We start from the raw sequence: 57671 nt of genomic DNA, 5'->3' as shown, positions 1-57671 counted from the left end.
TCGCCCAGCAAACCGTCAGGGGAAGAGTTACTTCCCAGGAAGGTGGGGAAGCTGTTATTGGAGCCACCGTCAGTGTGAAAGGCAATGCGACCCTGGCTACCGGTACAGACGTGGAGGGAAACTTCCAACTGAACCTGCCCACTGGCAATGAAACGCTGGTCATCACCTACATTGGTTTTGTCACGCAGGAAGTTGCGGTGAATGGCAGAACCCAGGTGAACATTGTCTTACAAACTGATGCCAAAGCTTTGGAAGAAGTAGTGGTGGTAGGGTATGGCGTGCAACAGAAAAAGCTGGTAACCGGTGCCACGGTACAGGTAAAAGGCGAAGATTTGCAACGTCAAAGCACCACAGATCCTTTGCAGGCGTTGCAAGGACAGGCGGCAGGCGTTCAGATCTCCAACACCTCCGGGCAGCCTGGCGAAAGCATGAGAGTGGTGATACGGGGGGTAGGGACCATTGGAAATGCCAGCCCTTTGTATGTAGTGGATGGGGTATTAACGGGTGATATTTCTTACCTGAACCCAGCCGATATCCAGTCCATTGATGTATTGAAAGATGCTGCTTCTTCTGCTATCTATGGTTCACAGGCGGCGAACGGGGTAGTGTTGATTACCACCAGAACCGGTAAGAAAGGCCAACCTGCCCAAATTACCTTTGACGGTTATACAGGAGTGCAGAACCTGGGCAGAAAGATTGATATGCTCAACTCACAGGAGTATGCCACCATCATGAACGAGGCCTATGTGAACTCCGGCCGGCTACCTGCTTTCACCAATGAGCAAATTGCCGCTATGGGAGAGGGAACCGACTGGATTGACCAGATTTTTGTGAATGATGCGGTGACCCAGAACTACTCCTTAGGAGCTACCGGCGGCACAGATATGTCCACCTTCTCAACGGCGCTTTCTTACACCGGGCAAGAAGGGATTGTAGGCGGAAAAGACCTTTCCAACTATGAGCGCTACAACTTCCGCTTCAACTCTGAACACAGCTTCTACAATGATATTATCAAATTTGGTGAACACTTAACCTTCTCTTATATCAAGAGAAACGGGATTAGGGTAGGAAACCAGTACAACAACTCTTTGCGTGCGGCCTTCAATACCAGCCCCTTTGTACCCGTGTATGATGCCGAGGGCAACTTCTTTGATAACAGCAATTCTACCTGGTTTAACGGAGAGGCCAACCCGTATGCGCAGATGGTGTATGACAACCAGAACCGCAGAAACAACCAGCGGCTGTTAGGAGATGTTTACTTGGTGGTGGAGCCCATCAAAAATCTGAGATTCAGAACCAGCTTCGGGATTGACTATAGCGCCAGCGAAAGCCGCTCTTTCACGCCGGTGTACAAGTTGTCTGTATATGCCTTCAACAACAACTCGCGGGTAAACCAATTCCAGGGCAAAGGCCAGTCTCTTATCTGGGATAACCTTTTAACCTATACCTTCAACATCAATTCAAACCACAACTTTGAAGTGATGGCGGGTACTTCTGCGTTCAGAAGTGATGGCGCCCAGCTTTCTGGCGCTAACATCAACCTGGTGCTTGCTGACCTGGAACACGCCTACCTGACCAATGCCTCTAATACAGATGGTACTACCATTGACCTGACGGGTGAGCCCTGGGCCCAAGACAGAAGAATGTCTTACTTCGGGAGATTCAACTACAACTTCAAAGAAACATACCTGTTGAATGCCACTTTTCGGGCAGACGGTTCGGCTAGATTTGGTAGAAACCAGCGTTGGGGATATTTCCCATCTGTTTCTGCGGGCTGGGTAATCACCAATGAAAACTTTGCATCGGGTGCCGGTGATTGGTTGGAGTACTTCAAACTTAGAGCTAGCTGGGGACAAGTAGGAAGCCAGAACATTGACCCTTACCAATTCGTGTCACTAGTGACCTTTGCCAATACAAACTATATCTTCGGTGATAAAGAAGGAGTGCTTACTCCGGGTGCTTACATCAGCCGATTGGGTAACGATGATGTGAAGTGGGAAACCTCAGAGCAAACCAACGTAGGGTTTGACGCCAACTTGCTAGCTGGTAAACTGAGTGTGAACTTTGACTGGTATGACAAGATCACGAAAGACTGGTTGATCAGAGCTCCAATTCTGGCCACCGCTGGGGCAGATGCTCCTTTCATCAATGGGGGTGACGTGCGAAACACCGGGGTGGAGTTAGCCCTTTCCTACAACAGCAACATTGGTGATTTCAACTACAACATTGGCGTAAACGGTGCCTATAACAAGAACCGCGTGCGTGAAATCCCTACCAATGACCAAATCATTCACGGTGAGTCAAACGTGTTGTTTGACAACTCCCTGGAGTTCTACAGAGCGCAGAACGGTTACCCAATAGGTTACTTCTGGGGCTTAAAAACAAACGGAATTTTCCAGACCGAGCAAGAAGTAGCAGCTTACAGAGGTGCAGAAGGTGACTTAATTCAACCGGGTGCCCAACCCGGTGATGTGCGCTACGTTGACTTGAACGGTGATGGTCAGATTAACAATGATGACAGAACCCAGATTGGTAATCCCAACCCAGACTATACCTTTGGAGTCACGTTATCGGCTAACTACAAAGGCTTTGACTTCTCGTTGCTGGCATCGGGCGTAGCAGGAAACCAGCTGGTACAATCTTACCGGAACCAGGCGAGCCAGTATCCCAACTTTACTACCGCCATTTTTGACCGGTGGCACGGACCGGGGTCTTCCAACACCATGCCCCGCGTAACCACTGACAACAGAAACTGGACGCAATTCTCAGACCTATACATCCACGACGGTGATTTCTTGCGTTTGAGCAACATCACACTGGGCTATGACTTCGGGAAACTGATTAAAAAGAGCTACCTGCGCCAGGTAAGAGTGTACGCTTCTGTGCAGAATCTCTTCACGTTCACCAAGTATGAAGGAATGGACCCTGAAATTGGCTATAGCAATGGGTTTGCCGGAGGTATTGACTTAGGCTATTATCCTCGCCCAAGAACTATGTTGGTTGGTACAAATATTAGATTCTAATTCCTGAGAAGTTATTCACATGAAAAATATAAGCAAAGCAATTCTACTGGCCGGTGTGTTATCCTTAGGAGCATGTAAGGATAGTTTCCTGGAAGTTGACCCCATCACAAACGTAACCGATGTAAACTATTACCGAACTCCTGAAGATGCCTTGAGAGCTCTGGTAGGCTGTTATGACGGTTTACAGATCATTTGGTCTGAAGGAGTGAGTTTACCGGTGGCTGCGGAAATAATGTCAGATAACGCATTTGGCGGAACCGGTGCCTCAGATGGTTTTGGCTACCAAATGATAGATGAGTTTGACAAAGCCCGTTCTCCTGCGGACCAAAACCTGTTTGGTGCCAACTGGGCAGCCTATTACGAAGCTGTTTTCCGTTGCAATACCTTAATTGGGAAAATGGACCAGATCAACTGGGGGGAGAATGAGCAACTGAGAACCACGTATGAGGCAGAAGCCCGGTACTTACGCGCCTTCCTGTACTTTGACATGGTGCGTTTGTGGGGAAATATCCCTTTGGTGACCGCTCCCACCACCGAAAACGTACCACAAGCCACCCCAGAGGAAGTATATAAACTGATTGCCGAAGACTTGAAATTTGCGGCAGAAAATTTACCTGCCACCAATTATGCTGCTCAGGCAGTTGGCAACAGAGGCAGAGTAACCAAATGGGCCGCTGAGTCTTTGATTGGCCGGGTGTATTTGTATTACACCGGTTACTACAATAAGTCTGATTTAGTAAGTACGGTTTCCCAAGCACAGGCTCTGGCTTACTTAGAAGATGTAATCGCGAACAGTGGTCATGGCTTGGTGGAAAACTTTGCCAATCTGTGGCCTGCCGCATCAGTGGCTAACTACGCCGGTGAAGACAATAAGGAAACCGTATTTGCCGTGAAGTATACCTTCACCAGCGATTACAATGGCAACACGGACGGTAACCACTGGATGGTGATGTTGGGCATGCGAGAGCAATTCAGTTATCCTTACGGAAATGGTTGGGGTGGTGGAACCGTTAACCCAAAACTGTGGAGTGCCTTCAGTACCAATGATACCCGTAAAGCGGCCTCTATCATTTCCATTGCCGACGAAAACATCAATTTCGTGAATCAAGGCAAACAGAGAGAGTACACTGGCTACTATAACAAGAAGTACAGCCCAATGGTAGATGCCCAAGGTAACAGCATCCCCGTGAACAATGGCGCCGTGAACTTTATGATTGGTCAGTTCCAGGACTATGTAGCCATCCGGTACGCAGACGTGTTGTTGATGGCCGCTGAGTTGGGTAGTCCCAATACCCAGAACTACTTTGATCTGGTAAGAAGACGGGCTTACAAAACCAACTTCACGCCATTAGCTGTGTCAAAGGCTAACATTATGGCCGAGCGTAGGTTAGAGTTCGCCAATGAGGGAATCCGGTACTGGGATCTTCTTCGCCAAGGCATAGATGTGGCCGCCAACGCCATTGCAGAAAGCACAACAGTGCTGAATGGTGGAACACCGGCTGCTAAAGTAATCACCGCAAATAAAATTAGGGAAACCCAAGGTTTGCAACAGATTCCGTATACCCAGATAACCTTATCTAACGGAGTCCTGAAGCAAAATCCAGGTTGGTAATTGCATGATGTAGCATAAAAGAATGGAAGCGCATTAGGCAGAAATATCTTGCCTGATGCGCTTCCTCCCAAACATTTAACTTTAAACAAATGAAACGGTTAAAATCAATTTTATCACTCCTGTTACTGGGAACATTCGGTGTCATTTCCTGTCAGGACGATGACCAGGAACTAGGTAGAATGCTCTCTCCAGAAGAGGTCTCCTTTAGAGTGGTGCAGGATTTATCCATTGATCCAGGCGGGAACACCGTCATTCTAATCAATGAAACCCCTGAAACCATTTCCATGTGGGATTACGGTACCGGTCGGTCCACGCGTACGGTAGACACTGTTCGGTATGCGTTCGCAGGCGACTATACGGTTAAATTTTCGGCGGTTACGGCGGGCGGTATTGTTGAACTTCCGGCTAAAACCATCAAGGTTACCCAGAACAACCTCAACTACGTGAACGATCCTTTATGGACCGCCTTGTCTGGTGGCCCAGGAAACGAGAAGACCTGGATTCTGGACATTGATGCCAAACACTTTGACGGTCCTATGTTCTTCTATGGCACCGACAATGGTTGGGAGGGAGCCTGTATGAAACCCGGCGGAGACTGCTGGAACTGGAACCCAGATTACAAAGGCAATTCCTGGTTGATGCCTTATGGCAACTATGGAACTATGACCTTCAGTTTGAAAGGCGGTGCGTCTGTAACGGTAAATCATACCATGATTCCGGGCAAAACCACAGAAAGAGGTACTTACTTCTTAGATGCCGCCAAGAAAACCTTAACGGTTACCGGGGCTTCCATCTTGCATGATGCCAGCCGTGATGCCTGCGTAGCAGACTGGGGGAACATCAAATTACTTTCCTTAACAGAGAATTCCATGCAGTTAGCAGTGTTGCGCAAGGCCTCTTGTGAAGGAGCAGCGTTGTTAGTGTACAACTTCGTGCCGAAGGATTAGCGCCTGTTTTTACAAAATCTGCTGCAAACTAGTTGTTAGTTTGTAGCCAGGTAAAATCGGCTGGGAGCATCTGCGAAGCTGATGGTTTCCAGCCGATTTTCTTAAAATGTCCCATAAACTCATCGTCTTACCTCCATCAACATAATGCGGCAAAAACTGCACCTATACACTCTTTTTGTACTCTCTATCCTGGGTTTAGATTCCTGTAAAACCACTGAAAAAACAGCCGTACGGGAACGTACCGATTTCACCAAAAACTGGGCTTTCAACTTAGGCGATAATGCCAGCGCGAAAGAGGCAAGCTTCAATGATACCCAATGGCGCAAATTAAGCTTGCCGCACGACTGGAGCATTGAAGGCAAGTTTGATGAGAAGCACCCGGCCAGCTACAACGGTGGCGCATTACCCGGCGGCATGGGCTGGTATCGCAAGGCCTTCACCTTAGACGCGAAAGATAAAGACAAGCTCTTTTATATTGACTTTGACGGCGTGTACACCAACTCCGAGGTTTGGGTAAATGGCCTGTACTTAGGAAAAAGACCCAACGGGTATATTTCCTTCCGGTATGATTTAACACCGCACCTCAAGTATGGGCAGGAGCAGAACGTAGTAGCCGTAAGAGCAGACAACTCGCAGCAGCCCAATTCACGCTGGTATTCGGGTTCAGGCATCTACCGTAATGTGTGGCTGATGAAAACCAACCCGGTGCACGTGGACCAGTGGGGTACGTTTGTAACCACACCGCAGGTGTCAGAGCAATCCGCTTCAGTAGCCATTACTACCAACATCAGAAATGCTAGGCAGCAAGCCGGTAACTTCACTTTGCGCACGCTGGTGTATGATGCGCAAGGCAAGGAAGTGTCCAAGGCTTCTTCTGAAAATATCGCCTTGAAATCAGGCCAAGCCAATGCGCTCACCGAGGTAAAGCAGAACCTAACCGTCAGCAATCCTACGTTGTGGTCGGTGGAGCAGCCTTATTTGTACCAGGTAGTTACGCTGGTAGAGCAAAACGGAAAAGTAGTAGACAACTACGAGACGCCGCTGGGTATCAGGACCTTCAACTTTGACGTGCAGAAAGGATTTACCCTGAACGGAAAATCCATGAAGATCAATGGCGTATGTAACCACCATGACCTTGGTGCGCTTGGTGCCGCCGTGAATGTGCGGGCCCTGGAGCGTCAACTGGAAATCCTGAAGGCCATGGGCGTAAACGGAATCCGGACATCGCACAATCCGCCTACCCCTGAACTGCTGGATCTCTGCGACAAGATGGGCTTTATTGTCATGGATGAGTCCTTTGACATGTGGAAGAAAGAGAAAACCAAATTTGACTACAGCCACGCTTGGGACGAGTGGCACAAACGTGACCTCCAGGATTTCATCAAACGCGACCGTAACCACCCTAGCGTCTTTATCTGGAGCATCGGCAACGAGATTCCAGAGCAGTGGGCACCGGAAGGAACCACCATTGCGAAAGAGCTGGTAGATATTGTGAAAAGCCTGGACACCACCCGCCCCGTAACCGTGGGCATCAATGAGCCAACCCCCAACAACACCATCTATAAGTCAGGTGCACTGGATTTATTTGGCTTCAACTACCACCACCAGGATTTTGAGAAGTTTCCGCAAACTTTTCCGGGCCAGAAATTTATCGCTACTGAAACTGTCTCAGCATTGATGACCCGTGGGCACTATGACATGCCGGCTGATAGCATTCGCCGGTGGCCGAAGCGCTGGGACATTCCTTTTCATGAGGGAAACAAAGACCTCACCGTCTCCGCGTATGACAACGTAAGCACCCCTTGGGGTTCTACCCACGAAGAGACCTGGAAAGTGATCAAGAAACACGCTTATCTTTCGGGGCAGTACATCTGGACCGGATTTGACTACCTGGGCGAACCTACGCCGTACGTCTTTCCAGCCCGCAGTTCGTACTTCGGGATTGTAGATTTAGCCGGTTTTCCCAAAGATGTGTACTACATGTACCAAAGCGAGTGGACAAACAAACCCGTGCTGCACGTTTTCCCGCATTGGAACTGGCAACCCGGTAAAACCGTGGATGTGATGGCGTACTACAATAACGCTGATGAAGTGGAGCTTTTCCTGAACGGAAAGTCACAAGGCATCCGCAAGAAACAAGGCGATGACCTGCACGTGCTTTGGCGGGTACCTTTCCAACCAGGTACGTTAAGAGCGGTTTCCCGCGCCAACGGAAAAGAAGTGCTCACCAAGGAAATCAAAACCGCCGGTGCTCCCGCCAAAATAGTGCTGGAAGCTGACCGTTCCCAAATTTCCGCAGATGGCAAAGACCTTTCCTTTGTCACGGTTAAAATCATGGACAAAGTCGGTAATTTGGTACCTACCGCCGATAACCTCGTCAACTTCACCATTGACGGGAAAGCCTTCATCGCAGGCGTAGACAACGGCTTGCAGACCAGCATGGAGCCTTTCAAAGCCAATCACCGCAAAGCGTTCAATGGCCTCTGTTTGGCTATTCTGCAAGCACAGGAAGAAGCCGGTACGGTGAAACTGACCGCCACTTCTGAAGGTCTGGCTCCGGCTACGGTCACCATCCAACTGAAAAAGTAACCGAAGGTTTTACCGTTTAGGGGCTATATTTAAGAAAACAGTTCCTAAACGGAACAGCCATCTCATGGTAGATTCGCGTTAGAATTATTAAACGGACACTTCCTTTTAAGCCTTTTTTTCTGAAAATAAGGCCAAAACAGAATACCTTATTTTAGCTCTTTTGCCAAGGTAAAAGGGCTTTTCAATAAATTCTTTATTACCTCAAACAAACGAATGCTGCACCGCTACCCAACGTTTCTGCTGCTTTTTTTACTTCTAATCGGAAATCAGTTCACGGCCTTCGGACAGGCAGACCTTTTTACCCAGCCTAAGAAAGGCTTTGCGAGTTGGCAACCGGCGCCTAGTTGGGAACACGCATTGTTGAGCGGAAACGGTGCTATGGGGGCCATGGTGATGGGCAATCCGCATGACGAGACCATTATCCTGAACCAGGCGCAGTTGTATTTACCCGCTACCGAGCCCAAGCCACCCATAGACCAGGCGAGCAGACTAGACGAAATCCGTTCCCTTATTCTACAGGGAAAAGGAGAGGAGGCCGCCAAGATTCCGGTGGAGCAAAGCATGAAGGAAGGCTACGGCGGACATCTGTGGTCTAACCCGTATGTGCCTGCGTTTGACGTGCGCCTGCAGATGGAACCCTCCAATGTGCAGAAATACGTGCGTACCGTAGACTTTGAAACTGGCGAGGCCAACGTCACCTGGACCGATGCCAACGGCACCTACCAGCGCCACCTGTTTGTGTCCCGTCCAGACAGTGCCATTGTTATTTCCATTAAAGGGACAGGCAAAATCAACGGAAGGATTTCCTTCGCCCGAAGACCAGTGGAATGGACGCAATGGGAACAGATCAACAAAACCGTAGAAAGCGTGAACATTGGCGCCAATGATAACAAATGGCTCACCTACCGGAGCGCCTACAAAAAGCGTTGGCCGGGCAGTCTGCAGGGCTACGAAGGCGTGGGCCGGGTAGAGGTAAAAGGCGGTAGTTCCCGCACCGAGGGCAACGAGTTCATTGTTCAAAATGCCGATGAAGTGTTGGTATTCATTAAAATCAACGCCAACTACAACTACGCCCAATCACAGGTAGACGAAATTAAGAAGCATCTGAGTTCTTTGCCAACGGATTACCAAACCTTGGTGACGCGCCACCGCAACGTGCATGGCGAGTTATTTAATAGAGTAAAGCTAGACTTAGGCGGCGGGGCCGATGCGGACTTGTTCACCGAGGCGCTGAACCTGAAAACCAAAAGCGGCAAGGTGGCGCCCGCCATCATTGAAAAGCAGTTTGATGCCGCCCGTTACAACATCATCTCAGCCACCGGCATCAATCCACCAAACCTGCAGGGCATCTGGGGCGGTACCTGGAGCCCGGCCTGGTCCTCAGATTTCACCCATGACGGAAACGTGGAAGTCGCCATCTCAGCGCTGCTCACCAGCCGCGTTCCGGAACTCATGCTCGCTTATTTTGACTACCATGACAAACGCCTGCAGTTCTACCGTGACAACGCCAAAAAGATGTTCGGGACGCGGGGTATTCACGTGCCGTCACACACCAGCAGCCACGGCTGGGACAATCACTTTGACCCCATCTGGTGCCTTAGCCTCTGGACCGGAGGAGCCGGTTGGACCGCCAATTTCTACAATGATTACTGGTTGCACACCAATGACCGTAAATTCCTAAAGGAGCGGGCGTACCCGTTCATGAAAGAGTCTGCCTTGTTTTATGAGGATTTCCTGAAAACAGGCCAAGACGGCAAGTACGTATTCAACCCCTCGTACTCACCAGAGAATAATCCGGCCAATCATAAATCGCAGGCCAGCATCAACGCCACCATGGATGTGATGATTGCCAAACAACTGCTCAGAAACTGCATCGCGGCGGCGCAGGAACTGAAAACCGATAAAAACCAGGTGAAGAAATGGCAGGAGATGCTCGCCAAGATGCCCGCCTATGAACTGGACGAAGCGGGTGCCTTGAAAGAATGGCTCAGGCCCGGTCTGCAGAACAACCACCAGCACCGGCACATCTCACATCTGTACAGCCTCTATGACCAGGTAGACCCAGACTTCAAGAACAATCCAGAATTACTAGCGGGAGCGCGCAAAGTAGTGGAGGAAAAAATGAAGTTCCGCTACAAAGAAAACGGAGGCGAAATGGTCTTCGGGATGGCACAGCTGGCCTTTGTTACCGCTAATCTGGAAGATGCACCCACAACAGCTCAATTGATTGACTGGCTTTCGCGCTTCTACTGGACTAATGGGTTGGGTACATATCATAACCCGGGCTCTCTGTTCAACATGGACTTGAGCGGAGGTTACCCCTCGGTGATTATGCGTGCGTTGGTGTATTCAGAGCCGGGCTTAGTGAAGCTTTTGCCTGCGTTGCCGGAGGCTTGGGAAACCGGGAGCATCTCGGGATTGCTGCTCAGAGGTGGCATAGAGATAGAGAAACTTTCCTGGAGCAAACAGGAAGTTACGGCAGTGTTGAAGTCGCCTAGAAAGCAGACAATCATGGTACAAGCGCCCAAAAACATGCAAGTAGCTTCTGGCGGCAAATCTATTGGCGCAGGAAAGAACGTTCAGGTGAATCTTCCCGCCGGGAAACAAGTGCAACTGGTTTTCAGGGCAAATCAGTAAAAACAGCCTTGAAAGAGCATCTGCGTGGTTTCATAATTGTATTAGTGAAGGGAAGCGTTCTAACTTTCTCTTAAGAGACAATCGGTGAATGGATGTTGCCCGGAGGCGAATTCTGGATTTGGCCTGTTTTCAGGAAAACGGGTTAAATCCAGAGGAGTAGTTCAAAAATCAGCAACGCAAAAGTGGTTCATCCTTAAAAAGAATAATATGAAAAAACGCTTTACTCTAAAAGTAGGTAGTACCCTTTTTAAAAGATTTATCAGCCGTAAGAGCAACCTGGTAGGCGGTTTGTTGCTGCTGTTGAGTGGCCTGAACGTTTCCCAATTGCAAGCTCAAACGGCAGAGCCTTACCAGTGGAAGAGCGTGCAGATAAATGGCGGCGGTTTTGTAACGGGTTTAATTTATCATCTAACGGAAAGAAACCTGTTGTACGCCCGTACCGATGTGGGCGGTGCTTTCCGGTGGGATGGCACTAACAAAGTTTGGCTTCCGCTATTAGATCATTTAACCCGCGCTGATGAAAACCAGATGGGCGTCCTGAGCGTGGCCCTTGACCCGTCCAATCCAGACAAGGTGTATCTGGCCACCGGGCTATACTCCCAAACTTGGGCAGGAATGGGGGCCGTGCTTTCCTCTTCAGACCGCGGGACTACGTGGAGCCGAACGAACCTCACCATCCGCCTGGGCGGAAACGAAGACGGACGTTCTACAGGCGAGCGCTTGCAGGTAGACCCAAACTTGGGCAGCACCTTGTATTTAGGAACCTCAGCCGATGGCCTTTGGCGAAGTACGAATTCCGGCAGCACCTGGAATAAGGTAAACAACTTCCCTGTAAACCAATCTACCATTGGAAGCGGCGGCATAGGGTTCGTCTTGTTTGACAAACGCAGCGGAACTACCGGCTTGGCCACCCCAACCATATATATAGGTGTATTGCAGTCTGGCAGTACCAATCTGTACCGGAGCACCAACAGCGGTTCCACGTGGGAAGCAGTGCCCGGCCAAAGCACGAACTACATGCCGCACCACGCTGAGCTTGCCGCTGATGGTACGCTCTACGTGACGTATGCCAACAGCCCGGGCCCCAATGGTGCCACTGCCGGAGCCGTTCGTAAATTCAATCCCGCCACAAGCACCTGGACCGAATTGACCTTACCCGCCGGGCAAGGTGGTTTTGCAGGCCTTAGCTTAGACGCCCAGAACCCCAACACCTTAATAGTGTCTACCCTCAACCGCTGGTGGCCCAATGATGAAACCTACCGCAGCGTAGACGGCGGATCTACCTGGAAACCAGTTTTAGGAAACGCTACCCGCGACCATTCCTCGGCTCCTTACGCGGCAGCCTCTAGTCCGCACTGGTTGGGAGACATTGAGATTGACCCTTTTGATGCGAACACGGCCTGGTTTGTGACGGGCTACGGCGTGTACCAGACCACTAACCTGCGGGAAGCCGACCAGAACCGCCCCGTCACCTGGACGTTCCAGAACAAAGGCCTGGAGGAAACGGTACCCTTAAAGCTCATCAGTCCGCCTGCCGGAGCTCCTTTGGTGAGTGCCATTGGTGACATAGACGGTTTTCGGCATGACAATTTAGATGTCTCTCCGGCGGCCGGAAGATTGAATCCGCGGTACGGCTCCAATACCTGGATTGACTATGCCGCCAATCAACCCACCTTTATAGTGCGTGGCCACAACAATCCCGATGGGAAATATGGCGCTTACTCTACAGATGGTGGTACTTCCTGGACTTCCTTCCCTTCGGCCCCGGCCGGTACCAACGGGGGCGGAACCATTGCAGTTGCGGCTGACGGAAATACATTGGTTTGGGCTCCTGCCGGAGTATCATCGGTGTATTATTCCACCAACCGAGGTGCCAGTTGGGCTGCTGCTTCGGGTATTTCTAAGGCTGGGCTGAAACCCATGGCAGACCGGGTGAACGCCCGTAAGTTCTACTTGTATGATGCCGAGGCTGGGCGGGTACTGGTAAGCAGCAATGGCGGTACTTCTTTTGCCACAGGTGCCACTGGGTTGCCCGCAGTACCCAGTTGGCTATTGACCTTCGCCACGGTGTACCCCACCTACGGGGTGGAAGGCGATGTATGGCTTACCAACCCTGCCTCCGGGTTGTACCACTCCACCAATTCGGCGGGTTCTTTTACCAAGCTCACCAACGTGCAGGAAGCCACCAAAGTAGGGTTCGGGAAAGCGAAAGACGGCAACACATATCCGGCGGTGTACATAGTGGGGAAGGTGAGTAACCAGTTGGGTTTCTTCCGCTCAGATGATGAAGGTGCCACCTGGGTGAGAATTACGGATGACCAGCACCAGTTTGGCGGCATTAATGACATTACCGGTGACCCACGGGTGTACGGGCGGGTGTACGTGGCCACCGCCGGGCGCGGCATTCTCTACGGCAATGCCCCTGGGGTAATTAGTGGCATAGCCGGTGAACGGACTTTAGAACTGAAGTACGGTCCCAACCCCTTCCCCAATGAGTTGCGCATTCAGGCTCCGCATGCCTTCACCTATGAAATCAGAACGGTGACGGGTGCTTTGGTGGAAAAAGGAAGCAGTCAAGGTCATGCTACGGTAGGTGAGGCTTTAGCACCCGGTTTGTACGTCCTCAAAGCTACTTACCAAGACCGCGTGAGCACCATCAAGGTTGTAAAGAAATAAGCCCAGAAGAAACCATAAATGACTCATCGGCCCCGACCGATTCCATTCTATTTTTTACCCAATTTTCAAAAAATGACTTACAAACTATCCCACCTCAAACGGTTTTCCAGTTTGGTTCTGGTGGTAATGGCTACGGCCTGCTCCACGTCAGAAAAGGTGCAGCAGAATTCTAACACCACTGCCAACACTTCTGCAACCCAGGAGGGCAATGGCATTGACATGACCCATGAGGCCCAGATAAACGAGTTAATCAGTAAAATGACATTGGAGGAGAAAGTGAACATGATTCACGGAGTTTCCTCCTTTTCATCGGGTGGAGTTCCGCGCTTGGGTATTCCCGAGATGGTCATGTCAGACGGTCCGCACGGGGTGCGCCCCGAACATGGCCGCGACTGGTCGCTGGACAATGCCGGCAACGATTCTTCTACCTATTTGCCTACCGGCGTGGGCTTAGCCGCTACCTGGAATCCCGAGCTAGGGTATGCCTTCGGGGAAGTGTTAGGCAGCGAGGCCAAAGCTCGGGGCAAAGATGTGATTTTGGGTCCCGGTGTCAATATCATGCGCACGCCTTTGAACGGCCGTAATTTCGAGTACCTGAGCGAAGATCCGTATCTGGCCGCACGTATGGCCGTTGGTTATATAAAAGGTGTGCAGGACCAAGGGGTGGCCGCCAGTGTGAAGCACTACGCCGGTAACAACCAGGAAATCAAACGCGCCAAAGTGAACGTGGAAATGAGCGAACGGGCGTTGCGCGAGATTTATCTGCCCGCTTTCAAAGCCGCCATCACCGAGGGTGGTGCCTTAACCATCATGGGGGCTTATAACAAATTCAGAGGGCAGTACAGCACCCATAACCAATACCTCATCAATGATATACTGAAAGGGGAGTGGGGTTTTAAGGGTTTGGTAGTCAGTGACTGGGGAGCCGTCCTGAATACCATGGAAGCCATCCACAACGGTACCGATATTGAAATGGGCACCGATTTATTACAAATGCCAAATATCAACTACAACAAGTTTCTGCTAGGTGACACGGTGATTACGCTGGTGAAAAGTGGCCAGGTGAAAGAGGCGCTCATTGACGAGAAAGTGCGGCGCATCCTGCGGGTCATGTATCACACCAACATGATTGGCGGCAAACGTACACCGGGTGTCCTAAGCACCAAAGCCCATCAGGAAACTGCCCGCAAAGTAGCCGAGGAATCTATTGTGCTCCTGAAGAACGACGGAAATCTGCTTCCTTTCCAGAAAACAGGCGTAAAATCCATTGCTGTAATTGGAGCTAATGCTACCCGCAAGCAGGGTATGGGCGGCGGCTCGTCGCAGGTGCGCGCTCCGTATGAGATAACCCCGCTGCAGGGCATTCAAAAAATGGTAGGCTCCGGCGTGAAGGTGACGTTCGCGCCAGGGTTTGAGGTAACGAGAGCCCAAAAGGCAAACCAGAAATTAATTGATGAAGCCGTACAGGCAGCAAAGAGCGCTGAGCGCGTGATCTTCGTAGGTGGCTGGACGCACGGTTTCTCAGACGACTGGAACGGAGGTGCCTTTGACGCAGAAGGAGCCGACAAGCCTAGCCTGAAGATGCCTTTCGCCCAGGACCAACTGCTTACTGCCGTGTTGAAAGCGAACCCTAATACCGTAGTGGTGCTCATTGGCGGTGGCCCCATAGACATGACCCAGTGGGTGAACCAAACCAAAGCCGTAGTGCAAGCGTGGTACCCCGGTATGGAAGGCGGCACGGCATTGGCCAAAGTTCTCTTCGGGGAAACTAACCCCTCAGGCAAACTACCTGTGTCATTCCCTAAAAGACTTCAAGACTCCCCCGCGCATGCGCTTGGGCAATACCCAGGTGACAAAGACACCCTGAATGTTGAATACAAGGAAGACATCTTTGTGGGTTACCGCTACTTTGACACCTATAAAGTAGAGCCACTTTTCAGTTTCGGGCACGGGTTGTCTTACACCAGTTTCGGTTACAGCAATCTGGAGGTAAATCGCCAAGGCGATGCGGTGCAGGTACGTCTGCAAGTAAAGAACACCGGCTCAGTGGCTGGTGGTGAAGTGGTGCAGGTTTACGTGAAAGACGAGCAAGCTTCCGTAAAACGTCCAGAGAAAGAATTAAAGGCCTTCCAGAAGGTGTTCCTGCAACCCGGCGAAAGCAAAACAGTGTCGGTTACGTTGCACAAAGATGCTTTCCAGTTCTATGATGAAGGCAAAAAGCAATGGGTGCTGGAGCCCGGCAAGTTCCAGATTCTGGCAGGTTCCTCTTCTAAAGATATTAGAGCAGCGGGAGAGATTACGTTGTAATTTGCTATTAGCTTGTTAATGAAAGAGCCGTGGTCTTGTAGACTGCGGCTCTTTCTGTTTTAGGGCTGCTTCTTGGAAAAGAGCTTGAAAAGAGGAGGTGGGTTGAAATCTGGTTCTCCGGTATCTGGTAATTTCGGGCTTAGAATCCTCTTTGCTCTAAGTTTATAGTATATGCTCTCTTTATAAAGTTACTATAAAGTTACTCCCTTCTTCTCCTACCTTGTCATCTTGGAAAGATCTTGTGGGCGAACGGTAATGACGCTTACTAAAAGCTTTTCTAGTACGCCCACAAGATCCTTTCAGGATGACAAGGTAGATATAAGGTTTTTGCCTGTTTATCCGAAAACGAATCAAAAACACGAGGTACTTAAAAGCACCTACTTACTTAACTCCTGATATCGACGCAAAGCTTCTATATAATAATAGTCCCCATAGGTGAGGGGCACGTCCACTTCGGTGCCTGCCGGATGATGGCCCACGCCATGCTTCAGCAGAAAACCATCATTAGTGCCGGGAGCGGCTAGGTACGTGTCGGTGGACAGGTTCTGTAGAATGGTTTCGGCCACGTTGAAATATTCCTTGGCAGCATTGGCAGGAGCGTAACGGCACAATTCCAGCAACGCGGCCGCATTGATGGCTCCGGCAGAGGCGTCCCGAAGGGCATTTGGAATGTTGGGGGCATTGAAATCCCAGTATGGTATTTTGTCTTCGGGCAGATTGGGGTGGTTGAGCATAAAGTCTGCCATATGGATGGCCTGTGTCAGGTACATAGGGTCTTTGGTTTCGCGGTACATGACGGTATAACCGTAAAGTCCCCAGGCTTGACCTCGGGCCCAGGCAGATGCATCGGCGTAGCCTTGGGCGGTTTTCTTCTGTTTTATGTTGCCTGTGGCAGGATTATAGTTCAGCACATGGTACGTGCTGTAATCTGGCCGGAAGTGGTGCTGAAGGGTGGTATTGGCGTGGGTGACAGCTGTCTTATAAAAGGAGGAGTCTCCGGTAGCCCGGGTTGCCCAGAACAAAAGTTCCAGGTTCATCATGTTGTCAATAATCACCAGAAAGTCATCAGGCGCAGAATCCCAAGATTTAATAGCACCCACCGTAGGACTAAAACGGGTGGAAAGCGACTTGGCGCTGTTAACCAAAATGTCCTTGTATTCAGGCTGAGGATCCATCTGGTTCAAAAGCCCGAAGCTGCAGTACATCATGAAGCCTAAATCGTGAGTGGAGGTGTTGTATTGCTCTTTCTTCAAGTACTCCATAATGCGATTGGCCTCGGTGTATAGTTCTTTATATCCGGTGGCCTGGTACAGGTAAAGCAGGGTACCCGGATAGAAGCCGCTGCACCACCAGTCAGAGCCGCTGGTTTCCAGTCGGTCTTCCTTGGCATGATACGTTTTTGGGAATCTGGTGGCGGGTAATTTGCTTGCCAGGAGTTTATACTGGGCGGCGGCATCTTGGTAAATTCTGGAAATTCTTTCAGCGGATATACCTGTTTCCTGAGGTCTGAAAGCCGTAACCTGGTGGCCAGGACTACAACTAATGAGCGTACTTATCATCCCAAAGAAAAGGCCTATGCAGCAAAGTTGTTTCATGTTAGTAAAGTGAGAAAGATGAGAGTAAATATTAAAGCAAAACAATGAGGCAGCATACTTTAGTGTAGGCAGATGGCCTTCCTGCCGAAGAGTTGATTTTATGAAGGTCATTTTATTGGGTCATTTAAAAGGAAAGGCATCAACCAGCTTTAGTTTTTAACCTTAGAAACCAGATTCTTCAATTTTCCTGAAGAAGCAAGTTTCGCCCTTGAATAAGCGTGATGCGTCCGGTGTATTTTTCTTTTGCCATCTTTTTCTAACCATTCTATTGCATGTGAAATCTTTCTTCAAATGTTTGTTTGAGTAAATGTCATTAAGACACGTTAAAAAAATACTACTATAGTGCTCATAAGAAGTATGATTATAAACATACTAAATTGATATATATGGAAAAATAGCCCTTTAGATACTTTGTGTTTGTTCAACTCATTAGAAAATTTTCATTATGTAAATCTGAAAATATATTTAAAAGATTGTAAATTCTGTAAAAACATCTATATTAGTGCTCTGTTAACTTGAAATTCATTAAATATAATACTTAAACACCTTTATGCCATCGTTGGCATCCCTTTTCAAGGGAAAAGTTGTTATCATTCTAATAATTGATAAATAAGTATTATATGCTTGTATGAAATCTCATTAGTTTTGTATGGCTACAAACTATGTTCAAAAAGATCTTTCTATAAGATGAAATAGAGGCAGGAAGTGCAAAACAATATTCTTCCCCTTTATAAAGATAAATGCATGAAGAGGTTACCTGTTCTACCCCCCCCCCCCAGAACAGGATTGGAGCCAAAAGACCCTAAGTAAATCAGAATCACTATCAGATCGCTTAAGATATACCACTTGGCTTGTGTTGGGCAGCCTGCTTTTTTTAACTATATATGTTTACTACCTAATTCTAATTACCCTATGATTAAAAACTTATACTCAGACAAAGATTACCACAAAAGTAATAATGTCTTAAGGCCTAAGACAGTCTGGATGATGCTGGCTATAATGGTAGCTATCTTCACCCAGGCCTTTGATGGTGTGGCACAGAGTGCCAGAAGAACCATTACCGGTAGGGTGATTTCGGCCGCTGACAACTCGGGAATGCCAGGGGTGAGTGTGGTAGTGAAAGGTACTACCAACGGTGCTTCAACAGATGCTACTGGTAACTTCTCTCTGGAAGCCGCCAATACAGATGTTTTGGTGGTTACTTTCATTGGTTACATAGCCCAGGAAGTGCCGGTAGGCGACAGAACCACCATCAATGTAACGCTGCGGGAAGATGCGCAGACGCTGAACGAAGTAGTGGTCACCGGTTATGGAGAACTGAGACGGACAGATGTACCCGGTGCGCAGACTACCATCAGTTCAAGAGAAATAGAAAGAACAGTTAACACTACTATTGAGCAGGCTATTCAGGGGCGTGCTCCAGGTGTTTATGTAACCCAGAACACGGGTGCGCCGGGCGGTGGTATCTCTGTAAACATTAGAGGGGTAAACACAATAAATGGTTCAAATGAACCTCTTTATGTAATTGACGGGGTTCAGATTCAGGGTTCAACATCACCTTCTGGTTCAAACCCGCTTGCAACCCTTAACCCATCTGATATTGAAAGCATGGAAATCCTGCAAGGGCCTTCCGCAACTGCTTTGTATGGTTCCAGAGCTACCAACGGGGTAGTTTTGATTACTACCAAGCGTGGGGTTTCTGGTGAGATTAAAGTAGGTTACGGCTACCAATACAACTTGCAGACCCAGCCTAAGAAATTGGCGGTGATGGACCTGCGTCAATACGCGCAGATGGACAACGAATACAAAGCCATTGCAGGTGGTGCCGTACGGGAAGACTTCCTGGATCCTTCCCTATTAGGAGAAGGTACAGACTGGCAGAATGAATTGTTCCAGAACGCTGCCATGCAAAAGCACCAGGTAAGCTTAAGTGGTGGTGGTGAAAAAACAACGTTTTATCTGTCTGGCGAATATTTAGACCAGGAAGGTATTGCTTTGGGTTCAGGTTTTGACCGGGCTTCTGTTAGAATCAACCTGGAAACCAAAGCTAAGAAATGGTTGACAGTGGGTACAAACCTGAACTTTGCCCAAACCAATGAAAAAATCAACTCTACTCAGTCAGATGTTATTACCAGGGCAATCCAATTGGCTCCTCATATTCCGGTAAGAAACCTGAATGGTACGTATGGGGGAGGTAATATCAGCAACGGTAACTCAGCCGAACAGTTTGCGCCACCTAACCCAATCGGACTTGCTAACATCACGCAAAATGATTTGACCAGAAGACAATTCTTAGGTGGCGTAAACGTAGGTTTCCACGTGTTACCTGGCTTAGACATTCGCTCTTCTTTCAATACCAACATTGGTTTCTCTAACTCCACGTACTTTTTGCCTACCTACCAGTTTGGGTACCAAAGAAATGAGACGGCCATCCTGAACAATAGCCATAACCTGAACACTTACTGGTATTGGAACCAGTTGGTAGAATATAAAAAGCAGATTGGGAAGCATAGCTTAAACTTGATGGCCAACCATGAGGCCCAGGAATCTTCCTGGAAAAACCTTTTTGCTGAAAGACGCGGTTTCCAGACCAATGAAGTAATTGATATCAATGCGGGTGATGCCGCCCAGGATGATACCAGAGGTGGACAAGGAGATTGGGCTTTAGAGTCTTACCTGGCTCGCATAAACTATGTGTTTGCTGATCGTTATATCCTGCAGGCGAACGTACGGGCAGATGGTTCAGTAAACTTCGGACCTGAAAACAAATGGGGTTATTTCCCGTCTGTATCTGCTGCCTGGAGAATTTCAGAAGAGCCGTTCTTCAGCTTACCCTTTGTAAGTGATTTAAGACTTCGTTTTGAGACTGGTTTAACCGGTAATGCGGGTGGAAGCGGTGCTATCTACGGTACTTTACAAGCTGGACCTTCAGAATGGGGAACCAGTTTCCGTCCTAACAGATATCCAAACCCTAACTTTCAGTGGGAAGAGACCAAAACAAACAACTTTGGTATCAACTTAGGTTTATTTGAAAACCGTATTCAATTAGAAGCTGATTACTATATCAAAAAGACTGACAACCTAATTCTGGAAAGCTCACTTCCTTGGTACATGGGTACAGTAGGTAACGGTGCTATAACAGCTCCTACCGTAAACATTGGCTCATTGCAAAACAAAGGGTGGAGCTTCAACCTGAACACAGTGAACATTGACAACGGGAACTTGAAATGGTCTTCTAACTTCAACATCTCTCACTTCAAGACCAAAGTTACCAGCCTTACCACTTCTGCCAGCCAGATTGACAAAATCAACTGGTGGATGAACAACTGGACCCAGCGTTCAGTAGTAGGGGAGTCTCCATGGATGTACTACGGGTACGTGGAAGAAGGTATTTTCCAGAGCTTAGAAGAAATTGAAGCCAGTGCCTTACCTGCTGATAATAATGGCAAGGAGTTCCCAATTGCTGAAAACAGTATCTGGGTAGGCGATGTGAAATACAAAGACATTAACGGGGACGGAATCATCACAGGTGCTGACCAGACCTTCATTGGTAATCCATGGCCAAAACTGTTCGCTGGTTTTACTAACTCTGTGTCTTACAAAGGGTTTGATTTAAGTGTGCTAATCACAGGAACCTATGGCAATGACGTGTACAACTACCTGCGGAACGAGAACACTAATCCGAACAATATCAACCTTGGGCGGAACTTGTTTACCGGCGCATTTGATTATGCCAGAGTAGCGGTAGATGCCAACGGCAGACCTTACCTGGAAAACCCTGGTACTACTGTTGCCAGAATGTCTGGTGGAAATAAAAACAACAACTTCCAACGTCACACAGACAAATATGTTGAAGACGGTTCTTTTATAAGATTGAAGAACGTGTCCTTAAACTATAGCTTACCTGCCTCCATTATTGGTAAACAAAAAATTGCGAAAAGTGTGAGGTTAGGTGTGAGCGCACAGAACCTTTATACCTTAACTAATTACTCTGGATATGATCCTGAAGTTGGCTCTTATGTGGGACCAAACGCTACCTCTCAAAACGCAGCAGTTGGTGTAGATTACGGTCGTTATCCTATCACCCCAATTTATTCCTTTAACCTTGGAGTAGAGTTTTAATTATTAACAAAAACAAAATGAAAAATAAATATTTTGTAATTGGAGCACTGGCAGCATTGAGCGTGTTTTCAGGCTGTTCTGATGAATTCCTGGAAAGACCCCCGCTAGACACCTTGGTGGATGCTAATTTTTATAAAACAAATGATCAGGTTTTAGCCTCCACATCTGCTTTATATAGTGCTGTTTGGAAGGATTATATTGATAAGGCAAACTTTACTTTAGGTGACTTTAGAGCGGGTACCGTTTTCAGGGCCTGGGGTGACAGAGATCACGTGTTATTCAATACCACCGAGGTTTCAGCAGATAACAGTGCGGCCTACCGTGCCTTCTTTGTGGTAGTTGGGCAAGCCAACATGGCCATCCAAAACATTAATACCTATGCTGGTGCTGCTGTGACGGAGGAAGTGAAAAACCATGCCATAGCGGAAGCCAGATTCATGCGCGCCACTGCTTACACCCATTTGGTTTCAAACTATGGGCCTGTGCCTATCATTGAAAACAATGTGGAGCAAATGAATAACGCCGGGCTAGTAAGAAATACAACTGAAAGTGTTTGGGAGTTTATAACCCGGGATTACGAATTCGCTTCAAAGAATTTGATGACTACTCCTGTACAACCAGGTAGATTAACTAAGTGGTCGGCAGAAGGGATGCTGGCAAAAACTTATTTAACCAGAGCTGGGGTTGAGTCTACCAATGGTACTAGAAAGCAGGATTTCTTGAACAAAGCGAAAGAATATGCTGATCGCGTGATTACCATGAGTGGTAAATCTCTGTTGCCAAATTACGCTAGTTTGTTCCAGTATCCTTATGATAACAACAACGAGTCCCTGTTTGAGTTGCAGTGGGTATTTACAACGGACTATGCCTTTGCAAACACCATGGTTTCGCAAATCACTTACAGCAATGACATTGCCAACGGCGATGGTTGGGGTGGTGATATAAGTGCTTCCTGGTGGATGCTAAGCCAATATGATGGTTTAATGCAGGAAGAAGGGGCAAAGCCAGGATTTACGTTGGATCAGCGTTTAAAAGCAACCTTTATGCTCCCGGGGGCCGTGTACCCAGAAATTACGCAAACGGTGAGAGACGCAGCCGGAAAAGAATCGCAACAAGATTTAGTGTTTCCAGATCCGGGTGCTGCGGCTGACCAAAGCTACGCCAGCATTAAGAAGTATGTGGTTGGTAAAGCAGTAGATGTGGGAGGCCAGGCTGCCCAACAGCGGTATCCTAACAATACTTACATGCTCCGGTTGGCTGATCTGTATTTGATATATGCAGAAGCTGTCCTTGGAAATAGTGCTTCAACGACTGATGCCAAAGCTTTGGAGTATTTCAACAAAGTGCATATGCGTGCCGGTCTTCCCGCTTTTGAAGGTGCCCTTACCTGGGATGATATCTTTGAAGAGCGCATGAAAGAATTTGCCATGGAGGGTATGGCCTGGTATGATTTAGTTCGCCTGCATTACTGGAACCCTACAAAAGCTTATGATATCATCAATAGCCAGGACCGCGGATTGTTTGTGATTCATCCAAACCGCATGCCAAACCCAACGGGTTGGACATTTGTGAAAACCTCTTGGTTTGCTGATAGAAGAGCCGTTGCAAACTCTGGTAACTTCCTGCTGCCAATACCGGCCTCAGAGAAAAGCCAGGCACCAAGTTTAGGCCAGGATCCGGTTCCTTATGTATTCAAAGACTAATTATTCTAATTGGAAGGACAGAAATAGCCATTGTATGAAAACGATATTTAAATCATTTTTATTCCTGTTTGCCGCATTAGCGACAATGGGGATTTTTTCAGCCTGTTCGGAAGATGAAGATCTTCCGAACGGCGGTAAACCCATGATCAGTTACATCAGAGTGACCAGACCAGAGGCTTCGGATTCTCTTGTGACCAAAGCTGGTCAGGGTGCCATGATTGCTATCATTGGGGAGAACTTGGGAAATACCCGTGAGCTTTGGATCAATGATCAGCCAGCAACTCTATCACCTACTTTTATCACCAATACTTCTATCATTACCAGGGTTCCTTCTCAAATCCCTACTGAAATCACGAATAAAATTCGTGTGATCTTTGCGAACAGTGAGGAATTATTATATGATTTTCAGGTAGATATCAGTGAACCGGAAGTTACTAGTATGTTAAGTGAATATGTGAATGCTGGTGATGTTGCCACTATCACAGGTAACTTCTTCTATGCGCCACTTAAAGTTACATTTACCGGCGGAGCTGAAGGCGAACTTGTTTCCGTAGAAGATGATGTGATTGAGGTAAGAGTGCCAACAGGTGCACAACCTGGACCTATCACAGTTTCTTCAAACTTTGGCGCAACTAAATCTGATTTCTGGTTCAGAGACAACCGAAATATCATTGCTGACTTTGAAGGTTCTGATTTTACTGGTTGGTGGCACGGTAAAGACTTCGTTGTAAGTTCTGATCCTGAGATTCCAACAATTAGCGGCAATTTCTTGAGATCAAACAAAGACTTGGGCGCTTGGGCTTGGTATGAAATGTGGGTAGGTGATGGAGGAACTATCAAGCAAGGAACCAGTAAGATTCCGGCCGATGCATTTGCCAATCCTGGGAATTACAGCCTGAAGTTTGAACTTAATACCCTACAATCCTTACAAGGTGCCAATCTGCACATGTACATTGGTTCAAATATGGGTGCTGAAAGAAATAACATCAATTATAACTGGACGCCTAATATCCATACCAGTGGAGATTGGCAAACAGTAAGCATTCCTTGGGCTGATGTAATGAAAGGTAATACTACTCTAAAGTATGATCCTAACGGTTATCAGGTGTCTTTCCACTTTAGTGGCGCATCTCCTGTAAAGGCAATGTTTGGAATGGATAATTTGCGGGTGGTACCAAATAAGTAGTACTAAATAAAATACCTTAATTCTTACTTCAAGAACGCGCTGAATATGAAATACTTCTATAAGATAAAGTTAGTACTGCTCGCATTTCTGGTAGTCTCCATGGGAGTTATTACCTCCTGCGGAGATGATGATGAAAACTCTCCAAATAGTGGTCAGGTTCAATTGCTAAGTTTTGGACCCACTGGGGCTAAACACGGAGAGGAAATCCGGTTCATTGGACACAACCTTAATCAGGTTGAGTCAATTGAGCTACAAGGGGCAACCGTTACAAAAGCTCAGTTTATAGAACATACCTCTGAGTTGATCAGGTTAATAGTGCCCCAGGAGGCAATGGAAGGTAAAGTAACGTTAAAGGTAAGTGGAGGAGACAATATAGTTTCTAAGACAGACCTGAGCTTTGAAGTGCCTATTACCATTACTTCTGTTACCGGCAAAGCAAAACCTGGTACTAACATCACCATCACAGGAACCAAGTTAAATTGGGTAGAAGGTGTGGTGTTTGAGCAAGACACAGTTGACCAGTTTGTAAGTCAATCTGCGACCCAGGTAGTATTACAAGTACCAATGACGGCCAAAACCGGTAAACTAGTGATAGTGGGTGGGGGTACAGAGCCAAGTTTCATTGAAACAGAAGAAGAGCTTATTGTTGATTTGCCTGCAGTTACCGCTTTGACATCTGGAACTTTGAATAATGGGTCTAACCTAACTATAACCGGTACTAACCTTGACCTAGTGAAAGAAGTAAAGTTCACAGGAGTAGGAGCAGCTACTGTAAGCAACTTTGTTAGCCAATCTGCCACAGAATTGGTGGTCAAAATTCCGGCTAATGCAACCAAAGGTAAGCTTACCTTAGTAGCTATGTCTGGGGTAGAGGTGCCAACCACGCAAGAAGTAACCTTGACCTTGCCAGCGGTTACGGCGCTTAGCCCTGCCTCTGTTTTGCATGGCGAGAACCTAACCATAACTGGTACTAACCTTGATCTTGTACAAGCAATTGAGTTTGTGGGGGTAGGGGCTGCTAAGGTTACCACGTTTGTGAGTAAAACTGCTACCCAAATTGTAGTAGCAGTTCCAAACAATGCTTCCAAAGGGGTTTTGAAATTAACTTCTGCTTCAGGAGCGGTAGTAACCACTACCCAGCAGGTGACAATCACATTACCTATCATTACTTCTCTTTCACCTAACCCGGTAGATCCAGGTCAAAACCTGACCATCAATGGAACAAACCTTGATCTGGTGAAAAGTATCGAGTTTCAGGGAGGTACGGTTGTGACCACATTTGTGAGCCAAACTCCTGCACGTATAGTGGTGCAAGTACCAATGAATGCGAAAAAAGGTGCTTTGAAAGTAACTACACATAAAAACTATGTGGTAGAAACTGGTGCACAGATAAGTATTGTACTTCCTGCATTATCAAGTGTGACGCCAGAGCCTGTTGTGGCCGGTAATTACCTGACCTTAACCGGAACAGAACTCAACCTGGTAAAATCGGTTGTGTTTACCGGTGGAGCCACAGTCTCTTCCTTCGTAGCGCATAATGATAATCAAATTGTATTGGTAGTGCCCGCCACCGCAAAATCAGGTGTGCTCAAATTGATCACTACTTCTAACTTTGAAGTAACTACTGATAAGCAAGCGCAAATTGGAAGCGCAGTGCCTAACATCAGTTCCTACATCTATGAGAATGGTCTGAGTTCAGCTTGGCAAAAATGGGATGGATGGGAAACTTCTGTTCAGGACCTTGCCAATACAGAGCAAAAGAGCCGGGGTGCTAGTGCTATCAAAGTATCATACACTGGTGCTTATGGCGCGCTTCAGTTACACCCTACCAGCACAAATCCATTTGCCGGCTTCACGCACGTAGTTCTTTATGTGTACGGTGCTACGGCTAACTCACGGATGGCGCTACAAGTAGGAAGCGGACCAGATGCACCTTTTGATATCAAAAAGGATGAGTGGACGAAGATAGAAATTCCAATCAGCCAATTAGGTGATGTATCAAACGTTACACAGTTTATGATCAAAAACTATGGTACTGCTCCTAATACCGTCTACATTGATGATTTAGGATTACGTTAATCGTACATTGATTCAGATTTTGAAAAGGGAGAGCCATATGGCTCTCCCTTTTTGTTGATGAAAATGCTCAAGAGCCTGAACTAAGAATTAACCAGCATTCCAATATTTAGTTAAATGGTAGTGAAAAGGTGAGACAGGTTTATTGATTGATAAAATAATGCTAACCACCACCTTATAAGTTGATTTAATTTTGGTAAATACTCATTCTATCTACAGAATAAGGAGTTATAGAAAGTTGTGTGAACAGCAAAAAACTGCATTTATGAGAAACAGCTATACCAAGTTCCTGCTGATAGTAGTCGCGCTTGTTTTCGCACTACAGACGTATGGGTATGGGCAGAAATATGAAGCCGAAAATGCTACCCTTTCTGGAGGAGCATTAAAGCAAAGTTGTGCTACGTGTTCAGGTGGTTTTGAGGTAGCCCAGAAAGATGGTAATCTCACCTTTTCTATCATCCCACCCAAAGCGGGGTTTTACAATATCTATATAAGAGCGGCTTCTACAGGTGGGAGTAAGATAAATAAATTTGATATAGACGGAAATAGTCTTGACTTCTCCTTTGCACAACCCCAGTATTCTACCTTAAAGTTAGTGAGTGGGCTGCAATTATCCGCGGGGCAGCATCAGGTGAAGATTATCAAGTCCTGGGGGTGGATCAATATTGATTATGTTGAATTTGAAGAGGTAAATGCGACGAACAGATTTAACCTGAATCAACACTTAGTAACCTCTAACCCCACCCTAGAAGCCAAGGCTTTATATGATTTCCTGCTGGATAACTACGGTGACAAGATAATCTCTGGGGTGATGACGCTCAACAGCTTTGATGAGTCTGCCTGGTTAAAGCAAAACACGGGAAAAGAGCCAGCACTGCTGGGGTTAGATTTTATGCATAGCGGCAGAGGATATAGCTGGTACAATGATAAAACCCCCATTATTGATGCCAAAACCTGGTATGAGCGGAACGGCATTCCTGCCATGCTGTGGCACTGGCGTGATCCTTCCCGGGCTACAGAGGAATTCTATACCCGGAACTCGTCTAAACCTACCGGTACCACCTTTGATATCTCCAAAGTATCTGACCCTAACTCAGTAGAGTATAAAGCCATGCTAGCCGATATTGATTATATCTCTGGTATGCTGAAAGAACTCCAAAGTCAGAATGTGCCGGTTATCTGGCGTCCCTTGCACGAAGCCGCAGGCGGTTGGTTTTGGTGGGGCGCCAAAGGTGGAGCCCCTTTGAAGGCCCTTTGGCGCCTGATGTATGACCGCATGGTAAACCATCATGGCTTGCGAAACCTCATCTGGGTATGGACCAGAGAGCCGAACGATGATGATTGGTACCCCGGGGATGAATATGTGGACATAGTGGGCCGAGATGTGTACAAAGATGGCGATCACGGTTCTCAGGTGCTGGAGTTCAGTGATATGAACAACAGGTATGGCGGCAAGAAGATGTTGACCTTAAGCGAGACGGGTTCTTTCCCAGATGTAGATAATCTACTGAAGGACGGTGCTGCCTGGTCCTGGTACATGCCTTGGTACGGGGGCTACACCAAAGAGAGTAGATACAACTCGCTAGACCTATGGAAAAAAATGTTTGCCCATGAGTACGTCATCACCTTAGATGAAATGCCGAACCTCAGAAATTACACCAGGCAAGACCAGGTGCTGACAGGGATTGAAGATTTGGATTTCGAGCATCGGACTTTCATTGCTTATCCTACATTGGTGCAAGACCAACTAAAGGTGAAAGGAAGTAAAACAATCCGAACTATTGAGGTCTACAATCAAGTGGGAGGAAGAGTATTGAACCAGAAGACCAGCGGCAAAGAAGTAGTGATATCTATGGCAAACCTCCGCCCCGGTTTTTATCTGGTGGTAGTAAATGGAACCAAAGGACTTAAAGTTGTGAAAGAGTAATCAAACGCCCACTAGTACGAAGACAAATAACCTTATCTAATTTCTTTGTCATCCTGAATGAATCTTGGTCACGAACAGTAATGGCGGTTCAGAAAGGCCTTTTTAGTTCGCCCACAAGATCCTTACAGGATGACAAAAGTTTGGTTTAACTGTTTGATTACTTAGTACAGACGTAGTGTTCCCGTTTAGGGGTAATTTGATAAAATCGGCCTAAAACGGGAAGCGGAAAGTTAGTTTCAAGTGGACACTAAAGAAACAGAGACGTTTTTACGCGTTCTCCACTAGTGTACTTTTGAGCCAGGAAATAGCCTCTTGTTTGTCTGTGAAAGTGCGTAAAGGAATGGGAAAATGCAGTTCCTGCTTCGCTTCCTCTACCTTGTCTTCGCGGGTAGGGTCTGGAGTAAGAATACGGGCCATCTTTTCCAGACGCGTTTGCATGAGGTTCTGCCCGAATTCTTTCAGAACGTCTTTGTACTCGGCACCTGGTATTTCCAGCGAGGCCTTGCTGGAGTCAATAAGGAGTTTCTTGATATCGTAGCTTTTGATATGGTCTACCAAGATCTTTAAGGCCTGTCTAATCTCCGGAACCAGAAAATCCTGCACATCGGGCCACTGAATGTAAAGTATATCGGTGGCCGGGTCATAGTCTAAGGTAATTAAGCCACTTTGGTAGATAATCATGGGTTTGGTTCTGTTTTAAAGCTTCGTTCCAAACAGTCGCATTTGAAACAAAGCTCTATTTTAGGCCTGTTTTGAAGAAAATCTCCGTGAAACGTTTCTGGTAATCAGATGCTCATGCGGGTAATTTCCTTGGGATAACACACGTAGTACTTCTCTACTTTTTTGCTTAATGCCTGAATACTGGGCAAATCTGAAGCCTCGGCCACGTCTACCACCAGGCTCTGCTTGGTCAAGACGTTAATAGTTTCCTCGCCAGATTGATAGGCATTGTTGCTGATCTTGCCTTCTATGACAATGTAATGCGCCTCATCTGGGGAGATGTCAAAGTGCTCCACCGCCAGTTCACGTACGCCCACCAGAAATTCAATGTCAAACGGAGTGGGGGAGAGCATGATTTTAAAGAGTTTGCGCTCCAACAGGCAGGTGGAAAGATAACTCAGGATACTGTCGGGGTGCTCAGCCCAAGCTTTGATGGCGCTCCAAACGTCATAGTCATCCAGAGACACAAACCGCCGCATAATGCTGGGGTCCCGCTCAAAATCAAGGATGGAGACACTTTCGCGCAGGAAATACTGGAGGTTCACGCTGGCAGGTACGTCTTCGCCCCGTTGGGTTAACTCACGGGCCCGCTGCATGATCTTTAGGACCATCTGCTCGGCACTGGTCACGGTTTTGTGCATGTACACTTGCCAGTACATGAGCCGGCGGCTTACCAGAAAGCTTTCAATGGAATAGATGCCTTTCTCTTCTACTACTAGTTGGTCTTCATGCACGTTCAGCATTTTGAGCAAACGGTCGGCGCCAATTTTCCCTTCAGAGACACCGGTGTAAAAGCTGTCCCGGTTCAGGTAGTCCAAGCGGTCAACGTCCAATTGGCTGGAAACCAGTTGATGGAAGAAGTGACGGTGGTAGTTGTCAGTGAAGATGTCAATGGCCAGTTGCAGACGTCCGTCAAACTCCTGGTTCAGCAGTTCCATGATGTGCAGCGAAATTTGCTCGTGGGGCACCTGGTCAAAAATGGCTGCCTCCAGGGCGTGCGAGAAAGGCCCGTGCCCGATGTCATGCAGCAGAATGGCCGCCATGGAAGCCTCGCACTCTTTGTCCGTAATGATGTTATCTTTGCCGCTCAGACTCTGCAAGGCAATGTTCATGAGGTGCATAGCACCCAACGCGTGGTGGAAACGGGTGTGCAGTGCGCCCGGGTACACAAATTCGGTGAGGCCCAGTTGCTTTATCCGCCGCAGGCGCTGAAAGTACGGGTGTTGGATAATGTCAAACAGCAGGTCAGACGGAACAGTAATGAAGCCGTAAACCGGGTCGTTGAAGATTTTTTTCTTATTCAAGATAACTAACTTCTTTTGTGTCCGTTGTCGGTAAAGGTATTAGTACGCGTATAGGTATAATACTCCTTGGTTTCAGGGCAGTATTGCCAAAAAAGAGCCAAAAATGCCAACTACTACACACGCTATGAAAATCAATAATTAGCCATGCAAAGATATACTATTTTGTGGGCGGACGACGAGATTGACCTACTCAAGCCGCATATTCTCTTCTTAACCGAGAGAGGCTACGACATTACTCCCGTGAACAGCGGGGCAGATGCCATAGAGAAGGTGCAGGAACAGACTTTTGACCTTGTTTTTTTAGATGAAAACATGCCCGGCCTAAGCGGTTTAGAGGCCCTCGCCGAAATCAAAGCGGCCCGGCCTACGCTGCCGGTGGTCATGATTACCAAAAGCGAGGAAGAGCATATCATGGAAGAGGCCATCGGCTCAAAAATCGCTGATTACCTCATAAAGCCCATCAACCCCAACCAAATCCTACTTTCCGCGAAGCGGATTCTGGACAACCGCCGTCTGGTGGAGGAGAAAACCAACAGTTCGTACCAACGCGATTTCCGGACCTTGGGCATGGCCTTCGGCGACCGCCTTAATTACCAGGAATGGGCCGACGTGTACAAGAAACTGGTGTACTGGGAACTGGAGATAGCTGATACCGAAGGCAAGAGCATGGCCGAGGTCATCAACATGCAGAAAGACGAGGCGAACACCAACTTTGCCAAGTTCATCATGGACAACTACGAGGAATGGGTGAACAATGAGACCGATGAGATTCCGCTCATGAGCCATCGGTTGTTCAAAGACCGCGTGTTCCCTTTGATGAAAGAAAGCAATGTACCCGTGTACTTCATTTTAATTGACAACCTGCGGTATGACCAATGGAAAGTGCTGGAGCCTTTGATCACGGACTACTTCAACGTGGACCAAGAGGAAATGTACTATTCCATTCTGCCCACCACCACCGCCTACGCCCGTAACGCCATTTTCTCAGGCATGCTGCCCGCCGACATTGCCAAGAAATACCCGAACCTGTGGGTGTCTGATGACGAGGAGGAAGGCAAAAACCTGCACGAAGAAGATTTCCTGGAGATTCAGTTACAGCAGAACAGCATCAAAGAGAAGTTCAGTTACCATAAAATCACCAACAACACGGCCGGTAAAGAGCTATTGACCAAGTTCAACAACCTGGAGAACAACAAGCTTAATGTGATTGTCTACAACTTTGTGGACATGCTTTCACACGCCCGTACTGACATGCAGATGATCAGGGAGTTGGCCGCTGACGAGGCGGCCTATCGTTCGCTCACGCGTTCGTGGTTCATGCACTCGCCGCTGTTTGACACGCTCAAAGCCATTGCAGATAAGAAGGGTCGCCTCATCATCACCACAGACCACGGCACGGTGCGCGTGAAAAAGCCATTCAAGATTGTGGGCGACCGTAACACCAACACCAACCTGCGCTACAAGCACGGCAAAAACCTGGGTTTTACTGAGAAAGATGTGTTGGTGTGCCGCAAGCCCGAGCGTTTTCACCTGCCTAAAAGCAACGTGTCTACGGCCTACGTCTTCGCCATGAACGATGACTTCTTTGCGTACCCCAACAACTACAACTACTACGTGAACCACTACAAAGACACGTTCCAGCACGGCGGCGTCTCTTTGGAAGAGTGTATTATTCCATTCATTACCCTTTCCACTAAAAATGCCTGAGCCTGAAGCGCGCCAGCAAACTCTTTCTATTGTAACAAAAGCGGATTTACCCCAGGCCGCCACCGAATTATTATCATTTATCGGACAAAAAAGGATAATTTTGTTTGAGGGTGAGATGGCGGCCGGTAAAACCACCTTTATCAAGGCAATATGCGCCCAAAAAGGGGTGCAGGAACCGGTCAGCAGCCCTACTTTCTCCCTCGTGAATGAGTACGAGGCAGAGAACGGGGAACTCATTTACCATTTTGATTTTTATAGGGTCGAAAACCAGGCTGAAGCATTGGATATAGGAGCGCTGGAGTACTTCGGTTCCGGTAACCTTTGCCTCATTGAATGGCCGTCTAAAGTGGCAGACCTGCTGCCTCAAGACGACGTGGTGGAGGTATCTATTGAAACTGGAGAAGCCGAAGAGGCGCGTATCATTAGCATGACAGTACTATGATGGAGGAAATGACGGAGAAGACCGGGTTTGAGGCCCTGACCAAGGCAACCGCCCGCAGTCTGATGCCTAAAGAGTCAATGTTGGCCATAGAGACCCGCAAACGGAATCTGTTCATTGGCATCCCCAAAGAATCTTCCCTACAGGAAAACCGCATAGGGCTAACGCCCGAGTCTGTGAAACAACTGACCGATAACGGGCACGAAGTCTACATTGAATCGGGGGCCGGGGCTCCTTCCAAATACTCAGACCACGAGTTCTCAGAGGCCGGCGGCGTCATTGTCTACTCCACCAAAGAAGTCTACGAAGCCGATATCGTGTTGAAAATTGCGCCGCCTACTTTGGATGAACTGGAGTTCTTCAAACCGGGTCAAACGCTTATCTCTGCTTTACAAATTGGCTCGCTAACGGCAGAATACATTGGCGCACTCTGCCGCAAGAAAATTAATGCTATCTCTTTTGAGCTGCTGAAAGACAAATCAGACACCAAACCCGTCGTGCGGGCCATGAGCGAGATTGCCGGCAGTACCGTCATGCTGATTGCCGCCGAGTACCTCAGCAGTAGCAACGAAGGCAAAGGCGTAATTTTAGGCGGAATCACCGGCGTACCTCCTTCCAAAGTTGTCATTATTGGAGCTGGAACCGTTGCCGAGTACGCCACGCGTGCCGCACTAGGTTTGGGTGCCGAAGTAAAGGTCTTTGACGACCATCTCTACAAATTGCGCCGCCTCAAACAGAACGTTGGCACTCAGCTTTTCACCTCTACGTTAGACCACACCATCCTGCACCGCGAGATTCAGGATGCCGATGTCGTGATTGGCGCCGTCACCGCCGAAGATGGCCAAGTGCCCTGCATGATTGCCGAGGAAGTAGTGGCTAAGATGAACCCAGGTTCCGTGATTATTGACGTCAGCATTGACGAAGGTGGCTGTTTTGAGACCTCAGAGATGACTACCCATAGACGGCCAGTGTATCGCAAGTATGATGTCATCCATTACTGCGTACCCAATATCCCGTCGCGCGTGCCCCGTACCGCCACCAAAGCCCTGAGCAACATATTCACGCCCATGTTCCTGGAGATTTCCAAATACGGCGGCGTCAACGAAGCCCTCTTCACCCACGAACATTACCGTAGCGGTGTCTACATCTACAAAGGCAGCCTTACCAACGCCTCCATCGCGAAGAAATTCAACATGCGCTACAAAGAGTTAAGTCTGATGATTGCTGTGCGGAATTAATTGTTGTTTGTTGTCAAAAAAAGCGTTTCGGACCTGTTTTCGAGTAAACAGGCCCGAAACGCTTTTTTTGTGTAGGGGCAATCCCTTGTGGTTGTCCATTACGTTCCTAACCGCATTAGGGCAACCACAAGTACTCCTACACCAGCAATGGTTTGGTTAGCCCTAAAAATGAATTACACATTGAAACAGAACCCTCGCTCGCCTCTGGCGAGTGTGAGCTACTTGCGGCCTCTGGCCGCTTCGATGTTCATTTTTGATAAACGGCTAAAAAGCGGCGGGACGCCGCAGGTAGCTCACACTCGCCAGAGGCGAGCGAGTGAAGACACCGCATTTGTTGTTTTAAGGTTGTTTTCGCAAATTAACCCGAAAGCAATGATTAGGAATGCTCAATCGTCAATAAAGCCTTCCAGGCTTCCTGTATCCGTCCTTCCTCCAATAGTTTCTGAGCCAATAAATGGATTTGCCTTTCCTGTTCTTCGGGATTTTGCTGATGGGCTTGTGCAAGGTAACGGTAAATAGGCTCGTTTCTGAATTCCTGAACCTCTTCCATTGAAGGCAATGATTGGGTATTGCCTAGGCGGGCGAGGTTGTTGCCGGTAAGTACGGGGCTTTGACGAATGTGCGTCGGAAGTTGGTCTATGCCCATGCCTTTGTTCTGGAGTGGCTTGGGCAGTTCAAACAGGCAATCGCCCTGGGCACGGAGGTACCAGTCGCCGCCCAGGCGGGCCACGGCGTCTAGTTTAAAAGGATCAATGATTTTACCATCTGCCCCGAAAATCTCTTCCTGGACGTGCAGCAAAAGAGCCTCACAGATAACCAGGTTGGCAGCGCCTCCTTTGTCCCCAATGGGTTTTACTTCCAGTACTTTGCACTCGAAGGCTGCGGGAGCCTCGGCCACGCGAGGTGGTTTTATCAAGGTGGAAGCTACCGGTGTGAGACCCGCTTTCACGAATTCATTCACACCTTTGTCGTACTCGGTGCTGGCCAAAGACATCTGCTCCACTAGGGCATAATTCCCGATGTTGATGACTACTTCCCCGGTTTCCAGTACGTTTTCCAGCGTGTGCTTACCGGTATTGTCGCGGACGCGGCGGGCAGGCGAGAAGATCAGCACCGGCGGATTTGACCCGAAACAATTAAAGAAGCTGAAAGGACTCAGGTTCACATTACCTTCCTGGTCAATGGTGCTGGCGAACGCGATGGGCCGGGGCGCGATGGCTCCCAACATCAAGCTGTGGAATTGACCGGTAGGTATTTCTTTAGGGTTGAAGGTTCTCAAAGGAGTAAATTTGAAGATGAGGAGGTGAGAAGATTTGGAAATTAGGAGATGTGGGAATGAGCTCATCTTCTCATCTTCAAATCTTCTAATCTTAAAGAGTAGGCAGGATTTCGGTAGTCACTTCGCCAAAGCCAACCCTGATGCCATTCTTTTCGGCGTAACCGCGCATGGTTACTACGTCGCCGTCATGGAGGAACTTGCGCTCGGTGCCATTGGGTAGTTGGAGGGGGTTGGTGCCGCGCCAGGTCAGTTCCAGCATAGAACCATACGAATCTGGCGTGGGGCCGCTGATGGTGCCGGAGGCGTACATATCGCCTACTTCAAGGTTGCAGCCGTTGATGGTGTGGTGCGCCAACTGTTGGTTCATGTTCCAGTACAGATGTTTGTAGTTGGAACGGCAGATGACTACTTCCTCGGGCAGGGTAGGCGCTTGTAAGGTGACCTCCAGGTTGATGTCGAGGTTTTTGTTTCCGCTGTAATCCAGATAGGGCAGCACCTTGGGGTCTTGCACCGGACCTGCTACCCGGAAAGGCTCCAGCGCATCTAGCGTTACTACCCACGGCGAGATAGAAGAGGCAAAGTTTTTGGCCAGGAACGGTCCCAACGGCACATACTCCCACGCCTGAATATCCCGCGCCGACCAGTCATTGAACAACACCATCCCGAAAATATATTCTTCGGCCTCTAACGTGGTAAGTGAAGTGCCTAGCTCGGTAGGCTGGCCGGTGATAAACGCCATTTCCAGCTCAAAATCCAACTGTTTGGTAGGTCCGAAAACGGGAACATCAGCATCGGCGGGTTTGGTCTGACCTTTGGGCCTTCTGATGGGCACACCCGAGGGAATAATAGAAGAAGCACGACCGTGGTAACCCACCGGCAGGTGTTTCCAGTTAGGCAGCAGCGCATTGGCTGGGTCGCGGAACATGGAGCCTACGTTGGTGGCGTGTTCCATGCTGGAGTAGAAGTCAGTATAATTAGGCACCTGCACGGGTAGGAGCATCTGCACATCTTTCTGTTTCAGAAGACATTCGGCCATGAGTTCGCGGTTATCCCTAATTTCAGGATTGTCATTGCGCAGCAGTTCTGATAGTCGGCCGCGTACCTGCCGCCAGATGGTTCGGCCTAGCGCCATGAACTCGTTGAGGTGCGGGCGATGAAACACGGTGGGGTCTTCCACGTCCAGCATGTCAAAAAGCCCGTGTTGCGTGAGCACGTACACATCCAACACATATTCGCCAATGGCTACCCCTACTCTTGCGTCCCGGTCTTCGGCCTGAAAAATCCCGAAAGGAAGGTTCTGAATCTGAAAATCACAGTCAGGTGCAATCTGAATCCAGGAATGCAGCGAAGGGTCGTTGGCGGTGAGCATATCAGTAATGGTAGGTGGTTAAACAAAGATAGAAAGCTAAGCGAGAAAAGGGAATGCCATTTTCTAGGAGAAGGCGCTACTAATGGTTAGTTATTGGCACAGACGCTCGCAGGTCTTCCAGACTAGCCTCGCTTTCAGGCAGCGAAGCTACGCATTGCAGGAAATTGCGTCTGCTACTCATGCTATTGTTTTTTTACCACCCCGCCTTCCGCACACCCCTCCTAAACTAGGAGGGGTGTGCTTCTGCCTGCCACCGCTATACCGCCTGCTCAAAAGACCTCGTAGTGTCTGGAAGACCTGCGAGCGTCTGTGCCAATAACTCGCCAATCAGGAGATTGGCTGTCCATTAGTGCGTAGAGCGCTAACGCTAACTCTACGCACAACAATATTTCCATGTATGGTTTCCGGCGAGCCTGGAGTCTTGCGCCAGTTTTCAGTGTTTTGCTCTTTGTTTTTAGTCTTTATTCTGAAAACTAACCAAAAACAAAGGCCGGTAGGCTGTGAAAGGATTCTTTCACAGCCTACCGGCCTACAAACTCTGTTGTGGTATATCTTAAACGTCCATGGGGGTGAGGTTCACCGCCTGTATGCCTTTGATCTCTGGGACGGCGCGCATGATGGCTTGCTCAATGCCGCCTTTGAAGGTCATGGCAGACATGGGGCAAGAACCGCAGGCACCTAAGAGTTCCAGCAGAACTACTCGGTCTTCGGTAATGTCCAGCACCTTTACGTCTCCGCCGTCTGTTTTGAGGTACGGACGGATGGAGTCTAAGGCTTGCTCCACTTGCTGGATTAAAATTTCGTTTAGTGCGTTCTCTGCCATCTTCTTACGCTTTAATTTCTACTATCTTGGTTTTGCCCAGACTGGCGTTCCTTACGGAAACCTGTCGGGCCACTTCCTGCGCTACTTGCTCAAATGCCAGTGAGGCGGTGGTGCCTTCCTGCAAAATCTGCGGAGCGCCCTGGTCGCCGCTTTCGCGGATGCTTTGTACCAACGGAACTTCGCCAATAAACGGAACGCCGTAGCGCTCTGCCAGGTCACGGCCGCCACCTTGTCCAAAGATATAATATTTATTCTCTGGAAGCTCGGCCGGGGTGAAGTACGCCATGTTTTCCACCAACCCTAAGATTGGAACGTTGATCTGCGGCTGCCGGAACATCTGTAAACCTTTTACAGCATCGGCAATGGCCACTTTCTGAGGGGTTGTCACAATGATAGCGCCCGTTACCGGTACTGTCTGTACCAACGTCAGGTGAATGTCGCTGGTTCCCGGCGGAAGGTCAATAAGCAAATAATCCAATTCGCCCCAATCTACCTCCGTGATGAACTGCTTCAGCGCCGAGCTGGCCATAGGACCGCGCCATACCACCGCACTCTCGGCCGGGGCCAGAAACCCAATGGACATGAGCTTGATACCGTATTTCTCAATGGGTTCAATGAGGTTGCGGCCGTCGGGCATGCGGTACACCGCCGGGCGCGCATCTTCCACGCCAAACATGGTAGGAACGGATGGGCCGGAGATATCAGCATCTACCAACCCAACTTTAGCACCAGACTGCGCCAGCGCTACGGCCAGGTTTGCGGTGAGGGTAGATTTGCCCACTCCACCTTTACCGGAGGCTACGGCAATGATGTTTTTCACGCCTTTGAGCAAGGCTTGGTTGTCTTGGCGGGCCGAGGTCACACGGGAGGTCATGTTCACCGTTACGTTCGCATCCTTGTCTACCATGGTATGGATGGCCCGGATACACGCATTCCTGATAAGGTCTTTCAACGGACAAGCGGGAGTGGTCAGAATCACCGTAAAGGCTACGTCCAGACCGTTTATTTGTACGTCCTCAATCATGTTCAAAGTCACCAGATCTTTGCCCAAATCTGGTTCCTCTACATAGCTGAGGGCTTTTAATACGTCTTCTTGAGTAATTGCCATACTTTCTACAGCGCTAAAATTCGCTAGTACAAAGATACACACTATCTGCTTAACAAGCTATTAGAAGCGGTTTTAAGGCTGGTTTCCTAAAAGTAAGGCGAAACGGGAATTTGTAAGAAGGTGATATTATTATAAAGATAATAGGTTTAAGATAGCTTGCCGGAACAAATATCCGCAGCCCAACCTCAGACATCCAGAACTGAAATCTGTACCTTTGTCTACTGCCTTATTTTCCTGAGTATACATGGCCCTGATAAAGAAAGAAGTTGTTGACCAGATCATCCTGCAAGCCGACATTGTGGAGGTTGTGGGTGATTTTGTGAGTTTGAAGAAGAAGGGCCAAAACCTGTGGGCGTGCTGTCCTTTCCACCATGAAAAATCGCCCTCGTTCAGCGTAGCGCCCAACAAAGGCATTTACAAGTGCTTCGGGTGCGGAAAGGCGGGCAACGCGGTGCAGTTCATCATGGACGTGGAGGGCACCAGCTACGTGGAGGCGCTCAAGTACCTGGCCAAGAAGTACAGCATTGACATTGAGGAAGACCAGAGTCCGGCGGCGGTGCAGGCCCAGAACGAGCGCGACAGCCTCTACATTTTATCAGACTTTGCCAAAAAGTACTTCGTAAACGCGCTCCATAAGAATGACGAGGGGCAGAGCATTGGCGCGCCCTACTTCAAGCAACGCGGGCTCTCGGCGGCTACCATCCAGAAGTTTGAGCTGGGCTACAGCCTGGACTCTTGGGATGATTTCACCAAGGCGGCGCTGGAAAAGGGCTTTCAACTGAAATACCTGGAAGAAACCGGCCTTACCATTGTCAAACAGGAAGAAGGCAAGCAGTATGACCGTTTTAGGGGGCGCGTGATGTTCCCCATCCAGAACGTGTCGGGACGGACCATTGGATTTGGCGCGCGTACCCTTAAAACCAACGACAAGAAATCTCCCAAGTACGTCAACTCGCCGGAGTCGCCCATTTACCACAAGTCTGATGTGCTGTACGGCATGTTCCAGGCCAAACAATCCATCCGGCAGGAAGACAACTGCTATCTGGTAGAAGGGTATCTGGATGTGCTTTCCTTGCACCAGGGCGGTATTGAGAACGTGGTGGCCTCCTCAGGTACGTCACTCACCGAGAACCAAATCAAGCTTATTGGGCGGTACACCAAGAATATCACGGTGTTGTATGACGGGGACCCTGCCGGGATCAAGGCCTCCTTGCGCGGCATCGACCTGATTCTGGAAGGCGGCCTGAACGTGAACGTGGTCTTGTTTCCGGACGGAGATGACCCGGATTCCTACATCCGGAAGGTAGGCGACACAGCGTTCAAGGAATATCTGGAGAAGCACGCGCAAGACTTTATTTCTTTCAAATCTGAGCTGTACGCCCAGGAAGCCAAAGATAATCCGGTTAAGAAAGCCGAGGCCATTCGGGAAATGGTGGTGTCCATCGCCAAGATCCCCGATGCCATCAAACGGTCCGTATTCCTGAAGCAATGCAGTCTGCAGTTCGGGATTGACGAGCAGGTGCTTATCTCGGAGTACAACAAAATTCACCTCACCGAGCAGAAAAATTCCCGGTCGCAACCGTCGCAGTCTTCTTCGTACGGCGGTTCTTCATCATCTTACGCACCGGGTTCCTTTGAGGAAATGGCGGCAGAAGCCGAAGCTGCGGCGGCGGCCGAGGCGGCCATGTACGAGGATGAAAACCAGCATGAATCAAACCAGAACGACCTGCTCCGCACCCGCGAGCGCGAGGTGATTCGGTTCATCCTGAACTACGCCGACAAGGAAGTGGAGGAAGGCCTCACCGCCAGCCAGTTCATGCTGGGCGAGCTTGAGGACATTGAGTTTAAGACCCCTATTTACAAAAAGCTGTTCGAACTGTGCCGCCTCAAACTGGAGCAAGGATTTCTGCCCACCGCCTCGGAGTTCATGCAGCACGAGGAAAAAGAAGTCCGTACCGAGGTGGTAGATCTGCTCAGCGAGAAATATGAATTGAGCAAAGGCTGGGCCACGCATGAGATCATCGTTCCGCATGAAAGCGACTTGGTTTCTTACGGTTCTGAGCGCGAAGTCTTGCGTCTGAAGTGGCGCAACGTGCAGCTCATGATCAAAGACCAGATGGACACGCTGCCCGGCCTCACCAATGACCAAGACCTGGACAAATGCCTGCGCACCATCAAAGCCCTCAAAGAGTTTGAGAAGCAAATTGCTGACTTATTAGGTATTGTGGTGAGCCGGTAGCCTTAAGGGTAGTACCTTAAACGTAATATCAAACTTAATCAAGAATCTCGCTCGCCTCTGGCGAGTGTGGGCTACCCGCGGCCTCTGGCCAAGTCAGGACCTTTTTATATTTTGTATGATAATCCTTGTAGCGGCGGGACGCCGTAGGTAGCTCACACTCGCCAGAGGCGAGCGAATGAAATCATCGTATTTAATTAAGTATCTACCTGCAGCACCTGCTTAACTGCTATAGGATGTAGAATCTTTTCTTCGTTTAGAGCCTCTTTCCTAAAATCGGCTTGAAAGCAATTCAGGTTACTGGCGGTCTTATGCGGTGGGTTTCTTCTTCTTTCTAAAGCCGAATTCGTTGAAAAACAGGTTCTTTTGTCACCAAATCTGCCTTCAGATTGTTATCAGGAAAGCAGTTGCTAACAAGCGTTAGGAGCTGGCGGATACCCAAGCGCACAAACCTGTTAAAAACCGCTATCTTTGCGCATCCAAAAGCAGGCATGTCGTTTGGTTTGGCTTGCTTTACCGTAGAAGACAACATCATGTTAGATAAAATAGAAGACGCAATTGAAGATATAAAAGCCGGCAAAGTAGTGATTGTGGTAGACGATGACGACCGCGAGAACGAAGGTGATTTTATCTGTGCCGCGGAGAAAATCACTCCCGAGATTGTCAATTTCATGGCCACCCACGGCCGGGGCCTCATCTGCGCGCCCCTCACTGAAGAACGTTGCGACGCACTAGGTCTGGAGCTGATGGTGGGCCGCAACACCGCCTTGCATGCCACGCCGTTCACCGTATCCGTTGATTTGTTGGGCCACGGTTGTACCACGGGTATCTCGGCTTCAGACAGAGCCAAAACTATTCTGGCCTTAGCCGATCCTAAAACCGATCCAGCCTCTTTAGGCAAGCCCGGCCATATTTTCCCGTTGCGTGCCCGCAAGGAAGGCGTAATCAGGAGAGCCGGTCACACCGAGGCGGCCGTGGATTTAGCCCAATTGGCGGGCTTGGCTCCGGCTGGGGTTCTGGTAGAGATAATGAACGAAGACGGCACCATGGCCCGCATGCCCGACCTGGAGAAAGTGGCCGAGCGCTTCAACCTGAAACTCATCTCCATCAAAGATCTCATCACCTATCGGCTACAGAAAGAAAGCCTGATTGAGCGCGAAATTGCCGTAGAGCTGCCCACCGATTTTGGGGACTTTGACCTCTACGCCTACACCCAGATCAGCAACAATGCCAAGCACCTGGCTCTGGTAAAAGGCACCTGGGAAGAAGGCGAACCGGTATTGGTGCGGGTGCACTCTTCCTGCGTAACCGGCGATATCTTCGGATCTTGCCGCTGCGACTGCGGTCCGCAACTACACAAAGCCATGGAAGTGATTGAGAAAGAAGGCAAAGGCGTGATTGTGTACATGAACCAGGAAGGCCGGGGCATTGGGCTTCTAAACAAGCTGAAAGCCTACAAACTGCAGGAACAAGGGTTAGACACCGTAGAAGCCAATTTGCAACTGGGTTTTGGGACCGATGAGCGGGATTATGGCGTGGGTGCGCAAATCCTCAGAGACTTGGGAGTGACCAAAATGCGGTTGCTTTCCAATAATCCGCGCAAAAGAACCGGACTGATTGGGTACGGTCTGCAGATTGTAGAGCAGGTACCCATTGAGATTACGCCCAACGAGCACAACCAACGGTACTTAACCACTAAACGAGACAAATTAGGACACCTAATCCTGAAAAAATAATAAAAGCAAAAAGGCGGAGGTTTTACTTCCGCCTTTTTGCTTTTATTGAATATAGTATTACTTCTATTTATCTTTTTGAGTATATTTCCTGAAGCTGCCTTTGGCGAGAAGAAAGAAGCGAAACAACCCTTGAAAACAGGTGCCCAAGGCACACGAAAATACCCTGTGTTTCCGTTATAAAGTACTGGGAATTAGACAACCTTCTCAGGAATTTTGAAGTATCTTTTTTAAAGAACCTTGTTGTATTATAGTAAGAGGAATTATACAAATGAAGATGATGGGAAGAAAAGCGTGTGGGCTTTTGGTAGTACTGTTTTTATGGGCAGCCAACACCATGGCGCAGTCTACCGGGTTGGTAGATGAATGGCCAATGGGGCGGGTGTATCTGGCCTCCGGTGACTCAGTGAACGGAAAAATCACGTATCACCGGTCAGAGGATATGGTCAGAGTGAATAAGCCCGATGGTTCTGTGGTGGCCTTTTCGCCTATAGCAGTGCGGGGCTTTGAAGGCATTGACAATGAAGGACGTTACCGCCGGGTGTTTGTGACGCAGCGGTGGAACTTCGGGAATGATTACAGCGATTTTCTGGCTCCGGCTTTCTTTGAGCAGATTGTGATTGGAAACTATGGCCTGCTCAAGCGCGAAACCATGACCCGCCGCGACATAAGCCGTGACCCCATGTACCGGAGCAGCCGCTATTATTATCCCTACGGAAATTATCCGGTGGGTGGCCCCATGTACGTAGAGCAGCGTCTAGAAAATTTCTTTATCCTCATGCCCAACGGAAAAGTAAAAGAGCTCCGCAACGTGAAAAAAGACCTGGAGGTGATCTACGGTAAGAAAGAAAAGGTGATGAAGGACTACATCAAGCAAAACAAGCTGAAGTACACCAGCCTGCCAGACCTGGCCAAAATTGTAAGTTACCTGGGCGCCATTTCTCAGCCCGAAGTGAAAACCACGGCGGTAGACTAAATAAGATTCTAGCAGCAACGCTAATTTCAAAAGCAGAAGGCCCGCTAACGATACGTTAGCGGGCCTTCTGCTTTTTTTAGGTGACAGGCCTGAAACATCATTTATAAATTGCAAGAGCGGAGCTTTCTATGGCCTTCTATGGCGCGGAAGTTACTTCCGTGACTTTCGTTAGCATTCTTAGTAAGTCACGGAAGTAACTTCTGCGCCATAAGGTTTGCAACTTCCGAATATTTTGGGTCCAAGTTGAAAACTTGAACCATGCTTCCTGGTTTATAGATAAAACAACCCAGCTCTTATAACAGCCCTACTTCAGGGGAATTCCTATTAGTCTTTTAGCGGTGTTTTCCTGAAAACAGGCTTGAAATAGCATCTACAAATCGCGGGAGCGGAGCAACTGGTAGCAAAGAAAACAGAAGAGGGTGACGTACAAGATAGCCGGAGCGAGGGCTTGCATGGGCGTAAGTACATCGGTGATGCCCAGCATAAGTTGTTCCATTTCGGCGTGGGGGCTAGGGGTAAGGGCACCCAAGACCTTCATGGGGAAGTATTTGTCTATGCTGTCTGGAGTTTGCCAATGAAGCAGGCGTTCTATTACCAGCGTGTACGCCATAAACACCATAATGCCCAAGCCCGTTTTCCTGACCAGAAACGCCACCAGCATGGCTAAGGTCATGTAACCTACCAACTGCACCAGATAGTAAAACACATACTGCGCATCTGTAAACATGGAGGTGCTACCGGTATCTTTCCCGTAGTAAAGCCCGAAGCCCAAGCCTAGCAGAAGCACGTAAACGGCCAAAACAAACGCCAGCAGCAAAATGACGGTGTACTTGCTTTGCACCACGTTGGCGCGGGAAAAGCCGTCAATCACCTGTTGCCGCAGCGTTCTAAAGGTGTATTCATCAGACACCAGAATGATCAGGAGAATGCCCGGAATCAGGTTCAGGAAGCTGGAGATGTAGGTGAGGTGCATCCAGAGCTTCGGGAATTGGTACAGTTCATCGCCGGCCATTTTTCCGTTGATAAGGATGTGACCCCGGGCGTAGAAGAAGATAAACAAGAGACTCAACTGCAACAGCAGAAGTACCCAGAAAGTAGAATACGGCAGAAGTTTGCGGAGTTCTATGCGTAGAAGGGAGGTCATACTGAATCGGCTTTGATGATTTCCAGAAACTGGCTTTCCAGGCTTTTTTTGCGGACTACCAGTTGGCCCAGCGCAATGCCCTGGGCAAAGAAGGCCCGGTTCAGTGCTGAACTATCGGTCTCCGGTTTCAGGGTAAGTTGAATTTGACCGTTGATGGGTCGGGCTTCGGTCACGAAGGGCAGCGTGCGGGCTATCTGCATGAGTGTCTCCAGCGGGGCTCCGCCGGAGATAAACACTAGGTCAGAAGTTGCCATAATGGAGGAAACCGGCCCTTCGGCTTTCAGTTTACCGTTGCGCAGCACTGCCATGTGGGTGCAGACTTTTTCCACTTCGTCCAGCAGGTGGCTGGCTAGGATAATGGTCTTTCCCTGCGCCGCTATGTGCTGGATCAATTGACGCACTTCCACAATGCCTTCGGGGTCAAGGCCATTGGTAGGCTCATCCAGCACCAGGACCTCAGGGTCTCCCAACAACGCAGCCCCAATAGCTAGCCGTTGTTTCATGCCCAGCGAATAACCTTTGAATTTGTTGTCTTTGCGTTGCGCCAGCCCCACCGTTTGCAGTACTGCTGGAATGCGGGCGTGGTCAATGCGTTTGACATCGGCGCTCACGCGCAGGTTTTCCTCGCCAGTCAAGTAAGGGTAGAAATTAGGCGTCTCCAATAGGGCACCCAAGCGGCGTTTGGTGCTTTTAGACGAAGGCTGCCCGAACCACTGGAAGGTACCGGCGCTGGCATTGATGACGTCCAGCACAATGCCCAGGGTGGTGGTTTTGCCGCTGCCGTTGGGCCCCAGCAAGCCGTAGATGCTGCCTTCGGGCACTTGAATACTTAATTGATCCAAGGCTTGAACGCTGCCGTAGCGCTTGCTCAATCCCTGAATGTCTAATACGTTTGCCAAATCTGTTTTGGTTAGAGAATAGCTTTGCAGCCTGTGTACAAAGCTAGAAGGATTTGGCAGAATTGCGAACTCTACACAGGTCGTCTTCAAACAGAAAGCCCGCTCTACCAGCGGGCTTTCTGTTTTTGGCCTTTTTTGGAGAATGGAAGCCAAAGACGAGCAGTGAAAGATTATTTCCTTTCAGATGTTTCTTGAAGTGGAGGCATGGCAGGGGCAGTCGGTAATCTTCCATATTTTCCCTCCGCCGCTTTTAGGCCCGCTGCTGTTTTAAGATACGTCTCTTTTTCTCCTGATTTCATGGTGACCACAAACTCTGACGGAGTCCAATAGATATAGTACACGTGCGTGTTGCGGTTCAAGAAAGCTCTATAGTCTGCGGGCATATTTTCCTGCTGCTTTATTCGCACAGGTGGCGGTGGTGGAGGTGGCGCCAATGCTGCTTCTGGAGCGGCTGGGGGAGCAGGAACTGGAGGAGGCGGGGGCGGTAGCGTTCCGTACTTTTTCTCGGCGGCAGCCAATCCCTCCCTGGAAGTTAGATACGTTTCAGTTTGGCCTGTTTTCAGGTGTACAAACAAAGAGTCTTTGTTCCAGCCAATGCGGCTAATAGCGGGGTTCCTTTCCATGAATGTGTCATAGTCCTCTTGGGGACCCTCCTGCGACAACGGTTTGCCCATAGGTTGGATTGCCCCCATTTCTGGTGCCGCGCCGGGAATTTCCTGGCAAGCAAACAACACAACCAGCAACAGAGGCAATGCCGCCAGAAAGCGGAGCTTTTGTACTTTGGCAGACGGGGCTTTGTTCATCATCATAATTCTGTGTTTTAAGGATGGAAAACTAAAAGAAGAAGTAAAGGAAAGCGGTGAAACACCGGTTGTTTGCAACAACGAGAACTGATACTGTTTCCGGTCAATGCCTGCTTTGAGGGTTTGCTCATCGGTGAGAAACTCCAGGTTTTGCTTCAGGGACTTGCGCAACAGCCAGACGGCCGGGTTGAACCAATTGAAAAGCGTGGCAATTTCCATGAGCAGAATATCCAGGGTATGTAGTTCCTGCACATGGGTGTGCTCATGCCGCAGAATCGGCAACCAATCTTTTTCGGGGTGCTGATTTGGGTTGAAGTAGATAGCTTTCCCGAAGGAAAACGGAGCTAAGTTGGCCTGAATATGACGGTATTGGATTCCCTGGTAAGAAGCCTTGGTAGCCTGCCGATGAATGGTGTACAGCGAAATCAATTGCACCGTGAACCGAATGCCCATCACGCCCACGCCTACCCAAAAGAGCCCTACTACAATAAGCCGGGAAATTGAGATTTTGCTCGGGCGGAGCCGCTGCCATGGGTATCTGCCAATAAGGAGCAAAGCTCTGGACGGTTTGGTAAAGCTGCTGCTTCTCTTTGAGCAGGGAGGTAAGGTCCACGAGGGGTAAAAGGCAGGAGAGTAGCAGACCAGCTACCAGAAAATACCGGTTGAGCCGGTAAAAGGTAGTTTGCCTCAAGGCCAATTGGTAGGTGCCATAGAAGAGGGCCAACCCTACGTTTACCTGTATAAGATAGAGAAGGAGCGCTGGCATACTATTCTGGTTTTTGGTTTTCAATCATGTCCATGATTTCCTTTAGCTCCTCTGGGCTGAGTTGCTTCTCCTTCACGAAGAAAGCCACCAGTTCTTTGTAGGAGTTCTGAAAGTAATTGCCCACGAAACCCTTCATGAACTTCTTCTTGTATTCCTCGGCTTTGATGAGCGGTGCGTAGCGGTAAGTATTGCCCAACTTTTCGCCCTGTACAAAGCCTTTTTTCTCCAGGTTCTTCACTGTAGAAGCCAGCGTGGTGTAAGGCGGTTTGGGTTCGGGCAGTTTCTCCAGGAAATCCTTGATAAAGCCGCCCCCAGTTTCCCAGATAACCTGCATTGCGTCTTCTTCTTGTTGAGTGAGTTTCTCCATTGGTCTTGTCTTACTACGATGTTTTCGTATATCTACGAATATTTCGTAATAAAGTAAAGGGTTGGAATACAATATTTTTCCACTGAAATAAAAAAGCCTTTTCCTGAGCTGGGAAGAGGCTTCTTAATGAGAGTTTAACAGGAATGAATTCACTCTATAGTAGGCTATTTTTTATTTGTCATCCTGAAAGGATCTTGGGTGCGAACGGTAATAATGTAAGAGCCAAGGCTTTTCTGGTTAGCCCACAAGACCCTTCCTGGATGACAGAAGGGGGGTGAGGGGGAATCCATCAAAAAAACAGCCCTAAAATCAAATTAGACTTTAGGGCTGTTTTTAGAAAATCGGCTTTGAAACAGTTCTACTGCACGGGCAGCGCACCGCCTTGCCAACGGGCCACTGGGTACCGCATGTGGGTGTTCTCGTAATGGGGCGTGTTGCGGTAGATGAAGTTGAGTTGGGCCTGGGCACTTTTGGCTAGCGATAGGTCTTTGGCTTTAGCTTCTTCCAGAGCGGCTTTCAGTTTAGGGTCCTGTTTCAGGTATTGGGCCGCTAGGTCTTCAAACACATAAGCAGAGAAATGCTCTTTCTGGCCCAGCATGGAGTCAAAGAAGTTCCAGGCGAAGTAGGAGTCAGGGGCCTGGGGTTCTAGCACCTCTACCAGAAAACGGTTGCTCACCTGGTTCAGGTACACCACGTAGTCACCGGCGAAGTACTGGATGGGTTGCTGGGTTTTGCGCACCTGTACATCGGTGTGGAGGTAGTGGCCCTCGTAGGGACGCTGGCCGGTCTTGTAGTCAGAGATGTAGTAGGTTTCGGGGGTGAGAACGGTGTCTTTGCTCAGCCGTTTCAGTTCTACCTGGTTTTGTTGCAGACGCTCAATGACCTCGGTCCAGGCTTGCGGAATAATGTAGGCTATGGGTTTGGTAACGGTGAGGGTAGGGCGGAAGGTGTCAAAGAACTTCACCGGACGGGTGAAAGGCGCTTTGCGGTCATAGTACAGGCGTTCCTGTCCAGAGACCTCGCTGGGTTTGTATCTGGCTTCGTAGCCTTTGAAGTTGATGGTTTCTACCTGCGTGGTGTCTGGTTCCCAGTTTAAAACGAACTCCTGTTGGTTGCGCAGGGCAGTTCGGTCTTGCTGGCGGGCAGTTTGAATGGCTTTTCGGTTTTTGGCGGTGTAGTCCAGAAACTCCAGCATAAGGTCATAAGTAGACTGTACCCGTTTGTCGAAGGCTTTGAGCATGTGCGTTTCGGGAATGAAGCCCAGTGTCTGGAACAGCGTGGTGTAACCGCTGGCGTAACGCGGTAAATCGGCGAAGCCGAAGATACCGGTCTCAGGGGTTTCGCCGCGCGAGTTCACGTAGGGCACCAGCGGCCACTTGCGTTTCTCCATGCCTTTGTAGAGCGCCGGAATCATCTGTTTTTTCAAAAGTGTGCCCAAAGCGCCGCCCAGTTTGTTGTGCTGCGTGGGAATAAGCGTCATGGTGTACTGGTAATCGGCGCCGTTGCTGGTGTGGTTGTCCACGAACACCTCGGGGTCCCAGGTCCGGAAAATGGTGGCGAAGGTCTTGGCGTTCTTAGAGTCTTCCTTGATGAAATCGCGGTTCAGGTCCAGGTTGCGGGCGTTTCCTCTGAAACCGTAACTCTCCGGGCCGTTCTGGTTGGTGCGGGTATGGCTGTTTCGGTTCAGGGCGCCGCCAATGTTATAGACCGGGATAATCACCAGCACCGTATTGTCCAATTGCGCGCGCAGTTTTTTGTTCTGCACCAAGTCACGAGCCAGCATCATGGTGGCGTCAATGCCTTCGGGCTCGCCGGGGTGGATGCCGTTCTGCACCAGCAGCACCGTTTTGCCTTTACGGTGAATCGATTGCGGGTCGAAGTCACCATCGGTGGAGATGACCACGGTATGCAGCGGTTTGCCCACATCGGTCATGCCGATGGGCGACATTTTAATCTCAGGGTAAGCTTCGTCTAACCGCTGGTAATAGGCAATGCACTCCTGGTAAGTAGCAGTCTGGTTGTGGTTGCTTTTCTCGTAAGGTGTTTTCCAGTCTGGGGCGGGCGTGGAAAGGAAAAGGGTGGCAAGGAAGGTGAGTAGCATGGGAACAGGGCAGAAATTCAATGAAGAAGTAATGTTAGGGAATCTGGGGCGGAAAAGGAAAATAGGCACAGAACTCTGCGCTTCTCTTGAAGAAAAAATAAACTTCTATTTCAAGGCTGTTTTCGCAAAAAACGGCCCTGAAAAGGCATGCAAGGAATGTCGCTGACCTGAAATGGGCTCGTTTTCACAGAAAGAAGCGGAAACATCGCACAATAAATACCCGGGTGCAACCCTTGGTGAATTCACGTGTCTGTAGAAGTAGAATGGGTAGCTGCTTGGTTTTGCAAGTATTCTGCTTTTCAAGAACGCCAACTTAACCTTTACTACTATGTTTAAAAGTCTGACTTATCTGCTGTTGTTTCTTTTGCTACCCGCCTTTTCCTGGGCGCAGGCAAAGGTGGCCGCTTCTGAAATCGTTGCTAAAATTAACCGGGGAGAAGCTGTTGCTTACCAGAATACCACCATTACCGGCGACCTGGATTTAACTCAATTGCAGAATAAAACCCTGAAAACCCGAAAGGGAGAAAGCAACAAACTGGGTTCCAAAGAATACATCAGTACCGTGACCGTTCCAGTATCTTTCACCAATTGTACGTTCACGGGCAATGTACTGGCGTACTTCAACCCTAACAACGGGAATTCATCTGACTCTAAAAATGAAATAGACGAAGTCTATAATACCAACTTTGAGAAAGACGTGCGTTTCCAGGGTTGCGTGTTTGAAAAGCAGAGTGCCTTTAAATATTCGGTTTTTAAGAGTGATGCCTCGTTTGCGGGGAGCACCTTCAAAGACGAGGCGCTCTTCAAGTACAGCAAATTTGAGGGCGAGATTGGGTTTGAGAAGGCCCGGTTTGATGAAGCGGCTAACTTCAAGTACGTGAATTTCCCGGCCAAAGTAGATTTCAACGGCGCTACCTTCACCGGAGAAGCTATGTTCAAATATGCTTCCTTCCTCAAAGGAGCCGATTTTCAGAGCGCCGTGTTCAACAGTCTGGCTAATTTCAAGTACGCCAAACTCTCTGACCCCATGCAGTGGAAAGGGGCTTCGTTTAAAGGAGGTCAGGATTTGAAGTATGCTTCCCTGAACAAGCAATCTTTCAACGCTGCGGCCTTGCAGGAAATGGCCAGATAAGTGACTTTCACAGCAATCATCCGTTTAGAGCCTCTTTTCTAGAAAAGGCTGCAAAAACTGTCATAAAACAGAAGCGCCTGCATTTGCAGGCGCTTCTGTTTTATATTTTAGGTAAGTTTAAAATTGAAGGAACCGAAGTCAATCTAATACAGCATTACGCCGGAAACCAGGGTGGTGGCCGGAACGTCTTTCACCTGCATCTTGGCCCAACGGGTAGACGGGATGCCGCGCATGTCCAGCACAAAACTCATTCTGGCGTCTTCGTCAATGGCCACAAAGTTGCCTTCGCCCGGGCTTACGCGGGTAATGTTGAAGCTTTTCTTTAAATCTGCCAGGGTGCTGCCAATGCCTAAACCGTTATTGGTCTTGAAGGCAGGGTTGAGCACCGTAATGCGGGAAACTTTGCAGGCAGTACCGGTGCATTCCTGCTCTACGCGCAAATCGGGGCGGTGGCGTTCGCCTAGTACCTCAAAAGCTTTGGTGGTGGTGCCTTCCAGCGTGTGGTCAATTTCCCGGAGTTTGTTCTGCCCGTAAGCTTTTCTGAGTTCGTCTATGGACATGCCAATTTTAACGGCACCGGCCTGCCCGCTTTGCAGGGTCAGGTTGAAGAGCGGGTTGGCGGCCGAAGGAGGCGTGGAAGCGGTGGAAGTGGCACCCGGTAACGGTTCTTCAGACATGGGTTCCGAGGCAACGGGCTCGGGCATGGATCCATCGGGTGTTTCGGAGGCGGTTTCAGTGGCATCAGTAGAAACATCGCCGGCGGCTTCTTCTATCTGTGTATCGCTGGCATTGTCTGCCGTGGAGGCGTCTTGCTTGCAGGCGGCCAGCGCCACCAGTGCGCCAAACAAAAGGATTGTCTTTTTCATGGGCTTCGCTGATTTACAACGGCATAGGTACTGCTTCTTCCCGCATAACGCAAGCGCTGGGCTCAAGTTGCCTTGATTCTATTTGACAATGGCACGTATACCACCTAATATTGGCTTTAAACTTTTGAACAGATTATGGCGAAGAAGCCCTTGATTTTAGTGTCTAACGACGATGGTATCACCGCGCCCGGTATCCATACGCTGGTGAAGGTGATGCAGAGAATAGGCGAAGTAGTGGTGGTAGCCCCAGACGGACCCCAGTCTGGCATGGGCCACGCCATCACCATCGGGAACACGCTGCGGCTAGATAAATCCCTGGCTTTTGACGAGGTGGAATCATACGAATGCTCCGGCACGCCCGCCGACTGTGTGAAACTGGCCAAACACCATGTGCTCAAGAACCGCAAGCCAGATTTGGTAGTGAGCGGTATCAACCACGGTTCCAATTCCAGCATCAGTGTATTGTATTCCGGCACCATGTCGGCGGCCATTGAAGCGGCAATTGAAGGACTGCCCGCCATTGGGTTTTCGCTCTGCGACTACGGCCATGAGATTGACTTTTCGCACACCGAAGAATACGTGGAACTGATTACGCGCCAAGCGTTGGAACACGGTATTCCGGCTGGAGTGGCCCTGAACGTGAACTTCCCTAAAAAGTCTGACACGCCCATTGCCGGGGTAAAAGTGTGCCGTCAGGCCCGCGCCAAGTGGGAGGAAGAATTTGACGAACGCCTGGACCCCCGCGGCCGCGTGTACTTCTGGCTCACCGGCAATTTCGTGAACCATGACAAAGGCGAGGACACCGATGAAGCCGCCCTGGCCCAGAATTACGTGTCTGTAGTACCCTGCCAGTTTGATATGACCGCCAACCACGCCATCAGCCTGCTCAACAATGAGTGGAACCTGAATCAAGGGGTAAAACTCCCAGTCGGCAGCAAAACCGTAGAAAGCGGAAGGGAAGAAGGATAAGTTGTTTGAACTTGATTTAACCAAAACAGCCCGAAAATGTAGGTCATTTTCGGGCTGTTTTATGTGAAAGAGGTTATAAAGGGAAGGCTTATTCTTTAGTTTATAGGAATGGCATAGCCTAGCATGACGCTTAGTACTGCGCTTTTTTTGTCCGCAGGCATGTGAATGCTGTGGTAGATTATCTCGTCATTCCGGGTAATTTCTGGAAATTGAAAGGTGTATTCCCTGTTTATATTAGTTAATCCCTTGCTGAAACGGGCGTCCAGCAATAAAGTGCCACTCATCAGTTGTACGCCAATACCAACTCCCGCCTGTATGCTTACCTCAAACCTGTTCATGTTTTCAAAGGTATAGCTTTCTTTATTGAACTCGTATGCGCTACTTCCCTTGACAGCATACCTTAAAGCTGGACCTGCGTTTAGGAAACCGAGCCATTTACCTTTAGAAATACTGGCTTTGATTAAAACTGGCACTTCCGCGTAATGCAGCATTTGGGTGTTCTTGGGAACAACAGAGTCGAAATAAAAAGGGCTGGTGAAAAAGAAGCGAGACTCATAGGTGTACTTTTCCTGAAGGTAATTGAGTTCGGGTTGAAGAGATAACCAGGGAGTCTTTGCGAAAGGTAGGTTGAGAGCTACGCCAGCGGTGAAGCCAGTTTCCCTGTATTCATGCACGTCTTTTAGAAAGCCGTGCTGCATCTTATAGCTGGTAAAACTTACCCCTGCTTTAGGAATAAGGGTAACCTGTGCCGTGGCGCAACCGATGGTGAGTGTTAGATAAAGTAAAAGGAGCGTAAATCTTTTATTCATAAAGTAGGTTTGTGTGAGTTTCCGCCGAAATAGTTGTTTTAATGGCGGTTCCAAAGAAAAGCCCTTCGGTGAGGGAAGGGCTTTTCTTGTTGTTTATTTGTTTCTAAGCGGTTTTTCTAAAAGTACCCTAAAACCATCTTCCATTGAAAGTGGTGAACAAGAAGGGCGTTATAAACCGAAAGAACTACGCTTGGTAAGCGATTTTCTTTTTATCGAAGTTTTGGATAGGGCCGTACTGGGCTTTCTTGATGGTGATGCCAGCTACTCGCAACTGCACTTCTACTGGAGCCAGCTTTCTTGTAAATTCAGAAGATACTACTTTGCCGTAGAATTCCTTCGCTTCTTTAGAGGCACCTTTGTCAAAGGAGTGGGTAGATAACTTCTTGGTGATAGGCAAACCAGGAATAATTTGATAAGTAGTGCAAATTACCTGATAAGACGGCAGGAAAGGGGTGATCGCTTTTTTAAGTAAACCTTTCATTATATAGTTATATTTTTAGAGTGTATTAGCGGTTATTGTAGCAAATATATCCATTTATTTTTTATCTCTAATTAAAACAGGTTTCATCTGTTGAAATAATTTTCATTTTGTAGCGAACTGGAAATAGTGAAATAGTTAAAAAGGTAAGTAGTGCCTTTTTTTAAGCATGCTTGTTGCCAACCTAGGAATAAGATAAAGTTGTTTAGATTAGAAACACTTGGGCGAAAAACAGTATTATACCACTATTGAATCATATGCGCGTCTTAGTAGGTGATAGTGAGCGTGAAACCCACCCCTATCCCTCCAAGGAGGGGAATGCACCTTTGTAGGAGCATCGCCTTTGCAAGAGAAAGCAATGCGTGGCAGAACGAGGCAGTGCCTGATCTCTATAAGTCGCTATCATCACCCACTATGGCGCGGATTTACTTCCGTGACTTTCTACAACTTTCCCCAGTTCCAGTCTTCCCTGAGCGCGCCTCGCTTTTGGCCCTAGACAAACTTGAACTAAGAGAGACAGACTTCACAGGCCGAAAGGGCAGTGCGAGAAGGGAAGACGGGGCCTCGCGGCCGTGAGCGCACGGAGGGAAACCATGAAACAACCAAGCATAAGGTCCTCGCATCAACCAGTCACCACGCCAGCGACAGGCAAACCGCATGCACCTAAGTCAGCAAAAGAAAGTTTGAGGCTCTCGCCTCAAGGAAGTTGCAAACTTCCGGACATGGTAGGTCCAAGTTGCAAACTTGAACCATGTTATGTTTTTAGTTGAATGAATCAACTTGAAAACATGAACCATGTTATTTTTAGATGAATGAACAAACTTGAAACTTAAACCACGATATGTTTTAGAGGAATGAATCAACCTAGCAACTAATGGAAAATCTCTAAGGACGCCTGTTAGCAGATGCAGAAACGCTGAAATAGAAGTTGTTTGGCATTGATTTCGTGAATATCTGGCCAAAAACAGAACAGCCTCCAGTCAAAGACCAGAGGCTGTTCTAATAAATGCTCCTTAAGAGAAGTAGTAACTTAACTTTTGCTTCTCTTCTGAGAAACTGTTTTCTCAGCCAAAACCAAGGCATTATACGCATTGACAATACCGCCCGTGCTGGACAGGTCCGTGAACTTCGCTTTTTTGCGGGATGCTTCACCTTCGGCGCTTGGGTAAAGCGCCGTCTCTTTGGGGTACACCGTCGCCGATTTCAGGATGACTTCCTTCAGTTCTGCTGCCGTTAACTCAGGGTAATGTGACCACACCAACGCTGCCACGCCGCTCACCACCGGGCTTGAGAAACTGGTGCCGTCCATTTTGCCGTATTTGTTTTCAGGGGCCAATGAAACGATGTCTACGCCCGGTGCGAACAGGTCTACGGTCTGTTTGCCGTAATTGGAGAACACGCCCACCAGGTCTTTGCCCAGCATTCTGGACGAGGCGCCCACTTCAATCCAGGTTTTAATTTGGCTTCCGTCGTTCAGCACGCGGCTAGGGTAGTGGGTTACTTTGTCGTTGTCGGTGGCTTCGTTTCCGGCGGCGTGCACCAGCAAGACGTTCTTGGACTCGGCATACTTCACGGCTTCATCCACAAAAGATTTCTGCGGCGAGAAGCTCTTCCCGAAGCTCATGTTAATGATATTAGCCCCGTTGTCTACCGCGTAGCGGATGGCTAACGCGATGTCCTTGTCCCGCTCATCGCCTTCGGGCACCGCCCGCAACGCCATGATCTGCACGTCTTCGGCAATGCCGTCAATGCCCAGGTTGTTTCCGCGCAAACCTGCAATTAAGCCAGATACTGGAGTGCCGTGGGTAGGTCTGGGGCCTACTACATCACTGTTACCGTACTTGGTGTCAGTAATGGATTCAGGATTGTCTGCGATGACGGCTCTGGGGTTGAATTCCAGATTCAGGTGCTTGTCCAGGAACGTGTCGGTGTGCTCTTTGTACTTCAGGAAAGACTCTACCGTTAGCCCCTGGCTGTATTTGCTCAGCAACCAGGCGCGGGCGTTCATCACGTTCTGGTCTGGGGTAGAGATGCGCTGCACGTCTTGCAGGGTGTATTGCTTGGTGTTGAGATGCGTGGCCAGCACGTTCTGTACTTGCACCAGCACGTTCTCAAAAGCGGCTAAGGTCTGTCTGGTCTGCTGGTATTGGGCTAGTTCCTTGTCATAGGCCTGTTTGGCGAGCAGGTAGGTTTTGTACTCAGGTTGCTGCGCCAGCGGCACCTCTTTGATGGAGGAAACGTTCTGGTACGTAGGAGCCAGCTTTCTCAGCAACCGCACGTACTCATAGGTTTCATACCTGATGTTCTCGCCTTTGGCATTGCCCAGAAAACCCCAGCCGTGCACATCGTCTACGTACCCGTTCTGGTCATCGTCCTGTCCATTGCCCGCTACTTCTTTTTGGTTCGTCCAAATCTTGCCTTTCAGATCTTCGTGGAAAATGTCTATGCCGCTGTCAATGACCGCCACCACAATGGTTTTCTTGGGCTTTTTGTTGGTGAGCAGTTCTTTGTAGGCTTTATTCACACTAATGCCCTGGATTTTATCCTGAGCAGGGTCCAGGTTATGCCAGTTCACGTAGGCTTGGTCCAGCTCTGAAACCGAAGCTACCGGATCATCCTGGGCCAGTACCGGGAGCACAGAAAAACCAGCCAATAACAGGCTGGCCGAGGTTCTTTGTATCGTCTTTTTAAGAATAGTCATAGCTGTGAAACGGCAAAAACCATTCCAAGCGTACACCGCTCAGTAGGTTTTGCCCTAAAGGAAAAGTTCTTTTTTGAAAAGGTACACATTTTTCGGAAATCCTATCTCTGCATGAACAGAATGTTGGCTTTAATTTAAAGCGAGTTTTGTAGTCAAATCTTGAAAATGGCCTGAAAACGACTGGGCAGGCAGCAATACATAATTTATATCATCTTGGAAAGATATTGTGGGCGTACTAGAAAGGCGTTGAAGAAATGCTGGTACCGTTCGCCACCAAGATCCTTTCAGGATGACAATGGAAGAGGAGCACTAACTATTCCTAGCTATCCTCAACAATAGGTTATTTTAAGCCTGTTTTGCTAAAAACAAGGCTGGAATGGAGCCAAACCCGAGAGGTTGGTGTTGTCCTGTTTTCCTGAGTATTCTGGCCTGTAAGTGTCATGACTCCTGACGCCTTTCAGATTCGGGGCAATCAGGGAAATACTAGTATCTTTGTGTTCTAATCGTAAAACGCACCATGATTTCAGTTGATTCGGTCGCCGTTGAATTTAACGGCTCGGCTCTTTTTAGTAACGTCACCTTCAACATCAATGAAACCGACCGAATCGCCCTAATGGGGAAGAACGGAGCCGGAAAATCTACCCTTCTCAAGATAATTGCCGGGGTCAACAAGCCCACTAAAGGCAAAGTGTCTGCGCCCAAAGATGCGGTGATTGCCTATTTGCCGCAGCACTTGCTCACCAAAGACGAGAGCACCGTGTTTGCCGAAGCGTCCAAGGCTTTCGGGCAGATTCTGGAAATGAAGGCCAGAATGGATGAGCTCAACACCCAACTGGAAACCCGCACCGATTACGAGTCTGACGACTACATGAAGCTGATTGAAGACGTGTCTGAACTCAGCGAGAAATACTACTCCATTGAAGAAATCAACTTTGACGCCGAGGTAGAGAAAACGCTCCTAGGCCTTGGTTTCCTGCGCTCAGATTTCACCCGCTCTACCAGCGAGTTCTCCGGCGGCTGGCGCATGCGCATTGAATTGGCCAAAATTCTGTTGCAGAAACCGGATTTGATTCTGCTGGATGAGCCTACCAACCACCTGGACATTGAGTCTGTGCAGTGGCTGGAGGATTTTCTGGTGAACAACGCCAAAGCCGTCATTGTTATTTCCCACGACAAGACCTTCGTGGACAACATCACCAACCGCACCATTGAGGTAACCATGGGCCGTATTTACGACTACAAGGTGCCTTACACCCAATACCTGCAACTGCGCAAAGAACGCCGCGAGCAGCAGCAGCGCCAGT

Annotated in this window: 37 protein-coding genes (2 of these 37 cut by a window edge); 21 read left to right on the top strand and 16 right to left on the bottom strand. The window is 48.7% G+C overall.

Annotated features, from left to right (window positions below):
- From ACY0JR_RS13935 to ACY0JR_RS13905, 7 genes are all read left to right on the top strand, one after another.
- Positions 1–3023: the 3' portion of a SusC/RagA family TonB-linked outer membrane protein gene (locus ACY0JR_RS13935; RefSeq protein ID WP_462634710.1), read on the top strand. 52 nt of this gene lie to the left of the window's left edge; 3023 of the gene's 3075 nt are visible here — the last part of the coding sequence; its start codon lies off the left edge, out of view; its stop codon occupies positions 3021–3023.
- 19 nt (positions 3024–3042) lie between these two features.
- A complete protein-coding gene (locus ACY0JR_RS13930) occupies positions 3043–4635 on the top strand; it encodes a RagB/SusD family nutrient uptake outer membrane protein (RefSeq protein WP_462634709.1) in 1593 nt (530 codons plus the stop codon).
- 89 nt (positions 4636–4724) lie between these two features.
- On the top strand, positions 4725–5582 hold the full coding sequence (locus ACY0JR_RS13925) for a hypothetical protein (protein WP_462634708.1): 858 nt from the start codon (positions 4725–4727) through the stop codon (positions 5580–5582).
- Between the two features lie 144 nt (positions 5583–5726).
- Positions 5727–8171: a beta-galactosidase GalB gene (gene galB, locus ACY0JR_RS13920; protein ID WP_462634707.1), complete on the top strand. Its 2445-nt coding sequence runs from the start codon at positions 5727–5729 to the stop codon at positions 8169–8171.
- Between the two features lie 213 nt (positions 8172–8384).
- Positions 8385–10808: a glycosyl hydrolase family 95 catalytic domain-containing protein gene (locus ACY0JR_RS13915; protein ID WP_462634706.1), complete on the top strand. Its 2424-nt coding sequence runs from the start codon at positions 8385–8387 to the stop codon at positions 10806–10808.
- A gap of 207 nt (positions 10809–11015) precedes the next feature.
- Positions 11016–13484: a xyloglucanase gene (locus tag ACY0JR_RS13910; RefSeq protein ID WP_462634705.1), complete on the top strand. Its 2469-nt coding sequence runs from the start codon at positions 11016–11018 to the stop codon at positions 13482–13484.
- Positions 13485–13556: 72 nt separating this feature from the next.
- A complete protein-coding gene (locus ACY0JR_RS13905; RefSeq protein ID WP_462634704.1) occupies positions 13557–15791 on the top strand; it encodes a glycoside hydrolase family 3 C-terminal domain-containing protein in 2235 nt (744 codons plus the stop codon).
- A gap of 377 nt (positions 15792–16168) precedes the next feature.
- Here ACY0JR_RS13905 and ACY0JR_RS13900 read toward each other — a convergent pair whose 3' ends face one another.
- A complete protein-coding gene (locus tag ACY0JR_RS13900) occupies positions 16169–17386 on the bottom strand; it encodes a glycoside hydrolase family 88 protein (RefSeq protein ID WP_462634703.1) in 1218 nt (405 codons plus the stop codon).
- A 912-nt stretch (positions 17387–18298) separates the two neighbouring features.
- Between ACY0JR_RS13900 and ACY0JR_RS13895 the strand changes: the two genes are divergently transcribed.
- From ACY0JR_RS13895 to ACY0JR_RS13875, 5 genes are all read left to right on the top strand, one after another.
- The gene (locus ACY0JR_RS13895) at positions 18299–21508 is read left to right on the top strand and encodes a SusC/RagA family TonB-linked outer membrane protein (protein ID WP_462634702.1); all 3210 of its coding nucleotides are present in this window, start codon (positions 18299–18301) and stop codon (positions 21506–21508) included.
- A gap of 17 nt (positions 21509–21525) precedes the next feature.
- Positions 21526–23211: a RagB/SusD family nutrient uptake outer membrane protein gene (locus ACY0JR_RS13890; RefSeq protein ID WP_462634701.1), complete on the top strand. Its 1686-nt coding sequence runs from the start codon at positions 21526–21528 to the stop codon at positions 23209–23211.
- 34 nt (positions 23212–23245) lie between these two features.
- The gene (locus tag ACY0JR_RS13885; protein ID WP_462634700.1) at positions 23246–24397 is read left to right on the top strand and encodes a glycan-binding surface protein; all 1152 of its coding nucleotides are present in this window, start codon (positions 23246–23248) and stop codon (positions 24395–24397) included.
- A 45-nt stretch (positions 24398–24442) separates the two neighbouring features.
- Positions 24443–26476: an IPT/TIG domain-containing protein gene (locus tag ACY0JR_RS13880; protein WP_462634699.1), complete on the top strand. Its 2034-nt coding sequence runs from the start codon at positions 24443–24445 to the stop codon at positions 26474–26476.
- 262 nt (positions 26477–26738) lie between these two features.
- Positions 26739–28400 (top strand): glycosyl hydrolase, encoded by a 1662-nt coding sequence (locus ACY0JR_RS13875; RefSeq protein WP_462634698.1) that lies wholly within the window; start codon positions 26739–26741, stop codon positions 28398–28400.
- A 267-nt stretch (positions 28401–28667) separates the two neighbouring features.
- On the opposite strand, the gene ACY0JR_RS13870 is transcribed toward ACY0JR_RS13875, so the two are convergent.
- Both ACY0JR_RS13870 and ACY0JR_RS13865 read right to left on the bottom strand, forming a co-directional pair.
- Entirely contained in the window at positions 28668–29081 is a 414-nt protein-coding gene (locus tag ACY0JR_RS13870; RefSeq protein ID WP_462634697.1) for a hypothetical protein, read from the bottom strand.
- Between the two features lie 104 nt (positions 29082–29185).
- Positions 29186–30424, bottom strand: coding sequence for an HD domain-containing protein (locus ACY0JR_RS13865; RefSeq protein ID WP_462634696.1), 1239 nt, complete (start codon positions 30422–30424; stop codon positions 29186–29188).
- Positions 30425–30568: 144 nt separating this feature from the next.
- Here ACY0JR_RS13865 and porX point away from each other — a divergent pair, with 144 nt between their 5' ends.
- From porX to ACY0JR_RS13850, 3 genes are read left to right on the top strand one after another with little or no spacing between them, the layout of a single operon-like run.
- On the top strand, positions 30569–32131 hold the full coding sequence (porX, locus tag ACY0JR_RS13860) for a T9SS response regulator signal transducer PorX (protein ID WP_462634695.1): 1563 nt from the start codon (positions 30569–30571) through the stop codon (positions 32129–32131).
- On the top strand, positions 32124–32573 hold the full coding sequence (gene tsaE / locus ACY0JR_RS13855; protein ID WP_462634694.1) for a tRNA (adenosine(37)-N6)-threonylcarbamoyltransferase complex ATPase subunit type 1 TsaE: 450 nt from the start codon (positions 32124–32126) through the stop codon (positions 32571–32573). Before porX ends, tsaE begins: the two co-directional genes overlap by 8 nt.
- A gap of 8 nt (positions 32574–32581) precedes the next feature.
- Positions 32582–33808: an alanine dehydrogenase gene (locus ACY0JR_RS13850; RefSeq protein ID WP_462634693.1), complete on the top strand. Its 1227-nt coding sequence runs from the start codon at positions 32582–32584 to the stop codon at positions 33806–33808.
- 376 nt (positions 33809–34184) lie between these two features.
- On the opposite strand, the gene ACY0JR_RS13845 is transcribed toward ACY0JR_RS13850, so the two are convergent.
- The 4 genes from ACY0JR_RS13845 to ACY0JR_RS13830 form a co-directional block, all read right to left on the bottom strand.
- Positions 34185–35036 carry a flavin reductase family protein gene (locus ACY0JR_RS13845; RefSeq protein WP_462634717.1) on the bottom strand — a complete coding sequence of 284 codons (852 nt, stop codon included), beginning with the start codon at positions 35034–35036 and terminating at the stop codon, positions 34185–34187.
- 142 nt (positions 35037–35178) lie between these two features.
- Positions 35179–36456 (bottom strand): fumarylacetoacetase, encoded by a 1278-nt coding sequence (fahA, locus tag ACY0JR_RS13840; protein ID WP_462634692.1) that lies wholly within the window; start codon positions 36454–36456, stop codon positions 35179–35181.
- A 553-nt stretch (positions 36457–37009) separates the two neighbouring features.
- On the bottom strand, positions 37010–37279 hold the full coding sequence (locus tag ACY0JR_RS13835) for a NifU family protein (protein ID WP_181305665.1): 270 nt from the start codon (positions 37277–37279) through the stop codon (positions 37010–37012).
- A 4-nt stretch (positions 37280–37283) separates the two neighbouring features.
- On the bottom strand, positions 37284–38387 hold the full coding sequence (locus ACY0JR_RS13830; protein WP_462634691.1) for an Mrp/NBP35 family ATP-binding protein: 1104 nt from the start codon (positions 38385–38387) through the stop codon (positions 37284–37286).
- Positions 38388–38631: 244 nt separating this feature from the next.
- Here ACY0JR_RS13830 and dnaG point away from each other — a divergent pair, with 244 nt between their 5' ends.
- The 3 genes from dnaG (at position 38632) to ACY0JR_RS13815 (ending at position 43332) form a co-directional block, all read left to right on the top strand.
- The gene (dnaG, locus tag ACY0JR_RS13825) at positions 38632–40626 is read left to right on the top strand and encodes a DNA primase (RefSeq protein WP_462634690.1); all 1995 of its coding nucleotides are present in this window, start codon (positions 38632–38634) and stop codon (positions 40624–40626) included.
- 488 nt (positions 40627–41114) lie between these two features.
- Positions 41115–42359 (top strand): bifunctional 3,4-dihydroxy-2-butanone-4-phosphate synthase/GTP cyclohydrolase II, encoded by a 1245-nt coding sequence (locus ACY0JR_RS13820; protein ID WP_462634689.1) that lies wholly within the window; start codon positions 41115–41117, stop codon positions 42357–42359.
- A 301-nt stretch (positions 42360–42660) separates the two neighbouring features.
- Positions 42661–43332 carry a hypothetical protein gene (locus ACY0JR_RS13815; RefSeq protein WP_462634688.1) on the top strand — a complete coding sequence of 224 codons (672 nt, stop codon included), beginning with the start codon at positions 42661–42663 and terminating at the stop codon, positions 43330–43332.
- A gap of 370 nt (positions 43333–43702) precedes the next feature.
- Here the strand turns inward: ACY0JR_RS13815 and ACY0JR_RS13810 are convergent, their stop codons facing one another.
- The 5 genes from ACY0JR_RS13810 to ACY0JR_RS13790 all read right to left on the bottom strand — a co-directional run bounded on the left by ACY0JR_RS13810 (position 43703) and on the right by ACY0JR_RS13790 (position 49412).
- Complete coding sequence (locus ACY0JR_RS13810) at positions 43703–44476, bottom strand: ABC transporter permease (protein ID WP_462634687.1); 774 nt, start codon at positions 44474–44476, stop codon at positions 43703–43705.
- Positions 44473–45375: an ABC transporter ATP-binding protein gene (locus ACY0JR_RS13805; RefSeq protein ID WP_462634686.1), complete on the bottom strand. Its 903-nt coding sequence runs from the start codon at positions 45373–45375 to the stop codon at positions 44473–44475. The genes ACY0JR_RS13810 and ACY0JR_RS13805 overlap by 4 nt, the downstream gene beginning before the upstream one ends.
- 170 nt (positions 45376–45545) lie before the next feature.
- The gene (locus tag ACY0JR_RS13800; RefSeq protein WP_462634685.1) at positions 45546–46733 is read right to left on the bottom strand and encodes a M56 family metallopeptidase; all 1188 of its coding nucleotides are present in this window, start codon (positions 46731–46733) and stop codon (positions 45546–45548) included.
- A gap of 212 nt (positions 46734–46945) precedes the next feature.
- Positions 46946–47311: a BlaI/MecI/CopY family transcriptional regulator gene (locus ACY0JR_RS13795; protein WP_462634684.1), complete on the bottom strand. Its 366-nt coding sequence runs from the start codon at positions 47309–47311 to the stop codon at positions 46946–46948.
- 358 nt (positions 47312–47669) lie between these two features.
- Positions 47670–49412: a M14 family metallopeptidase gene (locus ACY0JR_RS13790; protein WP_462634683.1), complete on the bottom strand. Its 1743-nt coding sequence runs from the start codon at positions 49410–49412 to the stop codon at positions 47670–47672.
- Between the two features lie 328 nt (positions 49413–49740).
- On the opposite strand from ACY0JR_RS13790, the gene ACY0JR_RS13785 reads away from it, so the two are divergent.
- On the top strand, positions 49741–50544 hold the full coding sequence (locus ACY0JR_RS13785) for a pentapeptide repeat-containing protein (protein WP_462634682.1): 804 nt from the start codon (positions 49741–49743) through the stop codon (positions 50542–50544).
- A 143-nt stretch (positions 50545–50687) separates the two neighbouring features.
- Here ACY0JR_RS13785 and ACY0JR_RS13780 read toward each other — a convergent pair whose 3' ends face one another.
- Positions 50688–51410, bottom strand: a complete 723-nt coding sequence (locus tag ACY0JR_RS13780) for a hypothetical protein (RefSeq protein WP_462634681.1) — start codon at positions 51408–51410, stop codon at positions 50688–50690.
- 135 nt (positions 51411–51545) lie between these two features.
- On the opposite strand from ACY0JR_RS13780, the gene surE reads away from it, so the two are divergent.
- Positions 51546–52379, top strand: a complete 834-nt coding sequence (surE, locus tag ACY0JR_RS13775; RefSeq protein WP_462634680.1) for a 5'/3'-nucleotidase SurE — start codon at positions 51546–51548, stop codon at positions 52377–52379.
- Positions 52380–52474: 95 nt separating this feature from the next.
- On the opposite strand, the gene ACY0JR_RS13770 is transcribed toward surE, so the two are convergent.
- The 3 genes from ACY0JR_RS13770 to ACY0JR_RS13760 all read right to left on the bottom strand — a co-directional run bounded on the left by ACY0JR_RS13770 (position 52475) and on the right by ACY0JR_RS13760 (position 56367).
- On the bottom strand, positions 52475–53242 hold the full coding sequence (locus tag ACY0JR_RS13770) for a porin family protein (protein WP_462634679.1): 768 nt from the start codon (positions 53240–53242) through the stop codon (positions 52475–52477).
- 130 nt (positions 53243–53372) lie between these two features.
- The gene (locus tag ACY0JR_RS13765) at positions 53373–53669 is read right to left on the bottom strand and encodes a hypothetical protein (RefSeq protein ID WP_462634678.1); all 297 of its coding nucleotides are present in this window, start codon (positions 53667–53669) and stop codon (positions 53373–53375) included.
- A 1027-nt stretch (positions 53670–54696) separates the two neighbouring features.
- Entirely contained in the window at positions 54697–56367 is a 1671-nt protein-coding gene (locus ACY0JR_RS13760; RefSeq protein ID WP_462634677.1) for a S8 family peptidase, read from the bottom strand.
- 517 nt (positions 56368–56884) lie between these two features.
- Here ACY0JR_RS13760 and ACY0JR_RS13755 point away from each other — a divergent pair.
- A protein-coding gene (locus ACY0JR_RS13755) for an ABC-F family ATP-binding cassette domain-containing protein (protein WP_462634676.1) crosses the window boundary here: on the top strand, positions 56885–57671 show its start. It continues 860 nt past the right edge of the window; the window shows 787 of its 1647 coding nt (coding positions 1–787); it begins with the start codon at positions 56885–56887; its stop codon lies beyond the right edge, outside the window.

It is taken from the genome of Rufibacter sp. JT3400010 (assembly GCF_054956755.1).
This window is presented reverse-complemented; position numbering and strand designations above follow the sequence as displayed.

Coding starts and splice junctions, on each gene's coding strand:
- ACY0JR_RS13930 (WP_462634709.1), top strand. CDS start 3,043: ATGAAAAATATAAGCAAAGCAATTCTACTGGCCGGTGTGTTATCCTTA.
- ACY0JR_RS13925 (WP_462634708.1), top strand. CDS start 4,725: ATGAAACGGTTAAAATCAATTTTATCACTCCTGTTACTGGGAACATTC.
- galB (WP_462634707.1), top strand. CDS start 5,727: ATGCGGCAAAAACTGCACCTATACACTCTTTTTGTACTCTCTATCCTG.
- ACY0JR_RS13915 (WP_462634706.1), top strand. CDS start 8,385: ATGCTGCACCGCTACCCAACGTTTCTGCTGCTTTTTTTACTTCTAATC.
- ACY0JR_RS13910 (WP_462634705.1), top strand. CDS start 11,016: ATGAAAAAACGCTTTACTCTAAAAGTAGGTAGTACCCTTTTTAAAAGA.
- ACY0JR_RS13905 (WP_462634704.1), top strand. CDS start 13,557: ATGACTTACAAACTATCCCACCTCAAACGGTTTTCCAGTTTGGTTCTG.
- ACY0JR_RS13900 (WP_462634703.1), bottom strand. CDS start 17,386: ATGAAACAACTTTGCTGCATAGGCCTTTTCTTTGGGATGATAAGTACG.
- ACY0JR_RS13895 (WP_462634702.1), top strand. CDS start 18,299: ATGATTAAAAACTTATACTCAGACAAAGATTACCACAAAAGTAATAAT.
- ACY0JR_RS13890 (WP_462634701.1), top strand. CDS start 21,526: ATGAAAAATAAATATTTTGTAATTGGAGCACTGGCAGCATTGAGCGTG.
- ACY0JR_RS13885 (WP_462634700.1), top strand. CDS start 23,246: ATGAAAACGATATTTAAATCATTTTTATTCCTGTTTGCCGCATTAGCG.
- ACY0JR_RS13880 (WP_462634699.1), top strand. CDS start 24,443: ATGAAATACTTCTATAAGATAAAGTTAGTACTGCTCGCATTTCTGGTA.
- ACY0JR_RS13875 (WP_462634698.1), top strand. CDS start 26,739: ATGAGAAACAGCTATACCAAGTTCCTGCTGATAGTAGTCGCGCTTGTT.
- ACY0JR_RS13870 (WP_462634697.1), bottom strand. CDS start 29,081: ATGATTATCTACCAAAGTGGCTTAATTACCTTAGACTATGACCCGGCC.
- porX (WP_462634695.1), top strand. CDS start 30,569: ATGCAAAGATATACTATTTTGTGGGCGGACGACGAGATTGACCTACTC.
- tsaE (WP_462634694.1), top strand. CDS start 32,124: ATGCCTGAGCCTGAAGCGCGCCAGCAAACTCTTTCTATTGTAACAAAA.
- ACY0JR_RS13850 (WP_462634693.1), top strand. CDS start 32,582: ATGACGGAGAAGACCGGGTTTGAGGCCCTGACCAAGGCAACCGCCCGC.
- ACY0JR_RS13845 (WP_462634717.1), bottom strand. CDS start 35,036: ATGTTGGGAGCCATCGCGCCCCGGCCCATCGCGTTCGCCAGCACCATT.
- fahA (WP_462634692.1), bottom strand. CDS start 36,456: ATGCTCACCGCCAACGACCCTTCGCTGCATTCCTGGATTCAGATTGCA.
- ACY0JR_RS13835 (WP_181305665.1), bottom strand. CDS start 37,279: ATGGCAGAGAACGCACTAAACGAAATTTTAATCCAGCAAGTGGAGCAA.
- ACY0JR_RS13830 (WP_462634691.1), bottom strand. CDS start 38,387: ATGGCAATTACTCAAGAAGACGTATTAAAAGCCCTCAGCTATGTAGAG.
- dnaG (WP_462634690.1), top strand. CDS start 38,632: ATGGCCCTGATAAAGAAAGAAGTTGTTGACCAGATCATCCTGCAAGCC.
- ACY0JR_RS13820 (WP_462634689.1), top strand. CDS start 41,115: ATGTCGTTTGGTTTGGCTTGCTTTACCGTAGAAGACAACATCATGTTA.
- ACY0JR_RS13810 (WP_462634687.1), bottom strand. CDS start 44,476: ATGACCTCCCTTCTACGCATAGAACTCCGCAAACTTCTGCCGTATTCT.
- ACY0JR_RS13795 (WP_462634684.1), bottom strand. CDS start 47,311: ATGGAGAAACTCACTCAACAAGAAGAAGACGCAATGCAGGTTATCTGG.
- ACY0JR_RS13790 (WP_462634683.1), bottom strand. CDS start 49,412: ATGCTACTCACCTTCCTTGCCACCCTTTTCCTTTCCACGCCCGCCCCA.
- ACY0JR_RS13785 (WP_462634682.1), top strand. CDS start 49,741: ATGTTTAAAAGTCTGACTTATCTGCTGTTGTTTCTTTTGCTACCCGCC.
- ACY0JR_RS13780 (WP_462634681.1), bottom strand. CDS start 51,410: ATGAAAAAGACAATCCTTTTGTTTGGCGCACTGGTGGCGCTGGCCGCC.
- surE (WP_462634680.1), top strand. CDS start 51,546: ATGGCGAAGAAGCCCTTGATTTTAGTGTCTAACGACGATGGTATCACC.
- ACY0JR_RS13765 (WP_462634678.1), bottom strand. CDS start 53,669: ATGAAAGGTTTACTTAAAAAAGCGATCACCCCTTTCCTGCCGTCTTAT.
- ACY0JR_RS13760 (WP_462634677.1), bottom strand. CDS start 56,367: ATGACTATTCTTAAAAAGACGATACAAAGAACCTCGGCCAGCCTGTTA.